The sequence below is a fragment of the Paenirhodobacter ferrireducens genome (genome assembly GCF_004022265.1).
Taxonomy (GTDB): domain Bacteria; phylum Pseudomonadota; class Alphaproteobacteria; order Rhodobacterales; family Rhodobacteraceae; genus Rhodobacter; species Rhodobacter ferrireducens.
This window is the reverse complement of sequence record NZ_SAVB01000003.1, coordinates 110184-166082: the sequence shown is the minus strand read 5'-3', so window position 1 is coordinate 166082 and position 55899 is coordinate 110184. Positions and strand designations below refer to the sequence as shown.

The following is a 55899-nucleotide window of genomic DNA, read 5'->3' as shown; positions in this document are numbered from 1 at the left end:
TCACTTCGATGTCGTCGGCGGCTGTCAGTTGCGGTGCGTGGGCTGCCCCAATTCAGGCCTTGCCCCCCGGCCCGAGTTCATGTCGCCGGATCTGTTCCGCCGCTGCCTTGCACATATCGACGTGCCGAAGATCACCCTGCTGCGCCTCTTCAATTATGGGGAGCCGCTGCTGCACCCCCATCTTGAAGAGATTGGACGGAGTGTGCTCGACTGCCCCATCAACATTCACTGGGTTGAAATTTCCACCAACGCCCAGTGCGATGCCAGGGATCGGCTTGAGGCGCTGGTGGCGATGGGGCTGGTCAATCTTCTGACGATCAGCTGCGACGGAGATGGCACTGCGGCCCGGTATGAGGCCCTGCGGCCGCCCGCCAGGTGGTCGAAGCTCATGTCCTTCCTGGCTTTCGCCCGGGATCTGGCAGCCCGGCATCCAGGCCTTCATTTGCAGGCGCGCTGCGTCATCGAGGCTCCCGAGGACAGGCTGCGGTGGCGAGAGGTGCTGAAACCCTTCGGTGTCCACCCAGAATTCCGCAGTTGGATTCAGCTGCCCGACAGCCTCCGCGACCGGGCCCGGGACAGGGTCCCCATGGGTCAGGGCGGCTGTGCAATTGCGGCCGCCCCGGGCAATCTTTACATCGACCATCGCGGGAATATCGTTCCGTGCTGCTTTCATCCGGGCGCCGCATTCTTGGGGAACCTCGGTGAAAGCCGTTACAGCGTCCTGTTTGCCGGTGCCAAGCGGGCCGCCTTTCTTGAAGCCCTGGCCTCGCGCCGTGCCGAGATGCCGGTCTGCAACCGGTGCGAGGTGGGAGCGGATCTGAAGCACAGCCCTTCAACCGAAGCCGTCACCAGGTTTCAGCAAAGAGGACAGTAGAGGTGGACACAGGCCTGCCGGAGATCCGCGCGGACGAGACGCGCCCGAAAAGGAAGACCAGTCTGGTTCAAGTTCTGCGCCACCACGCGCAGACCGTTCCCGACAAGATCGCCCTGCGCTTCCTGGACCGGGGCGAAGGCGATGGACGCTGTCTGACCTATGGAGAACTGGACCGGCAGGCCCGAGCCTGGGCCGCGCGGCTGGTCCGAGAGGGCGCCCGAGGGCAGACCGTGCTGCTGGTCTATCCGGCGGGTCTTCCGTTCGTCATCGGCTTTTGCGCCTGCCTTTACGCCGGGGCCATCGCCGTTCCGCCCCCCTTCATCACCCCGTCGCGCTCGGCTTCGCGGATCGCGGCCATTGCTGCCGATGCCCGCCCCCGTCTGGTTCTGACAAGCGCCACACTGGCAGCCGACGCGACGATTCGCGGCACCTTTCCGGCGCAGATGTCAGACATTCCCTGGGTGGTGACCGACGGGACGGATGCCGGGGAGGAGACAGGCACCTGGATGCCATCGGCCCTGAAGCCCGAGGATCCGGCATTCCTGCAATACACCTCCGGCTCGACCGCCGATCCCCGTGGCGTGATTGTGACCCATAGCAATCTGATGGCCAATATGGAGATGATCCGCATCGCCTTTGGTCACGACGCGGATACGCGGATGATAAGTTGGCTGCCGCTGTTCCATGACATGGGCCTGGTAGGCGGGTTGCTGCAACCTCTCTACCTCGGGGGCCTCGCGGTGCTGATGTCGCCGATGGATTTCATCCAGCGACCGTTGCGCTGGCTGCAGGCCATCGAGCGCTATCGCGGGACCAGCAGCGGCGGCCCCAATTTCGCCTATGCGCTGTGTGCGGATCGCATCCGGCCCGAGCAGCTGAACGGGCTGGATTTGAGTTCCTGGCGCGTCGCCTTTTGTGGCGCCGAACCCGTGCGGTCAGATGATCTGCGCCGCTTTGCCGAGCTTCTGGCCCCCGCCGGCTTTGACCCGAATGCATTGTTCCCCTGCTACGGAATGGCCGAGGCAACGCTGTTCATCTCCGGCGGGCCGGCCGGACGTGGTCTTGCCTGCGCCAAGACCCCCGCCGCCCCCGGGCGATCCGAAGAGATCGACCGGGTGATTTGCGGCAAAGCCGCCTTCGGGCAGGTCCTGGCCATTGTCGATCCCGAGAGTCGCCGGCGCATGGCCGAAGGCCAGGTGGGCGAGGTCTGGGTGGCGGGCCCCAATGTGGGGGCGGGATACTGGCGGCAGGAGCCCCAATCCCGTGCGACATTCCAGGCCCGGCTTGCCGATGATCTTGACGGCGCCGCATTCCTGCGCACCGGTGATCTGGGGCTGATGCGGGGTGACGACCTCGTCATCGTCGGCCGCCTGAAGGAGGTGGTCATCGTCAGGGGGGCCAAGCATCATCCGGAGGACATCGAGGCCACCGCCTCGCGCGCTCACCCTGCTCTCGCCGGGACCGCCGCCGCCTTTGCCATCGATCACGACGGGACTGACGCGCTGATCGTCCTTCAGGAAGTTAAACGAGGTCATCTGACCGACCCGGCCCTCAGTCTTGCCGCCCAGGCGGTGTCGGCCGCAATTTGCGAGAGCTTCGGCGTGCGGGCATCGGATGTCGTGCTGGTGCGCCCCGGAGCCCTGCCGCGCACCACCAGCAACAAGATCCGCCGCAGCGCCTGCCGCGAGGCCTATCTCGCCGAGGCGTTGGTGCCCGTCCGCCTGGACACGGCTGAGACCGCCGGCTCAGGCCACATTTCGGCCTCCTCCACAGCTCTGGACCAGCCCGATGATTGATCTTGCGTCGTTCAACAGCCTGGCGCCCGGCCTGCGGGACAACCCGCATCCGGTCTATTCCGCCTTGCGCGAACAGGCGCCGATTTTCTGGACCGACACGGAACAGGCGTGGGTTCTTCTGCGTCACCGGGAGGTGAGCGAAGCTTTCACCAATTCCAGCCTGCTGACCCTCGATCTCGGGCAGTTCGTTGGCGATGTGTCCCGCGCCCTCGGGGACAATCCGGTTGAGCTGCTCCGCCTGCTGAAGATGGCGCTGTTTTTCCGCAACCCGCCATCGCACGGGCCGCTGCGTTCGCTTGTTGCGCGGCTTTTGGCATTGCGCTCGCAAGCCAGCTGCGCCGCGGCGGTGCAGCGCATTGCCCACCGCCTCATCGCCCCGCTGGCCCGGGATGGCGGGATCGACCTGATGCGCGATTACGCCGACCCGTTGCCGCCGCTTTTCATGGGGTGGCTCTATGGTCTTTCCGACGATGAGGCGCTCTGGCTTGCCGCCACGCTGGCCGGGGTGCCAGTGATCCTCAACCGGGGATGTTCGATTCGCGACTACCGCTCGGCAAATCTGCGCCTGGAGGAAGCCCATGTCTTCTTGCGCGACCGGCTCGCCGAGCGCCGCCGCACGCCGGCAGATGACGGGCTTTCACTTTTACTCAGCCGAAATGATGAAGCGGACCAGCCCATGGACGAGTACCATCTGGCCGCCCTTGCCAGCTTTGTGTTCATGGCCGGCTTCGAGACCACCGCAGCGTTGATCGGCAATGGCCTATGGTTGCTTCTGCGCCACCCCGAACACTGTGACAGCATGGCCGCCGATCCCGCCCTCATCTCCGGCGCGGTGAACGAGGCACTGCGTCTGGAAGCCCCCATCCAACAGGTTCGGCGCCGGGCGATGACGGATCAGACCATCGCAGATTGCCAGGTCAAAGCGGGTCAGCACCTGATTCTGATGATCGCCGCCGCCAATCGGGACCCGCGTGCCTATCCGGATCCCGACCGCTATCTCCCGGGGCGCACCGGCCCGTCGGTGCAATCCTTCGGCGGTGGGCTGCATCACTGTCTGGGCGGATGGATCGCCCGCATGGAGGCGGAAATGGCCACGCGCGAGGTGCTCGAAGGGCCACGCCCCCACGTCGTCCTGGAGAAGCCGCCGTGGCGGCCTCTTCACAATCAAAGGCGCATGAACAGCCTTCCCGTGCAGATCTAATCATCATGGGCGTCAGAAATCGCCCGACAGCGAGGTACTTATGTTGAAGGCAGATGTGGTCAGAGCGTGGATCACCGATTTTCTCGCGTCGCTGCTGCATGTCGACCCGGCCGACATCAAAGGCGATTCCCGGTTTAACAATATCGGGCTCGATTCAGTCGACGCGGTCGTGATGGCGGGCGCGATGGAAGAACATTTCAACACCGAAATCGATGCCACGCTGTTCCTGCGCAACTCGACAGTCGATGAACTCCTTGCCGACCTGCAGGCCAACGGCATCATCGGATGAGCGACAAGACGCCCGAACTCAGCCTGATCGTCATCAGCTATGAGATGGCACGAGAGCTGCCGCGGACACTTTACAGCCTGTCGCCGCAGTACCAGCAGGGCATTGCGGCGACGGATTACGAAGTGATCGTCATCGACAACGGATCACGCCATCCGCCCAAAGCCGAGGATTTCGCGGATCTGGGCCTGAACCTGCAGATCCATTCCTTCCCCGATCCCGCCCCGTCACCGGTGCGGGCCATCAATCACGGCCTGAGCCTCGCGGCAGCCCCCCTGGTGGGGGTCAATATCGACGGCGCCCGAATGGCGAGTCCGGGTTTGCTGGACGCCTGCCGCCGCGCGGCGCGCACCGATCCTGCCGCGGTTGTCACCACCCTGTCGTTCCAGATCGGGCCTGGCCCGCAATGGATCACCATGCAGCAGGGCTATGATGCGGCGTGGGAGGACCGGCTGCTGGCCGGGATCGACTGGCAGAACAACGGCTATCGCCTGTTCGACATCAGCCCCTTCGCCGAGAATGTCGTCCGGGGCTGGTTCGGGCCTTTGAGCGAAAGCAATCTCCTGTTCCTGCCTCGGGGTCTTTGGCAAGATCTCGGCGGCTACGATCCGGCCTTCGAGAGCCCGGGCGGCGGCGCTGCCAATGCGGATCTCCTGTGGCGGGCCCTGGAGCGCCCGGGAACACGGCAGGTGACGGTCCTCGGAGAGGGCGTGTTCCACCAAATTCACGGCGGGACCCATACCAATGCCGGAAGCGACTCACTGGAGGTCAACAAGAGAGCGGCCAAGGAATATTACCGCCTTCGGGGGCGGATTCGCGTGGTGGACGCGGAACGCAGCTATTTCGGGCCGGTGTCGCGCGCGGCGAGCGAAACCTATCACCGCCAGCTTGCCGCGGGCCATGCGGCCGCGCGCGAAGACGCGACCGTCGTCCGGATGGGCCCTGATGCGACGGGCCGGTATCTGGATCTCCTGAAAGCGGTCTTGCTCAATGAGACGGGGCTTGAAACCGAGGTCGCGCTCGACTCGCTGCGCGGCGCGAAGGAGGTTCCCCCCGCGTTCTGGACGGAAACACTCTATGATGTGCCCGGCAAGCTGGCGCTGGCTCTGGACGAAAAACGCCGCATCCGCGCGCGCGGTATCGACACCCTAACCGCGAATGCCGGCCCGCCCCTTGGCTACACGATGATCGGGCGCCAGCGTCTGGAACATCTGCAGTGGTGCGTGACCACCGCCTTGGCCGAAGGTGTGGCTGGAGACGTCATGGAATGCGGCGTCTGGCGTGGCGGAGCCAGCCTGTTCATGAAGGCCGTTCTGGACCTGAGCGGGGACCGGGAGCGGACCGTGTGGCTTGCAGATTCCTTCGCCGGCCTGCCCCCGCCGTCGTACCCGGAAGATCAGGGCATGGATCTTTCGCGAGAGCATTTTCCCTCGCTGGCAGTATCCCAGCAGCGGGTGGAGCGGGCCTTCGCCGATTTCGGTCTGCTCGACGCGCGGGTGCGGTTCCTGCCCGGCTTCTTTGCCGATACCCTAGCTGACTGCGAGGTCGGACAGTTGGCGGTGCTGCGGCTGGATGGCGACCTTTACAGTTCCACCATGCAGGCGCTGGAAGCGCTTTATGATCGCGTTTCTCCGGGCGGGTTCATCGTCATCGACGACTACGGCGGCCTGGGACAATGCGCCCAGGCGGTGGACCGGTTCAGGTCCGCGCGCGGCATTACGCCCCCCATCACCATGATCGATTGGACTGGCGCCTATTGGCGCAAGTCCTGAACATTCATCGGAGACAGCATCCGTGTTCCAGTTCTGGCCAAGTGTCGTCAAACCCATCCTCGAAGCCGCAAAGGCCCGGCGGGTGATCGAAATCGGAGTGGACAGGGGGCGCACCTCCCGCCTTCTGGCCTCCTGGGCGCAGACGGCCGGGGCGCGGGTGGAGCTCGTCGATCCCGAGCCAAGCCTCGATATGGAGGGGCTTCAGGACCGCTTTGCCGGTGCCGTTTTCGTCCACCGCCGCCCCAGCCTGGAAGTATTGGGCGACTTGCTCCCGGCCGACGTCGTTCTGATCGACGGCGATCACAACTGGTACACCGTCTACCATGAGCTAGAGATGATCTATGGGACGCAAGGACCGGTGGACGCACACGCGCCGATCACGATCTGCCACGACGTGGAATGGCCCTATGGCCGGCGCGATCTCTATTACTGCCCGGACCGCATTCCCGAAAAAGACCGGCAAGAATTCCGCATCGGCGGCGTTCTGCCCCGGGAGCGGGGCCTGTCGCCGGGGGGATATAATGCCGGCTCATTCCATGCGATACATGAGGGCGGCCCGCGCAATGGCGTCCGGACGGCGATCGAGGACTTCCTGCTCCCGCGGAGCGAAGAATTCAGAGTCGTCTGGTTGCCCCTGCTCTTCGGTCTGGCGGTGATCGTCCCGCGGGCGCGGCTTGAGACCACCGCTGCGCTTGCCGCTGTCCTCGAATCCCTGGACCTTAGCCGCCCGCTGCGCAACCTGTGCAAAATCGCGGAACTGGAACGGCTCGACGGCAATCGCCCGAAACTGCTGCCTGCCGGTTCGGGACCGAGACCGGGAACCGGGGCCAGAAACTTCTCCAGCGCCTTGCCCGATGACGTGCTGACCGCATTGCTGAAAGGCAGCCTCGGGTATCGTTACAAGGATCGGGCGATGCTGCTCAATCCGCTCGACATGGCCAATTATCTGGCGTTGCTCGGGCAGCTGAAGCCGGCGGCGGTGATCGAGATCGGCAGCCTGGAAGGCGGGCGGACCGAGTGGCTGGCCGATACCATGGCAGCCCTGGGCCTTGAGGTTCGGGTCATAAGCGTTGATCTCATGCCGCGTGTGCCCAGCTCCCACCCGGGGATCGATGCGCGCGTGGGCGATGCCCGAAATCTGGCGCAGGTGCTGTCGCCGGATGATGTGCGAAGCCTGGGGCACCCGCTTCTCGTCATCGAGGACTCCGCCCATGACGAAGAAACCTGCACCGCCGTGCTCGACTATTTCGATCCGCTTTTGACGGCGGGGGACTATATGGTCATCGAGGACGGTGCGTTCCGCAGCGACAGCGACACGCCGTCCGGCTCGTCCGTGCTCTCTCCGCCGTCCCGGGCGATCGATGCCTTTCTGGCGCGGCGGTCGCAGGACTACGAGATTGACGCGCGGTTTTGTGACCGCTTCGGCTACAATGCCACCTTCAATTTCAATGGCTGGCTGAGGCGGCGATGACCCGGCCGCGCGATTTTCCAGACGCTGCGCCTGCGCGACAGGGGTTGATCGATCCGGCCTTGCTTGACCGGCTCCGCCAGACCGTTGGGGCCGTCACCCGGCCGTGGTGGCAGGGCGAGGTGGTCAGCGAGAACGGGCTGATCTACGGCGTCAATATTGGCGGTTCCCGCCCCCCTCTGGTCTGGTGCTTCCAGGGGTATGTAGAATTTGCCGCTTTCGCCGACGCCCTGGGGCCGGATCAGCCCGTTTACGGCATGCGATCGGGGCATCTGGTCGTCGAGACCAGCGCCGAGAACCACCTGCATATGGCGCTCATGTGCGCGGCGGAACTCCATTCTCTGGCGCTGGCAGGCCCCCTGTTCATCGGCGGCAATTGCCAAGGGGCCCTGCTGGCGCAAAAGATCGCGCAGCTGCTGATGACCTCCGGGCGCGCAGTCACCTTGCTGATCGGCCTGAACCCGTTTCTTTTCGAGCCATATCCCGGGCGCGCCGCCTTCATCTTTGGCCGATATGACCTGACCAATCCGCTCCATCGGTTTCACGATGCCGAAGCCGTGCTGCGCGCCAACCTCCCGCATTGCACGATCGATACCCTCCCGTCCGAACATGGCAAATTATTCAGCGGCAAAATCCTCAGCCTGCTGAGTGATCTCGTGCGCCGACGCATGGATCAGGCGTCGGGAACCTGTCCCGGTTCTTTTCCGATCTGGTCACTGCGCGCCGACCTCGCGGTGCCCTCCCGGATGGCGATGACCGCTGGCAGCCTGTGCACTGTCCCCGTCACCTTGCGCAACACCTCGGACGTCATCTGGGCCCCGACCGGCGAAAGCGGACTTTCGGTGGGAAACCACTGGCGCCACCCCGACGGCGGCATGGTTCAATGGCTGGACGACCAACAGCCTTTGAACCATCCGCTGCCGCCGGGCGGCTCGGTGGATATGGACCTTCTGGTTCGCGCCCCCGGCACGGAGGGTGAATACCTGCTGGAGGTTGATGTCGAACATGCGGGGGTCATGTGGCTGAGTGAGCTCGGCGGCGAACGCGCCACCTGCCGGGTCAGCATTTCCCGTCCGGGCGAGAGCGCACCGTCCCTGGGGTGACCCCGGCTCGGGCCGTCCGCGGAAACGGTCCGCACGGTCTCAGCGCCGCGCGAACATCACCACATTGCCGATCAGCGTCAGGGCCAGGCCGGCGAACGCCCCGGGCGTCCAGTGGAAGCCCTCGTAAAGGGTCGAGAGCAGCAGCGCCACCACCGGGAAGACCACCGTCGCATAGCCCGCCCGCGCCGAGCCGATCCGCGCCACCAGAAGCAGATAGGTGGTGAAGCCGACGACCGAGCCGATCAGCGCCAGATAGGCCAGCGCCGCCCAATAGCGCGCCCCCGTGGGCCAGACCACGCCCTGCCCGCCCGCCAGCATCAGCACGACGAGCACCAGGGCCCCGATCCCCATCCCCCAGGCATTCGCCGTCACCGGCGTCACGCCAAGCTGGCCGTTCTTGCGCGAGGCCATGTTACCGAAGGAAAACATCAGCGTGCCGAAACAGGCCCAGCCGATGCCGCGCAGGGTGTCGCCCATGGCCGCGCCGCCAAGGTCGTCGCGAAACAGCAGCCCCAGCCCCGCCGCCCCGATCGCCCCGGCCAGCAGCGTGCGACCGGTGATCCGCTCGCCGAAGAAGATCCGCGCGTTCACCGCGTTGAAGATCGAGGCAAGCGAGAACACCACCGACACCAGCCCCGAGGGGATCAGCGCCGCGGCATTGTAGAGCCCGATGAAGTTGAAGCAGAACAGGCACAGCGCCTGCACGACGACAAAGCGCCACTGCGCCGGCCGCCGCAGCCGGCCAAGTGCGGCAAGCCCGGCAAGCATGACCAGCCCGGCAAGCGCAAAGCGCAGGAAGATCGACTCGATCAGCGGCACCGGCCCGACCTGCGCGGCGATGGCGATCCATGTGGTGCCCCAGATCAGGACGGTGGCGGCGAAGAGGAAAAGCGTGTTCATGCCCTGCCTCTAGCGCATCTGCGCCCGCGGTGTTTTGCACGTTCTTGCGGTGAAATCGCGCGCGGGGCTTTCGCGGCGCGGGGCGCGGCGCTACCGATGTCTCATGCGCCCCACGGTCCATGACTTCCTCGGCCGCTCCGCCGTTGCGCAGAGCACCGCGCGCCTCGATCTCGGGGCGGGCTGCGCGGTGGCGATCTGGCACAACCACGACGACCGGATCCGCTACGAGACGCCGCAGAACCACACCTTCAGCCTCTATCTCGAGGGCGGCACCGGCACCCGGCGGCTCGATGCCGGGGGCATTGCCGGGCATCCGGGCGCGATCTGCGTGATGCCCGAGGGCTGCGGCTCGGAATGGGAGATCACCGCCCCCTTCCGCTTCGTGCATCTTTATCTGTCAGACGCGCGGCTTCGGACGGCGTTCTCGGCGATCCACGACTGTGACGCGCGGCTGCTGGATCTGCGCGAGAGCACCTTTGCCGAGGATGCCCGGCTGGCCGCAGGGCTGCGCACGCTTGCCGCGGCGGCGACGGCGGGCGATGTGCTGCGGGCCGAGGCGGCGGTCGCGGGGCTGATCGGCGGGCTTGCGCACCAGCGCCCGCAGCTGCGCGGCGGGCTGACGGCGGCGCAGCTGCGCCGGATCGACGACTGGATCGAGGCGCATCTCGAAGAGGCGATCCACCTCGACGATCTGGCGGCGCTCGCCGGTCTTTCGGGCTATCACTTCCACCGCATGTTCCAGCTGTCGCGTGGGACGGCGCCCCATGCCTGGGTCACCGCGCGCCGCATCGCCCGGGCGCAGGCGCTGCTTGGCGGGCCGATGCCGATCGCCACGGTGGCGGCGGCCTGCGGCTTTTCCAGCCAGAGCCACCTGACCCGCACCTTCCGCACCCGGACCGGCCGCACGCCCGCCGAGTATCGCGCGCTCGTCCGCGCCGCCCGGAGCGGCGCCTAGGCGCCCTCGGCGAAGCGGTCGGTCGCGCGGATCAGCCGGTCGCGGATGCCGGGCTCGGTCGCGGCATGGCCCGCCCCCTCGACGATGTGCAGCCGGGATTCCGGCCAGCGCCGGTGCAGCTCCCACGCCGTGCGCAAGGGACAGGGCATGTCATAGCGGCCATGGACGATCTCGCCCGGGATGCCGGCCAGCTTCGGCGCGTCGTCCAGCAACTGCCCCGGCCGCAGCCAGCAATCATGCAGGAAATAGTGGTTTTCCAGACGCGCGAAGGCCAGCGCGAACTGCGCGTCGCCATAGTCTGCCTCGACCTCGCCCTGCGGCAGCAAGGTGATCGTCGTGCCCTCCCAGATCGCCCAGGCCCGCGCCGCTGCAAGCCGTTCCGCCTCGTCCTCCGAGGTCAGCCGCTTGCGGAAGGCCGCGATCAGGTCGCTGCGCTCGGCCTCGGGGATCGGCGCGACGAATTTCTCCCAGGCGTCGGGGAACATCTCGGAGACGCCGAAACGGTAATACCAGTCGATCTCGGCCCGGCTGACGGTATAGACGCCGCGCAGGATCAGCGCGCTGACCCGCCCGGGATGGGTCTGCGCATAGGCAAGCGCCAGCGTCGAGCCCCAGGAGCCCCCGAAGACCAGCCAGCTGTCGCAACCGACCAACGCCCGCAACCGCTCGATGTCGGCGACCAGATGCCAGGTGGTGTTCGCCTCGAGCGAAGCATGCGGCGTCGAGCGGCCGCAGCCGCGCTGATCGAAAAGCAGCACGTCATAGCGCGCGGGGTCGAAAAAGCGCCGGTGATCGGGATGGATCCCGCCGCCCGGTCCGCCATGCAGGAACACCGCCGGCTTTGCCCCGGGCGTGCCGACCCGCTCGTAATAGACCCGGGGCCCGTCGCCGGTGTCGAGAAAGCCGGTCTCGTAGGGCTCGATCTCGGGGTAGAAGTCGCGCAGCCTGTCCATGATGTCCTTCCGTCGATGCCGGGCCATCATCGCGCCTCGCGCCGGCGGGGGCAATGACCGGCGCCCCAGGCCGCCCCCGGGCATTTTCGCCCACCCCCCGGCGATTTTCTGCGACTGCCCGCGCGCCGCCACGCGCCGTATCTGAGCCCCACCGCAACAACGGAGGCGCAAGATGAAAGCAATCGGCATCTGGAAGGCCCTGCCCGCCGACGACCCCGAGGCGCTCGTCGAGCGCGAGATCCCGGTGCCGGTGCCCGGCCCCGATGACCTTCTGGTGCGGGTCGCGGCGATCTCGGTCAACCCGGCCGACATCCGCACCCGGCTGCGCAAGACCGACGACGGCCATTTTACGGTGCTGGGCTGGGACGTGGCGGGCGAGGTGGTGGCAACCGGCGCGGCGGTGCGCGATTTCGCCCCGGGAGACCCCGTGCTCTATGCGGGCGACCTGTCCCGCCCCGGCGCGAACAGCGAATACCACCTGGTCGAACGCGCGATCGTTGGCCACCGCCCCGCGGCACTTGCCCCCGCCGCGGCGGCAGCCCTGCCGCTCACCGCGCTCACCGCCTGGGAGGCGCTCTTCGACCGGCTCGGCCTGACACCCGGCGCGGCGCCCGAGCCGCGCAGCCTGCTGATCGTCGGCGGTGCGGGCGGCGTCGGGTCGATGGCGATCCAGCTCGCGCGGCTGGTCCCCGGCCTCACCGTGATCGCCACCGCCTCGCGGCCGCAGTCGCGCGCCTGGTGCCTGTCGCTTGGCGCCGATGCGGTGATCGACCATTTCGCCGACCTCGAGGCGCAGATCACCGACCTCGGCCTGGCGCCGCCCGCTCTCGTCTTGCTGGCGAACGACCCCGACCGGCATTTTCCCGCCCTCGCCCGGCTGATCGCGCCCGGCGGCCGGATCTGCTGCATCGTGCCCTTCGCGAGCCCCCCCGACATCGGCGCGCTAATGCACAAAAGCGCGGGGCTGGTGTGGGAATTCATGTTCACCCGGCCGATGTTCGCCACCCCGGACCGCGCCCGGCAGGGCGAGACCCTGACCCGTGTCGCGCAGATGGCGGCTGAGGGGCGGCTGCGCCCGACCGGCACCGAGACGCTGTCGCCGATCTCGGCCGATACCCTGCGCGAGGCCCACCGCCGGATCGAGAGCGGCCGCGCGATCGGCAAGATCGTCCTTTCCGGCTTCTGAAATTCCCGACAAGACAAGGAGATACAAATGTCTGCTGTCGACCTGACCCAATCCTTCCTCGGCGCGGTGTTTTCCGGCCAACTCGAGGAGGCCCTCGCCCTGACCGCGCCCGAGGCGCGCTTCATCTCGGTCAGCCCGCGCGACAGCGCGGCGAACCCGCTGCACGGCACCTTCGTCGGCCCTGAGGGCGCGAAGGCCTTCTTCGGCGGGTTCGGCGCGCTGCTGGAGCCCGGCGATTTCACCGTCGAGGCGGCCTTCGGCGATGACCACCATGCCGCCCTTTACGGCCAGTTCCGCCACACCGTGCGCGCGACTGGCAAGCCCTTCGTGAGTGACTGGGCGCTCATCACCCGGGTCGCGGGCGGCAAGCTGACGCTCTACCACTTCTACGAGGACAGCGACGCGCTGACCCGTGCCCGCGCCTGACCGGGCCGGCAGGGGTTGGCCTTGCGGCCGATCCCTGCTTTCTGTCATCCGCGACACCGACGCCGACCGAGGACCGCATGGACGCGCTTTCCGCACTGCAATGGGACGACATCCGCTTCTTCCTGGCGCTCGCCCGCGCGGGCAGCCTGTCGCGGGCGGCGCGCGCGCTACGGGTCGAGCATTCGACCGTCGCGCGCCGCGTCACCAGCCTTGAAACCGCCCTGGCGCTGCGCCTGTTCGACCGGCTCGCGAGCGGCTGGAGCCTGACCGCCGAGGGCGAGGAGCTGCTGGCGCAGGCCGGCGCGGTCGAGGCACAGATCCTCGGCCTTGCCCGCATCGCGCGCGAACAGGACCCGATGGCGGGGCGGGTGCGGATCTCGGCGCCGCCAGTGCTGCTTGCCGAGCTGCTGATGCCCACCGTCGCGGCGCTGAGCGCGGCGCATCCGAGGTTGACGATCGACCTCGAGGGCAGCCGGCGCGAGGCCGACATGATGCGCGCCGAGGCCGATATCGCGCTGCGCATCGGCCTGCCGGAAACCGGCGACCTGATCGCGCGGCGCATCGCCGAGATCGGATACGGGCTTTACGGCGCGCCCGGCCTGCCCGAGGGGCCGGCACCGCGACGCTGGATCGGTTTTGACGACAGCCTGCCGGGGCTTGCGCAGAAGCGCTGGCTCGAGGCCGAGATGGAGGGCGCCGAGCCCGCGATCTGCAGCAACGACATGGCGACGATGGCGCAGGCGGCACGCGCCGGGCTGGGGCTGGCGCTGCTGCCGCATTTCCTGGGCGCGAGGGACGCGGCGCTCTGCGCCTATCCAGCCCGCCAGCCCGCCTTCAGCCGCCCGCTCTATCTGATCCTGCACGCCGACATGCGCCGCGCGCCGCGGGTGCGGGCGGTGGCCGATGCGCTGGTTGCCGACCTGAAGGCCCGGCTCGATCCGCGCTGAGCGGCCGCGGGCCCGGCGGGCAGGTGGCAAAGATCGACGACGGCGCGGTCAGCAACAAGGCGGTCTTCGTCGCTCCGGCCATTCTGCCGGACGACACGCGGGACGTTCTCGGCTTGTGGCTCCAGACCAGCGAGGGCGCGAAGTTCTGGCGACGGTCCTCGACGACCTGCGCACGCCGGGCGCAGGGCATCCGGATCGCGGTGGCGGACGGCTTGAAGGGGGGAGGCGGCTTTTCCCCGCCCCCACGCCCCCAAGATCCAGACCTGTATCGCCCGCCTTCTGCGCCCCCCATGAGCTTCGCGAGCGACAAGGACCGCACGGGGCCCTGAAGGCGCTCCGATGGTGATCGCACCGCGGATATCAGGCTTGCGAAAAGGACTCCGCCGCTTCGCCATGCAGGCGCAGGATGCGGCAGGCATAAGCCTCAAGGCGTTCGCCCTCGCACGTCAGGACAATGTTTCGGGTGTCGCGCAGGAACAGCACCACGTCGGTTTCAGCCTCGAGCCGTGCAATATGGGACGAGATCGTCGCCGCAGAACGATGCAGCCTTTGTGCGGCCCGGCCGAAGCCCTTCGCGTCGATGCAGCTGCGAAACAGCACATGATCGAACTGAGTCATTCTTCGGAAACCCCTGACAATACCTTCAGATCATATTGATTGTCTGTTGAAAGGCCATGGCGGCTTTGACCTCGGGGCAGGCATGGGAGCGCATGGATGACGCCACAGAGACAGGGAATCGGGGGGTGTTGTGGCGCAGACCACGCTCGGCACCCTGGGGCTTTGCGTGATTGAGGCCGGGACCGATCCGCTGTCGCCCGCCTCCTATCGCTGCGCCATTGCGGCCCTGGTCCTTGCGGCCTCTGTCGCCCTGCGCAGCGAGCTGCGCGCGCTGTTCCGCCTGCCGGTTCGGGTGTTGTTGCTCGCGCTTTTGAGCGGCGTGCTGATGGTCGGGAACTGGCTGTTGTTCTTCGAGGCAATCCGCCGCTCGGGGATCGCAGTCGCGACGATCGTCTTCCATGTTCAGCCCTTCGTCATGGTGCTGATCGGGGTACGGGGGTGAATCGGGTTGTGATCTGAACGGTGGTTGAGGGGGCGCGCACTGGCTCGCGGGATGTGCCGCGAGGGGGCGGTCTCGATCCGGAAAGCCCGTGGGGCCATCGGAGTCGACCGCTCGACGTTCCACGACAAGTCCCGCCGCGCCGATCAGGCTGCCGTCGCCAAGCGGATGCGGGAGATCTGTGAAACGCATGTGCGGTATGGCTACCGGCGCGTTCACGTCCTGCTCGACCGTGAGGGCTGGAACATCAACATCAAGAAAGTCTATCGAATTTACAAGGAGTTGGGATTGCAACTCAGGAACAAGACGCCGAAGCGCCGTGTGAATGCCAAGCTGCGTGACGACCGTGCTGAGGCTGTCAGTCCGAACGAGGTCTGGGCTATGGGCTTCGTTCACGACCAGGTGGCGACGGGCAAGAAGCTGAGAATATTGACGGTCGTCGACACCTTCTCGCGCTACGCCCCCGTCCCCGACGCACACTACAGATACCGCGGCGAGGACATGGCCGCGACGTTGGACCGGGTTTGCGGACAGACCGGCTATCCGAAGACTATCCGGGGCGACCGGGGCAACACGTTCGTGTCGCACGACATGGACCTGTGGGCCTGTCAGCGTGGTGTGACCCTTGACCTCTCGCGACCGGGAAAACCGACCGACAACGCGTTCATCAAAGCGTTCAATGGCCGGTTCCGGGCTGAGTGCCTGAACCAGCACTGGTTCCTGACCCTTGAAGATGCCGGCGAAAAGTTGGAGGCTTGGCGCAGACATTAATGAGGAACGGCCGCACGGCGCGATCGGCAAAAAGGCCCCGATTACGCTGACGAGATGTGGGGGCGTTACCAGCCCCTCCCCCTGAACAATGCCGGAAAACTCTGCCCAAGGGCGATTCAAGGTTGGGGCGCAGATCAGGCGGATCCTTCTGTTGGGGCGGCCTCTAGCATCAACTGGAGGCACTATCGGGGGTCACAGCACTGATCCAACGTGCCGCCTTCTCGGCGATCATCAGCGTGGGGGCGTTGGTATTGCCGCTGGTGATGTCGGGCATGATGCTGGCGTCGACGACGCGCAGCCCCTTGATGCCGCGCACGCGCAGATGACTGTCCACGACGGCCTGCGGATCGTCCTGCCGCCCCATCTTCGCCGTGCCGACCGGATGGAAGATCGTCGTGGCGATGTCGCCCGCCAGCTTGGTCAGCTCCGCGTCGCTTTCGAACTGCGCGCCGGGCTTCCATTCCTCGGGCCGGTATTTCGCCAGCGCCGGCTGGGCGAGGATCGCGCGCACCTGCCGCAGGCTTTGCGCCGCAATCATCCGGTCCTCATCGGTGGACAGGTAGTTCGGCGCAATGACCGGCGCCTCGTCGAAACGGCCGGAGCGGATCAGCACGCTGCCGCGACTGGTCGGGTTCAGGTTGCACACGCTGGCCGTGACCGCGGGGAACGGGTGCAACCCCTCGCCGAAGGCCTCGAGGCTCAGGGGCTGAACGTGATATTCCAGATTGGCGTGCGCCCGGTCCGGCGAGGATCGGGTGAAGGCGCCAAGCTGGCTCGGCGCCATGCTCATCGGCCCGCGGCGCGTCAGCGCGTATTGCAGACCGATCCGCGCCTTGCCGAACAGGCTGCCCGCCAGCGTGTTCAGGGTCTGGGCCCCCTGCACCTTGTAGATCGCGCGGATCTGCAGGTGATCTTGCAGATTGCCGCCGACACCGGGGGCATCCAGACGCACCTCGATGCCCAGCGATTTCAGGTGCTCCGCCGGGCCGATCCCCGACAGTTGCAGGATCTGCGGCGATCCGATGGCACCCGCGGACAGGATCACCTCGCCCGTCGCGCGCACGCTGACCGCGGCACCACCGCGGCGCACGATCGCGCCGGCGCAGCGTTGCGCCCCGTCCGGTGCGGTCTCGATCAGCAGACGCTCGACCTGCGACCGGGTCCAGACCGTCAGGTTGGCGCGCCCCTTCACCGGGCGGAGGAACGCCTTCGCGGTGTTCCAGCGCCAGCCGGATTTCTGGTTCACCTCGAAATATCCGACCCCGGTATTGTCGCCCGAGTTGAAGTCATCGGTCGGCTCGAAGCCCGCCTCGGTCATCGCCCGCGCGACATCGTCCAGAATGTCCCAGCGGAGCCGCTGCTTTTCGACGCGCCACTCACCGCCATGGCCATGCAGTTCGGAAAAGCGGCGCCGGTTCCCGGCGACGGGATCGGCGCCATCATCGAGCCGGTAGTGATCTTCATGCGCCATGAAGTCCGGCAGCGAATTCTGCCACGTCCAGGCATCGTCGCCCACGGCCTGCGCCCAGCCGTCATAGTCGCGCGCCTGACCGCGCATGTAGATCATGCCGTTGATCGAGGAACAGCCGCCCAGGGTCTTGCCGCGCGGATAGCGCAGCGAGCGGCCGTTCAGCCCCGCATCCGGCGCCGTCTGATAGAGCCAATCGGTGCGCGGATTGCCGATGCAATAGAGATAGCCGACGGGAATATGGATCCACGGGTAGGCGTCGGATTTTCCGGCTTCGAGCAGCAAGACCCGTTTCGACGGGTCCTTGCTGAGACGATTGGCGAGGAGGCAACCGGCTGAACCGGCACCGATGATGATATAATCAAACACGTCGTGCGACATCTTGGCGGCTCCTGTCAGGCGGCGAAGCGGCAAAGACCCGCAGCCGGGCAGCGAGGGGGCATCCGGGGCTCGTCGGCGGCATCGCGCTCGGCGACGGACCAAGGATTTTCATCGGATCTGACGCCTGAAAGCCGCGTATTCCTGATGAAACGCCAGATGTCGGCAACGGTCATGTCACTCCTCCCTGTCTCTCCCAGGACATGGGATAGCGGCAGGCGAGGCGAGATTTCCAATGACTAATAAAACAACACATTATAAGATAAATTTATATGAAAAACCTCGCAGACCTCCGCAGCTTGCAGTCCTTCGTCACCGTCGCGCGCGAAAGCAATGTCTCTCGTGCGGCGGAACGGCTGCATCTGACGCAGCCCGCGATCAGCCTGCAGCTGAAGCGTCTCGCGGCCGAGACCGGGCTCAAGCTGTTCACCCGCACCTCGAGGGGGGTCGAGCTGACGCGCGACGGCGCGGCCCTTCTGGTCAAGGCCGAGCAGGTCCTGGCGGCGCTCGAGGATTTCCGGCAAACCGCCAGCCGGATGACCGGCACCGTGCGCGGCACCTTGCATGTCGGCACCGTCATCGACCCGGATTTCATTCGGCTGGGGCAATTCCTGCGGGCGGTGGCACAGACCGCGCCGGATCTGCAGACACAGCTGGCGCATGGGATGAGCGGCGATGTGCCGGTGCGCCTGTTGCGCGGCGAGATCGACGTCGGGTATTTTCTGGGCGATCCGGAAGACGGCCCCCCTGCCCCCGGGCCCGAGACCGCACGCAGCGAAAGCCCCTTTCATTATCGGGCGCTGACCCGGTTCAAATACCGGGTTGTCGCCCCGGCGGGCTGGGAACAGCGCACCGCGGGCCGGGACTGGAAGGCGCTCGCGGAACTGCCCTGGATCGGGACGCCGCCGGCCTCGGTGCACAACCGCGTGCTCAGCCGGTTGTTTTCCGATCTGGGCGTGACACAGAACCGGGTCGCCGTCGTCGATCAGGAACCCTCGATGCTGGCGATGGTGCGCTCGGGAGGCGGGCTGAGCCTGTGTCGCGAGTCGATCGCGCTGAACGAGAAGCAAGTCCACGGGCTGGTCGTGGTGGATCATGCCGAGATTGACGTGAAACTTGGCTTTCTGACCCTCGCGAACCGCAAGGGAGAGCCCGCCATCGACCTTGCCTTCGATCTCATCATGAAGATCTGGAACCTGAGCGACTGAGCGAGGGCTCCCCTCCCGGACGGTCCACGAGTGGAAGACGATGGGACCGGAGGGACGCGGATACGGCCCCCGCGCCCGCGCCTTTCCGGTTCCCCGGTCTCAGCGCCCCTGCCAGACCGGCGCGCGGCGCTCGAGGAAGGCCCGCGCCCCCTCCTGCGCATCCTCGCTGTCCATGATCGCGCGCAAGGTGCGGGCATTCTCGGGCCACAGGGCGGCCAGCTGCGCGGCTTCGGCAGCGCGGCTCAGCCGCAGGGTCTCGGCCACCGCGAGCGGCGCATTCGCGGCGATCTCGCGCGCAAGTTCCAGCGCGACGGCCAGCCCCGCGCCCGGCGCGGCCCGGCGCGCGATCAGCCCCAGATCCCAGGCCTCGGCCGTGTCGACCATCCGCCCGGTCAAGAGGATCTCGCGCGCCCGTGCAGGCGGGATCACCGAGGCCAGCCGCAGCGCGCCCCCCGCCCCCGCGACCAGGCCGCGGATCACCTCGGGCAGGCCGAAGCGGCTGCCCTCCTCGGCGACGATCATGTCGCAGGCGAGCGCCAGTTCACAGCCGCCCGCAAGCGCCGCCCCATGCACCGCCGCGATCAGCGGCTTGGTCCGTCGCGCCTCGGTCAGCCCGGCAAAGCCGCCCGGGCCGAACAGCACCGCCTCGACCTGCCCCGCGCCGAAGGCCGCCAGATCCATGCCCGCGCAGAACACCGGCCCGGCGCCGCACAGCACCGCCACCCGCAAGGCGGGGTCCGCCTCGAACCGGGCCAGCGCCTCGGCCAGCCCCGCCGCGGCCGCACCGTCAATTGCATTGCGCCGCGCCGGCCGGTTGAGCGTGATCCGCGCCACCGGCCCCTCGGCCTCGAACAGGACACTGGCTTCGGTCATTGGAGAGCCTCCGCGATCAGACGTTTGCGCAGCTCGCCGCGGATGATCTTGCCGGTGGTGGTCACCGGCAGCTCCTCGACGACATAGAGCGCGCGGGGGTATTCATAGGCCGCCAGACGGGTGCGGACATGGGATGCGATCTCGTCGCGCAGGCTGGCGCAATCGTCATGCCCGGCGCGCAGCTTGACGAAGGCCGCCACGATCTCGCCGCGCAGCGGATCGGGCTGCCCCACGACCCCCGCCATCGCCACGGCGGGATGCGAGATCAGGCAATCCTCGATCTCGGCGGGCCCGACCCGGTAGCCCCCGGTCGAGATGATGTCGTCGTTGCGCCCCTTGAACACCAGCCGCCCGTCGGGCCGGCGCAACCCGCGATCGCCCGTCACCAGCCAGCGCCCCTCGGGCCCCGTCACGAATTTCTCGGCCGTCGCCACCGGCTGCTGCCAATAGCCGAGGAACATCACCGGATCGGGCGACAGGATCGCGATCGCGCCCTCCGCCCCGTCGGGGAGCCGTTCGGCGGTGATCTCGTCGATCACGTCGACACGGTGGCCCGGCACCGGCCAGCCCATCACCCCGGTTTCCGGCGCCTCCAGCACGCCGCAGCTCGACACCACCATGTTGCATTCGGTCTGGCCGTAGAATTCGTTGATCGTCACGCCAAGCGCCTGACGCCCCCATTCCAGCAGCTGCGCCCCGAGCGGCTCGCCGCCCGAGGCGACCGAGCGCATGTTCAGCGCCCAGTCGACACTGTCGGGGTCGGCCTTCATCATCTTCAGCGCGGTCGGCGGCAGGAAGGCGTTGCGCACGGCAAAGCGGCGGATCAGATCGGCCGCCGCCCGGGCAGAGAACTTGCGGAAGCGACAGGCCACAACCGGCACCCCGTGATGCAGCGCCGGCAGCAGCACATCGAGCAGACCGCCGATCCAGGCCCAGTCGGCCGGCGTCCAGATGCAGTCGCCGGGCTGCGGCAGGAAATCATGGCTCATCTCGACGCCGGGCAGATGGCCCAGCAGCACCCGCTGCGCATGCAGCGCGCCCTTCGGATTGCCGGTGGTGCCCGAGGTATAGATCAGCAGCGCCGGCGCGCTCGAGCGGCTGTCGACCGGGGTGAACGCGTCCGGGGCCGCGGCCAGCGCCGCATCGAAATCCTGCGCACCCGCGGCCGGCCCGTCGACGGTGAAGATCACCTCGAGGTCGGGCAGTTCGTCGCGAATGCCCGCGATTGTCGGCAGGCTGGCGTGATCGGTCACGAGCACCCGCGCCCCGCTGTCGCGCAGTCGGTGCAACAGCGCCTCGGGGCCGAAGAGCGTGAACAGCGGCAGCGAGACACAGCCCGCCTTGAACGCCGCGATATGGGCGATCACCGTCTCCCGGCGCTGCGGCAGCAAGATCGCCACGCGGTCGCCCGCAGTCACCCCATCGCCGCCCAACCCGAGCCCGGCCAGCACATTGGCAAACCGATTCGAGGCCGCACGCAACTCGGCAAAGCTGGTCTCGCGGGCCGGGCCATAGCCGTCCTCCCCAACCTCGATCAGGGCGATCCGCTCGGGATCGGTCGCGGCCCAGCGGTCGCAGACATCGGTGCCGATGTTGTAATAATCGGGAATATCCCACTGAAATGCCGCCATGGTCGCGGCATAGCTCTCCTTGCGAGACAGCACGCTCTCTTCTCCCCTCCTGACGCCCCGCACCGGGGCGCCCTCCTCCGCGGCAAGCTGAGCGCATTCGCGCCGGGGTTGTCTATCGCCGCAAAAGTTGACGCTAGGGAAGGCAAATTGCGATCGAGGCGCCTAGGGAATCAAAAAGCGGTGGCGTTCCTTGCGGGCGACCTGCTGCAGATAGTCCGACACGGCGCGCACCCGCGCGAGGTCTTCGGTGCTCTGGTGGCTGAGCAGCCAGACGGTGCGGGTCAGCACGTAATCCTCCACCAGAACCGGTTCCAGATCGGGGTCGTCGAGAGCCATGAAGCGCGGCAAGATCGCCAGCCCCGCCCCCTCGCGCACGGCCTCGCGCTGCGCGATCATCGAGGTCGAGGCGAAGCCCACCGGCGCGGTGATCCCCAGATCCTCGAGGTAGCGCAATTCGTCGGAAAACAGCATCTCGGGGATGTAGCCGACAAGCCGGTGATGGCGCAGATCGCGCAGCCGTTCGGGGCGGCCGTAACGGCGCAGATAATCGGGCGCGGCAAAGAAGTGCAGGTGGTAATCGGTCATCCGCCGCGCCAGCAGCCGACCGCTTGTGGGCAAGGTCAGATCCAGCGACAGATGCACTTCCTGATGCGACATCTGGAACTGCCGCGAGCGCACCACCAGCGCCACATCGACATCGGGATTGTCGCGCTGGAACCGCGCCAGCAGAGGGGTCACGACATAGGTACCCAGACCGTCGGGCGCCCCGATCCGCACCGTGCCCGCCAGCCGCCCGGCCTCCCCCACGATCTGCTCGTGCACGCGGGTGCTGGACCGCTCGACCTCCATCGCGATCGGCAGCAGCCGCTCGCCCGCCGGGGTCAGCGCGTATCCCGCCTCGTCGCGGATGAACAATTGCGCGCTGACTGATTTCTCCAGCGCCCGGATCCGGCGTGCCACCGTGGTCTGGTCGATCCCCAGCGCACGGCCCGCCGCCGTCATCCGTTTGAGGCGCGACAGCGCCAGGAAAAACTTCAGATCGTTCCAGTCAAAAACCGTCTGCATTTTTGCAAAATACCTCTGCACATTTGCCCATGTCAAACGGCTCCCGACCGCCCTTTAATTGCGGCGAGGGGAGGTGACTGGTGCGGATCGCGCCGGTCGTCTGAGTTTTGGGAGGAAATCTAATGGTGCTGATCCGTCTGCTCGACGGGTTGAACGAGATCGTGGGCCGCGTCGTGGCCTTCGTTGCAGTCATCTTCGCGCTGATGATCATCTACGATGTGATCATGCGCTATGGCTTCAACGCGCCGACGCTCTGGGCGTTCGATCTGACGAAACAACTCTACGGTTTTTACTTCATCCTGCTCGGGGGCTATGCGCTGCGCCATCAGGCCCATGTGCGCGTCGATCTGGTGACCGAGACGCTGCGGCCGGGGCCGCGCCGGGTGGTCGAGATTCTCGGCTACCTGATCTTCTTCTTCCCGTTTGCCTGGGTGTTCGCCACCCGCAGCTGGGATTTCGCCATGCGCTCGCTGGCCCAGAATGAAACCACCTATGGCGCGATCCAGCTGCCGGTCTATCCGGTCAAGATCGCGATGGCGGTCGCGGCCGGGCTGCTGCTGCTGCAGGGCGTCTCCGAGGTGCTCAAGCTGGTGCTGAACAAGCAGGAGCCGTCTCATGTCGGGTGAACTCATTGGCCTGATCATGGCCGGGCTGTTGCTGCTCGGGCTGTTCATGGGCCATCCGCTGGCCTTCGTTCTGGGCGGCACCGCGGTGCTGGGCGCGCTGATCGCGGGCAAGCCGATGGTGCTGGGCATCGTCATCAACCGGATCTTCGGTGAGGTTCTGGACAACTACATCCTGATCGCGATTCCGCTGTTCGTGCTGATGGCGCGATTCCTGTCCGACAGCGGCGTGACCGACCGGATGTTCGAGACGCTGCGCCTGCTGATGGGGCGCGTGACCGGCGGGCTCGGGCTTGCGGTCGTGTTCATCTCGATCCTGCTGGCGGCCACCACCGGCATCATCGGCGCCTCGATCACGGTGATGGGGGTGATGGCGCTGAAGCCGATGCTGCAATACGGCTATTCGAAACGGCTGACGACCGGGCTGATCGCGGCCTCGGGGTGCCTGGGCATCCTGATCCCGCCCTCGATCATGCTGATCCTGATGTCGTCGAACTCCTCGCTCTCGGTGGGCGAGCTGTTCGCGGGCGCCATGGTGCCCGGCGTGGTGCTCGGGCTGCTCTATGCGGGCTATGTCGCGCTGGTCGCGCTGTTCCGCCCCGACCTGGCGCCGCCGGTGTCGCAGGAGGAACGCGTGCCGGTCTCGCAGCTGCTGCCGATGCTGCTGCTCGAGGCGCTGCCGCCGCTGGTGCTGATCTTCGGGATTCTGGGCACCATGCTGGCGGGCATCGCCACCGCCACCGAAGCCTCGGCGATCGGCGCCTTCCTGGCCCTGCTGATCGTGATTTTCCGCGGCAAGTTCGAGTGGGCGACCTTCGCCTCGGCGCTGTGGGAAACCGGGCGGACCTCGGCGATGATCCTGTTCATCGTGGTCGGCGCAACCGCCTTCACCGGCGTGTTCAACATCACCGGCGGTCTGCATGCGGCGCAGAACATGATGCGCGGGCTGGACATGGAGCCCTGGATGCTGATCACGATGATGATGTTCGTGATCTTCGTGATGGGGATGTTCCTCGACTGGACCGGGATCGTGCTGCTGTCCTTCCCGATCTTCCTGCCGGTGGTGCGCGAGATGGGCGTGAGCGAGCTGTGGTTCGTGGTGCTGACCGCGGTCGTGCTGCAGACCTCGTTCCTGACGCCGCCCTTCGGCTATGCGCTGTTCTACATGCGGGCGCTCGCGCCGCGCAGCATCAAGACATCGGACATCATCCTGGGCGTGGTGCCCTTCATCGCCCTGATCGTGGCGATGGCGCTCGCGCTGGCGATGTTCCCGCAGCTGATCACCTGGCTGCCCGACACGCTCTACAACAGCAAATGACCCAATCTGCACTGACTGAGGAGGAGAAGTCGATGCGAACCAAGTCCCTGAAAACCAGTGTGTTCACCCTGGCGCTGATCGGCGCGGGCGTTGCGGCACAGGCCGAAACCAGCTGGCAGATGACCACCACCTGGCCGAACTCTCTCGAACTGATCGAGATGGACAAGCACTTCGTCGAGCTGGCGAACAAGCTGACCACGGGCGATCTGAAGATCGAGTTCTTCGAGGGCGGCAGCCTGGTCCCGTCGGGCGAGGTGTTCGGCGCGGTCGAGAGCGGCACGATCCAGGCGGGCGGCGACTGGCCGGGCTATTGGGCGGGGCGCGATGCGGCCTTCTCGCCGCTCGCCACCACCGCCAGCCTGTTCAACGCGGTCGACTATGTGAACTGGATCCAGCAATGGGGCGGCAAGGAGCTCTATAACGAAGTCTATGGCAAGTTCGGCATGGTCTATCTGCCCTATGCCGTGACCAACAACGAGTCGGGTTTCCACACCAAGGAACCGATCCGCTCGATCGCCGATCTGCAGGGCAAGCGCCTGCGTCTGTCGGGGCTCGAGCAGGGCCGTCTGCTCAACCAGCTGGGCGGCTCGCAGGTGTCGATGGCCGGCGGCGAGATCTATCAGTCGCTGGAACGCGGCGTGATCGACGGGGCCGAATTCTCGACCCCGAACGTCGACTGGTCGGGTGGCTTCCAGCAGGTCACGAAATACTGGGCCACGCCGGGCTGGCACCAGTCGGCCTCGGTCTTCGGCGTGATGATCAACAAGCAGGCCTGGGACGCGCTCAGCCCCGAGACCCGCGAGAAGCTGGAAATCGCGGCGGAAGCCAACCTGATGTGGTCGCTCTCCTTCACCGAACGGCGCGCCAATGACGCCTACAAGCAGTTCAAGGAAGTGAATGAGATCACCCGCATGGACGACGAGGCGCTGGCCCAGATCCAGACCATGGCCAACTCGGTGATCGAACAGGTTGCCTGCGAAAACCCCAGCTCGGCCAAGGTCTACCTGAGCCAGCTGGAATACCTGCAGGACTACTCGAACTGGCGCAAGGCCTCGGCGCCGTTCAACCTCGGCCGCGACCCGAACGGCCCGGACATCGAGAAGATCCGCGCCTGCGCCAGCAAGTAAGCGCAGCCGAAACGACCGGAACGGGGCCCGCGTGGCCCCGTTTCCTTTGCCCGGGCCCAAGTGACGGCGATGCTGTGCGTTTCAGTGCCAGGACTGAATCGCCCCGTCCCATGGCCTCAGGCGACGACCTCGATCTCGGCTGCTGTGCGTGCTGAAAACTGGCCCCTTTGAAGCTGGAGTTTTCGACTACCCTTTGCCGGCGGGGAGAGGAGCGGCGGCCCCGCGAAAAGGTGTGGCTGGAGCGATGATGGAAGAACCGCCGTGCCCGGCGGCATGGAAAGGCGGCGAGACAGCCCCCACCGCCCCGGCGCAGCGCCCCGTGCAGCCGCGAACCGGGAGCTCATAGGGGGGCGGCAGTATCCACACCGCAAGCGCTGCGCCAGCTGCGCCGTGCCGCAGGGGCGGCCGCTGGGACACCGGCGTCGATGAACCTCAGCCGTGGGCATGGGATGGCGGCGCGGCGGGAGGCGGTGCGGGACACCGACCACATGCCGCCACACATCGTCCGTCGCGTGGGGTGGAGGTTTCGTATGAAGTGCGGCGCACCAAGCTGGTCGGACGATGTGGTCAAGATCAGGATATGGAGCGACGGCAAAGCTCCACCTGCGGGGCTGAGGCGAACACCCTAGCTGTAGCGCCAAGGACTGGCAGAGCGACAGCACGCGGCCTTGCCAGCCGTGCGAGCTACAGGAAACCGACGCTCGTGAAACCATCGGCCCCGGCCGTCAGCGGTCGTCCTTTGCCGCTCGCAACGGTAAGCGCCTCGGGACATGGGTTCCGGGGCGCTTTCGTGAGCGTCCTACAAAGCTGCTACAAGTTGCGCGCTATAACCGAATCGCGCCCCCCCAACCCGCCAGCTTGCAGCGCACTTGCAGCAGGGTTTTCCGGGAGGAACTGAACGAATATAACATGTTGAAACTATTGGCGGAAGGGGTGGGATTCGAACCCACGGATGCTTGCACATCGGCGGTTTTCAAGACCGCTGCAATCGACCACTCTGCCACCCTTCCGTCATCAGCTTTCCAAGACCAGAGCCGTAAACCATTCGGCCACACTTCCGGCCTGACCCGGCCTAGCGGGCTTCACGCGATTCTGAAAGCCACCCGCAGCCGATTTCCGCCTCGCAGGCGCCCGGATGCTTTCCTTGCAACGCCCGAAACGCTACAGTCGGCGCGACTGCGCGGGGGGCCGCGCCGATGGGACAAGGGCCGAAGGGCCCGCAACCGACGCGGGGACAGCCCGCGCGAAGAGGGGCGAGATGGGCGACAGGATGCAGGGCAAACACCCCGGCACGCGATTTGGTCTGATGCTGGGGGCAGCGCTGGCACTGGCCGGCTGCCAGGAGGGCACCCAGCCCTTCGGCTTCCTGAAATCCGCCCCGAAGGCCGCCGCAGACGGCGCCGCTGCCGACGTGGCCCCCGCCACCTCCGCCCGGCTGGTCGAGCGCGACGTCGAGGCGCCGCAGGCCTTCGCGGTCGAGGAGGAAGGCCTGTGGGACGGCCGGCCCTCGCTTGGCGGCGTCTGGGTCGCCCATCCTACGGTGAAGGACCCCGAGCGGGTGATCATCCGCAACACCGCGAACGGCAAATTCGTGATCGGTGCACTGTTCCGGCGCGAACGCGACAACCCCGGCCCGAAGCTGCAGGTCTCCTCGGACGCGGCCGCCGCGCTTGGCATGCTGGCGGGCGCGCCCGCCAAACTCTCGGTCGTGGCGCTGCGCCGCGAGGAAGCCCCGGCCGAGGGCGCCGCCGCGCCCATCGTCACCGACCCGGTGATCGCCGCCCCCGAACCGATCGCGGCACAGTCTCTGGACGACAAGGGGGCCAAGCCCCCGAAGCCGGGCGCCAAACCCGTCCCGGCCCCGGCGAAACCGGCCGCGGGCGCAGCTGCCGCCGCTCCGGCGACCCCCACCGCCCCGGCCGCCAAGGCGCCGGCCGGCAAGATCTATGTGCAGATCGGCATCTTCTCGGTCGAGGCGAACGCCAAGCGCGCCGCCGCCCAGATCGAGAAGGCGGGCGCGCCCGCCGCCGTGCGCACCGAACAGAGCCAGGGCAAGACCTTCTGGCGCGTCGTCGCCGGCCCCGCCTCGGGGGCGAGCGAGCGCGATGCGCTGCTGAAGAAGATCCAGGGCCTCGGCTACCCCGACGCCTACGCCGTCACGAAATAAGGAAGTCCCGTCCCGATGCCGTTTCTCCGCCTCGTTGCCGTCCTGAGTCTCGCGCTGCTTGCAGCGCTTCCCGCGCGTGCCTTCGAGACCCGGGCCAATTCCGCCTGGGTCTACGACATGACAACCCGCACGGTGCTGCTCGAGAAGAACGCCGACGTGCCGCTTCCGCCGGCCTCGATGTCGAAGCTGATGACGCTCGAGCTGCTGTTCGACGCGCTGCGCGACGGCCGGGTGACGCCGGACACCACCTTCGCCGTCTCGACCCGGGCGAAGCAGATGGGCGGCTCGACGATGTTCCTCAACGAGCTCGACCGCCCCTCGGTGCGCGAGCTGATGCAGGGCATCGCGATCAACTCGGGCAACGACGCCTGCGTCGTGGTCGCCGAAGGGCTGGCCGGTTCGGAAGAGGCCTTTGCCCGGCTGATGACCGAACGCGCCCGCGCCCTCGGCATGACGCAATCGACCTTCGCCAATGCCTCGGGCTGGCCGGACCCGGGCCAGCGCATGTCGATGCACGACCTCGGCGTGCTGGCCGCCCATCTCATCACCACTTTCCCGGAATATTATCCGCTGTTCTCGGAAACGACCTACAATTACAAGGACCGCGCCCCGGCGAATGCGCATAACCGCAACCCGCTGCTGAAGATTGCCGCGGCCGACTGGCACGCCGACGGGCTGAAGACCGGCCACACCGAAGAGGCGGGCTTCGGCCTTGTCGGCTCGGCGGTGATGGGCGAGCGGCGCATCGTCTTCGTGCTCTCCGGCATGGCGTCGGAGACCGAGCGTGCGCAGGAAGCCGAGGCGGTGGCGAACTGGGCCTTCCGGCAGTTCGTGCTGAACACCATGGCGACGAAGGGCACGCAACTTGCCGAAGCGCCGGTCTGGCTCGGCGCCGCGCCGAAGGTGGGCCTGGCGCCCGCCGAGGACGTGACGCTGCTGCTGCCCGCGGGCGCCAAGGAAGGCGTGAAGGCCGAGGCGGTGTTCAACGGTCCGGTGCAGGCGCCGGTGAAGGCGGGCGACGCGCTCGGCCAGCTGGTGATCCACATCCCGGGCCTCGACGAGCCGACGACGGTGCCGCTTGTCGCCACCGCCGATGTCGCCGAGGGCGGCTTCCTCGTGCGGATGAAGACGGCGATCGGCCGGCTTTCGGCCCGCGCCTTCCAGGCCGCCTCCGGCGCGAACAGCTGAGGCCGGATGTTCATCACCTTCGAAGGCATCGACGGATCGGGGAAATCCACGCAGGCGCGGCTTCTGGCCGAGGCGCTGACGGCCGAGGGCCATGACGTCGTGCTGACGCGCGAGCCCGGCGGCTCGCCCGGCGCCGAGGAGATCCGCCGCCTTGTCCTCGAGGGCGACCCCGACCGCTGGTCGGCCGAGACCGAGATCCTGCTCTTCACCGCCGCCCGCCGCGACCATCTCGAACGCACCATCGCGCCCGCCCTCGCCGCGGGCAAGATCGTGATCTGCGACCGCTTCGCCGATTCCACGCGGATGTATCAGGGCCTCAGCCGCGGCGACCTGCGCGGCCTTGTCGATCAGCTGCACGGCCTGATGATCGGGCGCGAACCGGACCTGACCTTCCTCATCGACCTGCCCCCCGAAGTCGGGCTTGCCCGCGCCAAGGGCCGGCAGGGCAAGGAGGAGCGCTTTGAGGATTTCGGCCTCGATCTGCAGGTGCGGATGCGCGCGGGCTTCTTGGCGCTTGCCCGCGAATTCGCACCGCGCTTCCGCATCTTCGACGGCGCCGCGCCGAAGGAAGAGGTCTCGGCCGCGATCCTTGCGACCGCGCGCACGGCGCTCGGGGCGCGGGCATGAGCGCCGAGGACCTGCCCGACCCGACACAGGTCGAAGGCGCCCCCCACCCGCGCGACACCCTGGCCCTGTTCGGGCAGGAGCGCGCCGAGGCCGATTTCCTGACCGCCTTCACCACCGGCCGGCTGCACCATGCCTGGATGCTGACCGGCCCGCGCGGCACCGGCAAGGCAACGCTTGCCTGGCGCATCACCCGCTTCCTGCTGACCCGCGGCGCGGCCGAGCCTGCGGGCCTCTTCGGCGCGCCCGAGCCGCCCACCAGCCTCGACACCGACCCCGATGATCCGGTGTGTCGGCGCATCCATGCGGGCTCCGAGGCCGGGGTCTTCGTGCTGAAACGCGGCCCGAATGCCACCGAAAGCGCGCTGTCCCTCGACATCCGCGTCGACGAGGTGCGCAAGCTGAAGAACTTCCTGCAGCTCTCGGCGGCCGAGGGCGGGCGGCGCGTGGTGATCGTCGATGCCGCCGACGAGATGAACACCCAGGCCGCGAACGCGCTGCTGAAGCTCTTGGAGGAACCGCCCGAGCGGGTGACCTTCCTCCTCGTCACGCATCAGCCGGCGCGGCTGCTGCCGACGATCCGTTCGCGCTGCCGCGAGCTGCGGCTGGCCACCCTCGCCCCCGCCGAGATGGCGCGCGCGCTGGCCGCCGCCGGCGCCGAGACCGAGGGCGAGGAAGAGGCGCTCGCGGCGCTGGCCTCGGGCTCGGTCGGCGAGGCGATCCGGCTTCTGAACCTTGGCGGGCTCGAGACCTATGCGGCGCTCGTCGCGCTTTTCGCCACCCTGCCCCGGCTCGACCGGCAAAAGGCGATTGCGCTGGCCGACAGCATCACCGGCAAGGCGAACGAGCCGCGCTATGACCTGCTTCTGGGGCTGATCGAGCTGTTCCTTGCCCGCCTTGCCCGCGCCGGGCTGGTCGGCCCGCCCATGCCCGAGGGCGCGCCGGGCGAGGCCGAGCTGATGGCGCGGCTTGCCCCCGACGGGGCGGCGGCGATGAAATGGGCGTCACTTCACCAAAGCCTCGGCGCCCGCGCCCGTCACGGCAAGGGGGTCAACCTTGACCCTGCCGCCCTCGTGATGGATATGGTTCTGGAGATGACCGCGGCTGCCGCCTGACGGCGCCGCGCCGAAAGGACAAGGCCCGTGGCTGACAACACTCCCATTTCCGAAATCACCCCCATTTCCGAAATCGTCGACAGCCACTGCCACCTCGATTTCCCCGATTTCGCCGAGGAACTGCCCGAGGTGATCGCGCGGGCGCGCGCCGCGGGTGTCACCCGGATGGTGACGATCTGCACCCGGTTGCGCGCGGAACCCGCGGTGCGGGCGATCGCCGAGGCCTATGACGGCGTCTTCTACGCCGCCGGCACCCATCCGATGAGCGCGGCCGAGGAGCCGATGGCGACGGTGGACGAGCTGATCGCCCTCGCCCGCCACCCGAAATTCGTGGGCCTTGGCGAAACCGGGCTCGATTATCACTACACCCCGGACAGCGCCGAGGTGCAGAAGGTCTCGCTGCGCGTCCACATCACCGCGGCGCAGGAAACCGGCTTGCCGCTCATCATCCACACCCGCGACGCCGACGCGGACACCGCCGCGATCCTGACCGAGGGCATGAAGGAGAAACCCTTCGGCTGCGTCATGCATTGCTTCTCGTCCGGCCCGGCCCTTGCCCGCACCGCGATCGACCTCGGCTTCTACCTGTCGATGTCGGGCATCGCGACCTTCCCGAAATCGCAGGAGGTGCGCGACATCTTCGCCGCCGCGCCGCTCGACCGGATCCTGGTCGAGACCGACAGCCCCTATCTTGCGCCCAAGCCCAAGCGCGGCAAGCGCAACGAGCCCGCCTATACCGCGATGACCGCGGCCGTCGGCGCCGAGGTCTTCGGCCTCGACTATGCCGCCTTCGCCGCCGCCACCTCCGCCAATTTCGACCGTCTCTTCACGAAAGCCGCCCGATGACCCGCATGCGTTTCACCATCCTCGGCTGCGGCTCCTCCGGCGGCGTGCCGCGCCTCGGGGGCATCTGGGGCGAGTGCAACCCCGACAACCCGAAGAACCGCCGCACCCGCTGCTCGATGCTGGTCGAGCGGGTGGCGCCCGCGGGCATCACCCGGGTGCTGATCGACACCTCGCCCGACATGCGCGCGCAACTGCTGCGCGCCGAGGTCGGCGAACTCGATGCGGTGGTCTATACCCACAGTCACGCCGATCACGTGCACGGCCTTGATGACCTGCGCCAGATCACCTTCAACATGCGCCGCCGCCTGCCGGTCTGGGCCGACAGCGATACGCAGGAAGCGCTGATCAACCGCTTCGGCTATGCCTTCGTGCAGCCGCCCGACAGCAACTATCACCCGATCTGCGAGCTGCGCGCGATCCACGGCCCGTTCGAGATCACGGGCGCCGGCGGGCCGATCCGCTTCATCCCGTTCCGGGTCGAACACGGCAATATCGACGCGCTCGGCTTCCGTATCGGCGGGCTCGCCTATCTGCCCGACGTCAGCGACATTCCCGAAGAGGCCTGGCGCCATCTCGGCGGGCTCGATTGCTGGGTGCTCGACGCGCTGCGCCGCACGCCGCACCCGACCCATGCCCACCTTGCCCTCGCGCTCGAATGGATCGAACGCTCGGGCGCGGCCTCGGGGGTGCTGACCAACATGCACATCGACCTCGATCACGACGCGGTCGAGGCCGAGACGCCCGAGAACATCCGCGCCGCCTATGACGGCATGGTGCTGGAGTTCGCCGCCGAATGAGCGGCCTCGTCAACGTCGTCCTGCCCGTCTTCCTGGTCCTAGGCTTCGGCTATCTCGCCGCCTGGCGCCGGCTGATCTCGGAGGCGGCGATCGACGGGGTGATGCGCTTTGCGCAGACCTTCGCGATCCCGGTGCTTCTGGCCCGCTCGATCGCCAAGCTCGACCTTGGCGCCAGCTATGACGCGGGGCTGATGGTCTCGTTCTATGTCGGCGCCTTCGTGGCCTTCGGCCTCGGCATCGCGCTGTCGCGGCTCTGGCTCGACCGCACCCCCGTCGACGCGGCGGCGATCGGCTTTTGCTGCCTCTTTTCGAACGCGCTCCTGCTCGGCATCCCGATCACCGAGCGCGCCTATGGCCACGACGCGCTCGACGGCAATTTCGCCATCATCTCGATCCACTCGCCGCTGCTGTTCACCGCCGGCATCCTGACGATGGAAGCCACGCGCTCGCGGGGTGCGGGGCTGGGCACGGTGGCGGTGAACGCGATCCGCGGTGTGCTGACCACGCCGATGGTGATCGGCATCCTGTGCGGTTTCGCGATCCGCGGCTTCACCGCGCTGACCGGGCAGGACCTGCCCGAGCCCGGCTGGGCGGCGATCGACATGGTGGCCCGCGCGGCGCTGCCGGCGGCGCTCTTCGCGCTTGGCGGCGTGCTGATGCGCTACAAGCCCGCGGGCGACGGCCGGGCGATTGCCATGGTCACCACGCTGTCGCTCATCGTGCATCCGGCGGTGGCCTATGTGCTGGCGCACTGGGTGTTCCACCTGCCGACGGCCGGCCTGCGCTCGGTGGTGATGAGCGCGGCGATGGCGCCCGGTGTCAACACCTACATCTTTGCCAACATGTATGGCGCGGCAAAACGCGTCGCCGCCTCCTCGGTGCTGGTCGCAACCGCCCTGTCGGTGCTGACGATCTGGGCCTGGCTCGCGATCCTGCCCTGAGGCTCGGGCGGCACGGCCGTACCGAAAAGGCGCAACGCCAGCGCCGCAGCGAGCGTCGTCAGGGTTTTCGCCGGCTCGAGCCGCAGCGGCTGACACGAGAGGCGCAGGCTCGCGAGGGCGAGGCACAGCGCCGCGCGCCCGTCCCCGGCCAGGACCGCGCCCCGCGCAAGGGTGCGCAGCTGATAGGCCCGCGCGGCAGGGGTGTGGCGGGCGAAGAACTCGGGGGCAAGCGGCGTGAGCTTTGCCACCACCCGTTCCCAGGCGGCAAGCTGCCGCCCGGAGGCCGCCGGGGGCCCCGCCGGGGGCAGCCGATGCGCGGTCAGCGCGCCCGGCACCCCTTCGATCTGCCAGTCGGTGGTCAGTGCAAGGCGCAGCCAGCATTCGAGGTCCTCGAACTGGCGAAAGCTCTCGTCAAACCAGCAGTCGCAGAGCCTCTCTCCGGCCGGGCGCCAGGCGATCGCGTCAAGCGCCGCGCGTCGCAGCACCGCGGCCGAGCCGTTGCCCACCGGGTTGCTCAGGAAAACATGCTCGGGCCGGATGCCCGCCAGCCGCGGCCGCTGCGCCAGGCCAGGCGCGTACCCGGCACCGCCGATCCGCGCCGAGCCGGAGAAGCTGAGCCCCACCGCCGGCGCCGCGGCGAGATGGCGGACATGGGCGGCAAGCTTGTGCGGACGCCACAGATCGCCCGCGTCGCAAAAGCCGACGATCGCGCCGCGCGCCACCCGGATACCACTGTTGCGCGCCGCGGCCGGGCCGCGGTTCGCCTGCACCACCAGCTGCACGCGGCGATCCTCGCCGGCGTGATCGGCGCCGATCCGTACCGTGCGGTCGGTCGAGCCGTCATCGACCACGATGATCTCGAGATCGGCGAAGCTCTGCGCGCGCAGGCTGCGCAGCGTCGCATCGAGTGTCGCTTCCGCGTTGTGGGCGGGCACGATGATCGAGGCATGGGGCATGATGGGCACCTTCGGGCGGCGGGGGACAGGTCAGGCAAAGAGGATGCGGCGCAGCGCGCCGGGCAGCAGCGGGGCGAAGAGTGCGCCCCCCGCCGTCAGTGCGCCGCGGCGCGGGTTCGCGAAGAAGCCGCCGGGGCTTGCCGCGATCCCCGCCAGCGCGAGCCGCAATGCCACGCCGCCGCGCGGGTCAAGCCGCAGTGCGCGGCGCGAGAGATAGCGCAAGAACACCGCCGCATGGCGCGGATCGGGCGTCCCGCCACAACGCGCGGCGCTTTCGAGCGCGGCCGCGCGCCCGGCCTTCGGCGCCGTCAGACCGGCCGAAAGCCCGCCGGGGCTGGTGCGGTAGAAGGTCAGCACCGCGTCGATGCCGATCACCAGTGCACCGCCCCCCACAAGGCGCACCAGCCATTCGAGGTCTTCGTTGCGCGCGAGGTCCTCGTCGAAGCCGCGGGTGGCCTTGAAGGCGGTCCGGCGGATCGCCAGGTTCGACATCGTGCAGACCGGGTTCTCGCCCAGCAGGTCGAGGATCGTCAGCGGCACCTCGGCCACCGCCGAGATGGTGCTCGGCCGGTCCGGATCGGAGTGGAAGAAGGCGACACGGGCATAGACCGCGCTCACCGCCGGATCGGCGAAGGCCACATCGAAGCGGGCGAGTTTTTCCGGCGCCCAGAGGTCATCGGCATCGCAAAAGGCGAGGATCTCGCCCCGCGCCTCGGCAAGCGCAGCATGGTTGTAGGCGGCCGGCAGGCCCGGGCGCGGCGCGCTCACGGCGCGCAGGCGCGGATCGGCGGCGGCGGCTTCGGCAATCAGCGCCGCGGTCGCATCGGTCGAGGCGTCGTCGACGAGCAGCGCCTCCCAGTCGGTCAGGCTCTGCGCGGCAAGGCTTGCAAGCGTCGCGGGCAGCGTGGCGGCGGCGTTGTGGCAGGGGATGATGATCGAGAAGCGGGGCATGGCGGAGCCTTTCTGTTGGTCAGGCGGTGGCAAGGCACAACGCCGGGCGGCGCGGCCGAAGGGGGGCGGCAACGGCGGGCAGCGCCACGCCGGACAGTCCCTGTGCCCTCATCTGCGAAGCGAGGCGACCGGCGATGGGAAGGCGGAACATGGTCATCGGAAGGCTCCGGGAGAGGGGCAAAGTGCCGTTGCGTCATGCCTTCTGTTTTACCCCGCCCGCTGCCGCCCCGTCGCGGGAGCCCCCGGAGAGCGGACCGGCGCCGACGGAGCCCCATCCTGTCCGAACGGAGAGGGTCCCTCTCCCGCCGCACAGGCGAATACCCGCCCGGCCCTGCGACAGTTCGGCCGCAGTCCCTGTCTGTCGTTTCAAAAGCCGAGTGGGCGCCCTGCGGGCCGCGGCCGCCCTCGCCTGATGGCCGGTCCCGGCACGGACCGACCGGCGGCTGACCCGGGCCGGGCTCAGCCCGCCGACGGCCCCGGGCGTTGCGCAGCCAGCCAGTCGGTGATGGCGGCGCGCGTTTCCGTCCAGACCGGCGTGACCGCTGCGGCTGCCGCCGCAAGCGACGCCGCCCCGTCCCGCTTCGCCGCGGTCTCGAGCGCCTGCAACCGCATCTGCAGCCGCAGCGCGCCGAGTGCGCCCGCCGAGCCCGCACAGCGATGGACCGCAGCAAGCACCTCCTCGCGCCCCGCCGCCCCCGCCGCGAGCTCTGCCGCCAGCGCATCGCCCTGCGCGACGAAGCGCTCAAACAGGCCGCGCAGTGTCACCGCCGACAGCAGGCCGGCACCGCACCGCTCCGGGTCGAAGACCGGCGCCGGAGCCGGCGCACCGCCCGCCTGCACCGTGCCGGCAAGCAGCCGCACCAGCTCGGGCCGGTCGATCGGCTTTTTCAGGATCTCGGTCATGCCGACCTCGCGGAAGGCCGCCAGCTCCTCGGGCAGGGCATGGGCGGTGACGCCGATGATCGGCACATCGCGCGAGGCCCCTGCCCCCGCACGGATCTCGCGCGTTGCGTCGCGCCCGTCGAGCACCGGCATCGAAACATCCATCAAGATCAGGTCGAAGCGGGTCGAAGCGGCGCGCTCGACGCCCTCGCGACCGTTCACCGCCTCGGTCACGGCATGGCCTTCGGCCTCGATCATCTCGCGCAGGAGGGTACGGTTGATCTCGTTGTCCTCGACCACCAGCACTGAAAGCGGGTGCACCGGCGCGCGGCGCCGGCGTGGACGGCTGCGCAGCGCCCGCGCCTCGGGCGGCGCCGTCTCGGCCCGTTCGAGCGGCAGGCGCAGCCAGAACAGGCTGCCCTCGCCCGGCGTGCTCTCGACCCCGATCTCGCCGCCCATCAGCTCGACCAGGCGCCGCGCGATGCCAAGGCCAAGCCCGGTGCCGCCCTGCCGGCCATAGGAGCTGTCGAGCATCTCGAAATCGCGGAAGATCCGCTCCTGATCCGCCTCGCCGATGCCGGTGCCGGTGTCGATCACCCGGAACTCGACCTCCCACAGCGCCGCGGTGCCCGGGCTGGCCTCCACCTCGATCCGGATCTCGCCGTCGGTGGTGAACTTGGTGGCGTTGTTCACCAGGTTCAGCAGCACCTGGCGCAGCTTGGCCGCATCGCCGATGCAGGGCTCAAAGGCCGGACCGCACCAGCTCCAGTCAAGCCGGTTGCCATGTGCCCGCGCCAGCTCGCGCTGGTTCGCCACCACGTCCTCGAGCACCCGCGACAGCAGGAACGGCGCGCGCGAGAGGGTCATCATCCCGGCCTCGAACTTCGACAGATCGAGCACGTCGTTGACGAGCCCGCTCAGCAGCCGCCCCGACAGCTCGACCGTGTCGACATAGCGGCGCTGACGCGCATCGAGCCCGGTGTCGCGCAAAAGCGAGATCGAGCCAAGCAGCCCGTTCAGCGGGGTGCGCATCTCGTGCGACATCACCGCGACGAAATCGGCTTTCGCCTTCTCGCCGGCGACGGCGCGGTCGCGGGCCTCGGTCAGCGCCGCCTCGGCCTCTTTCAGCGCCGAGATGTCGCGGATGAACAGAACGAAGATCCGGCCGCCGCCGGCGTCGGCCGGACGCAGAGAGGCCTCGGCCGGGAAGGTGCTGCCGTCGCGCCGCCGGCCGTCGAGATAGATGCGGTCATGCGCCCCGGGCAGCGGGTTGCGCAATTCGGCGGCCAGGGCCAGGCTGCCCGGCGCCATCCCGGCCTCGGGCGGCAGGATCAGCCCGAGCATGTCGCGCCCCTTCGCCTCGGCCGCAGTCTGGCCGAAGATCGTCTCGGCCGCCGGGCTGAACTCGATGATCCGGCCGGAGCGGTCGCAGACGATGATCCCGTCGAGCGAGGTCTCGATCACCGTGCGCATCCGGGTGGCGGTTGCGGCGCGTTCGGCCGCGCGGGTCTCGCTCAGCCGGTAGAGGCGCAGGAGCGACACCGCGAGCAGGGAAATCGCGACGAAGAGCACCGAGGCGACACCGCCGAGCCGCATCAGCATGGTGGTGATGGCGACCCGGCCAGCGTCGGACTGGCGGGCGAATTCCGCCAGCCCGATGAGCGACAGCGAGCGCACCGTCTGCGCCACCGCCTCGGCTTCGGTGTCGAGCGCGACCAGGCCGGCGGCAAGCTGATCGTCCGGCGCGTCGATCAGCGGCATCATCTGCGCGAGCGCGGCGCCGGTGTCGGCGAAGGCCCGCGAGAACTCCGGATCGTCGCGCAGCTTGGCATAGGTGCCGGTGGCGCGGAAGGTGTCGATGCGGCTGTAAAAGATGTCGAAGCGGGTGCGCAGCTCGGCCAGGTCGGCGGCGGTCAGCGCGCCCAGCATGCTGTTCACCCGAGCCTCCTCGATCGCGTGGTGATAACGCAGGAACTCGGTGTCAACCTGGGCGAGGGTCCATTGCAGGTTGTCCGACGCGGCGGTGCGCAACGCGCGCATCTGCCCCATCACCCCGACGCTCATGCCCGCGATCACCGCCAGCGCAAGGCCCAGGGCAAGCACGACGAGCCCCGGCCGCAGCAACCGCAGCAGCCGCGGCCGGCCGCGCCGGGCCTCGTCACGCCGTTTCGTCGCGATCTCGATGTCCCACACGGCCCGTCTCCCGGCCCGTCAGGGCTTCAGCTCCAGCCGGTCGAGCTGCCAGATGCTGCGCGAATAGATCACCTCGCTGCGATAGTCGGAGCGCGCGTCATAGGGATAGACGATCCACAGCGGCCCCTTCTCGCGCACCGACATCGGCTTGCCATTGCGCAGATAGGCGACGATCGGGCCCTCGGCCGGCCAAGGCTCGACCGGGATCTCGACCGAATAGTCGTTGATCGCACGCGCGAGGATTGCCCGGCCGGTCATCCCGGTCGCGGCCAGCAGTGCCGAGAGCGGCACGCCGGTGAAGGTCTGCGGCCCCTCGGTCCAGATCGTGGTGGTGGTGAAGCTCGCCTGCGGCAGCGCTGCCAGCATCGCCTGATCGAGGTGCAGCGTCACCGGCACCGCCTGTCCGGCAACCGGCCCGGTGATGGTGAGCAGCACCGCGCCGGTGGGCTTTTGCGCCAGCACCTCCGCCCCCGGACCGAGGGTCTGCGACAGAATGGCGGGGGCCGGCACAAGCAGCAGCCCACCGGCAAGAGCGAGCGACAGGAGCGGATGAAAACGTCTGGTCATGGGGCACCGGAGATGGGAGGGGCGGGACATGCATATACGGAGAATCTCCCGCAGCGGTTGAAATCAGGCTAACACGATCCGGCGCCGGCCGGCGGGGACTTCGGCACAGCCGACCTATCCGATGGGATAGGTCGCGGAGGCCACGCCGGCCCCGGCCCCGGTGCTCCCGGCCGCCCGGATCGCCCCCGGTTTGACGGCCCTTCCCCAAAATCGCCACGATCCGGTGCAATGAATGCGACGGGAGGACCACAGCATGCAACCATGTCCGCAAGGCGAATCGACCGGGAGGAAAGCAGTCGTGACCAGCAGACCGGCCGATGCCATGGCTCCCCCGCTGCGCATCCTGATCGCCGACGATCACGACCTGCTGCGCGACACGCTCGTGCTGTTCCTCGAGAGCGAGGGCGGCATGGCGGCCGAGACCGCGGCCGATCTGCCCGCGGCGATCGCCGCGATCGAACGCGGGCCGGCCTATGATCTTGTGCTGCTGGACCTGACGATGCCGGGGATGAACGGGCTCGAGGGGCTCGAGCGGATCATGGCGCTTGGCGACGGCCAGCGGGTGGCGCTGATCTCGGGCACCGGCACGCCGGAGCTTGCCGAACGCGCGCTGGCGCTTGGCGCGGCAGGCTATGTGCCGAAGACGCTCGCCGCGAAATCTCTGGTCAATGCCGTGCGCTTCATGGCCATGGGCGAGCAATTTGCCCCGTTCGACTTCCTGCGCACCGCCCCCGAGGAGGCGGCCAACCCGCTGCGCGAACGCCTGACCCGGCGCGAGGCCGAGGTGCTCGAGGGGCTCGTCGAGGGCAAATCGAACAAGGAGATCGCCCGCGACCTCGAGGTGACCGAACCCACGGTGAAGCTGCATGTGAAAACGCTCTATCGCAAGATCGGCGCACATAACCGCACCCAGGCGGCGATGATCGCGCGCGACGCGGGGCTGTTCTGACCTATCCGAACGGATAGGTTCCCCCTCTCCCATCGCCCCCTGCCCCGATCCCTCCTCGCGGCGGCATCCGCCAGCACGCCGCGCTAGAAGGAACCGGAGGAGGCGCCGCCATGATGTTGCGTCACCCGCCGCTTGCAGGCGCCGAAGCCACCACTCTCAGCACGGCAAGCGGTTGCGGCAGGCGCCTCCTCCCTTACTGCCGGGCAGGAAACACATTTTCGCTGCTGCGGCTTATCGGCGGCGGCCGGCGCGACGATGCCGGCCGCCTGCCGCGCAGCGGGCGGTTGGCCCGGCCGCCCCCCCTTCAGCTCCAGCAGGCTCTGGCCCGGGCAGGTGCAGCCTGCGCAAACAGCACCGCCGCTGCGCGCGGCCCCCGAAACGCGACAGGGGGGCCGAAGCCCCCCTGCCCGTGTCGTCCGGTTCCGAGGGCCCGCTCAGCGCGGGCTGAGGCCGCGCAGCCGTTCCGAGCGGCGGCGCAGCAGCTCGACCGTGGCCAGAAGCGCGATCGAGATCACCACGAGGATCGTCGCCACCGCGAGGATCGCCGGCGAGATCTGTTCGCGGATGCCATTCCACATCTGCCGCGGGATCGTCTGCTGGTCGTGGTTGGCGATGAAGAGCACCGCCACCACCTCGTCGAACGAGGTCACGAAGGCGAAGAGGCCGCCCGAGACCACGCCCGGCAGGATGAGCGGCATCACCACCCGGAAGAAGGCCGTGCGCGGGTTCGCCCCGAGCGAGGCCGCCGCCCGCACCAGCGACTGGTCGAAGCCCGACAGCGTCGCCGTCACGGTGATGATGACGAAGGGAATGCCAAGCGCCGCATGGGCGAGGATGATGCCCGCATAGGTGCCCGCGAGCCGGCCCCATTCCATGTGTACCCCGCCCGAAAGGCTGATGATCGGCAGCCACTGGCCGGAGTAGAAGAAGAACATGCCCGTGGCCGAGATGATGATCGGCACGATCATCGGCGAGATCAGCACCGCGGTGATCTGCTTGCGGAAGGGCATCTCGGGCCGGGTCAGGCCGAGCGCCGCAACGGTGCCAAGCCCGGCCGACAGCAGCGTCGCACAGACGCCGATGATGATCGAGTTCTTCGTCACCTGCATCCAGGTGGCATTGTGCCAGAAGTCCCACCAGAAGGCGGCGCCGCGCTCGGCCTCGGGGTTCTGCATGCCGAAGGTGACGAGCTTGTCATACCAGCGCATCGAATACCCGGACGGGTCGAAATGCAGCATCTTCTCGGTGAAGGTGAAATAGGGCTCGGCGTTGAAGCTGAGCGGGATCACGATGATGATCGGCGCGATCAGGAACAGCAGGATCAGCGCGCAGATCACCAGGTAGGTATAGTGCCACAGCCTTTCGAGCGGGCTTGCGTAGACGGGAAGCGCCATGGGTCCTCTCTCCTCAGCCGAGCTTCATTTTGTCGATGCCGACGAGCTTGTCGTAGATCCAGAAGAAGATCAGCACGATCGCCAGCAGCTCTGCGGCCAGTGCCGCAGCCAGCGACCAGTTCAGCGTCTTTTGCATGTGCATCGCGATCATGTTGGAAATCATCTGGCCATCGGCGCCGCCGACGAGGGCCGGGGTGATGTAATAGCCCATCGCCAGGATGAAGACCAAAAGCCCCCCTGCCCCGATGCCGGGCAGCGTCTGCGGCAGATAGACCCGGCGGAAGGCGGTCCAGGAGGTGGCGCCCAGAGAGCGCGCCGCGCGCACATAGCTGGGCGGAATCGTCTTCATCACCGAATAGAGCGGCAGGATGGTGAAGGGCAGCAGGATATGGGTCATCGCCACGATCGTGCCGGTCTCGTTGTACATCATCTGGATGCGGTGATCGTCGCGCACGAGGCCGAGCCAGACCAGCAGGTCGTTCACCACGCCCTGGCTTTGCAGCAGCACCATCCAGGCGGTGGTGCGCACCAGGAGCGAGGTCCAGAACGGCAGCAGCACCAGGATCATCAGCAGCATCGCCTTGCGCATCGGCAGCGAGGACAGCAGGAAGGCAATCGGGAAACCCAGCAGCAGACACAGCGCGGTGATCTCGAGCGACAGCATCAGCGTGCGGCCCATCAGCTTCTTGTAGATCGCCTGGCCCTCGGCCACCGGCACGATCTTGCCGCTCTCGTCGCGGGTCAGGTCGTTCGCGGCGAGGTAGAAGTCGAGGGTGAAGGGGCTCGAGGCCGAGCGCATCGCGCGCCAGACGTTCGGGTTGTCCCATTTCTTCTCGACCTGCAGGATCGCCTCCTTGAACGGCGGCTTGAACTTGTCGGCGCCGCGGGCGGTCGAGGTGAAGAGCGAGCGGGTGCCCGAGACGTCATAGTTGATCCGCGTGCCCGCCTCGCCGGCGGTGCGGTCCTTCTTCATCTGCGCGAGGTCGGCGGCAAGCGCGGCATAGGCGCTCTCGTCGATCTCCGATCCCTCGGGATGGGTCGAGAACCACTCGACCAGCGCCGGGGCGTTCTTGCTGAAGGTGTCGTTGTAGAACGACTGGAACAGCATCTGCCCGATCGGCACGATGAACGAGATCAGGATGAACAGAAAGAGCGGCGCGACAAGCAGGAAAGCGCGGCGGCGGCGCACGGCAAGCGAGGCGGCAAGCGCGGCCTTGAGTGGCTTGCCGTCGGCGGTGGTGATCATTTGGGAGGTCGCGTCGGTCATTCGGTTCCCCTTCGGAAGGCGCGTCGGGGCCACCGCGGCGAAGGCGGCGGCACGGGGAGAGAGGGAGGACGGGGCAGCCCCGTCCTCCGCAGTCAGACGATCAGACGATCAACTGGAAGACGATCAGCTGGCGAGCCAGGCGTTGAACTTCTCGGCCAGTTCCGCATCGTGGTCCGCCCAGAAGGTCGGGTCGGTCCAGATCGGGTTCTTCATGTTCTCCGGGTTCGTCGGCATGTAGGGAGCCATCTCGGTCTTGCCGTCCTTGTAAAGACCGATGAGCGCGTTCGACGATTTCCGGGCCGGGCCGTAGGCGATGTATTTCGCCTGATCGGCCAGACGCTGGGTATCGGTCGAGAAGGCCAGGAACTTCTTCGCGTCCTCGAGATGCGGCGCGCCCTTCGGGATCGCCCAGAGGTCATAGTCCATGTACTCGCCGTCCCAGATCGTGCCGAAGGGCTTGCCCTCGCCCACTTCGGCGGCGAAGAAGCGGCCGTTGTAGCCGGTGGTCATCACCACTTCGCCGTCGGCCAGCAGCTGCGGCGGCTGCGCGCCGGCTTCCCACCACACGATGTCCTTCTTGATGCTGTCGAGCTTCTTGAAGGCGCGCGCCACGCCCTCATCGGTGCCAAGCACCTCATAGACCTGGTCGGGAGCGACGCCATCGGCGACGAGCGCCATTTCCATCGTGCGCTTGGCGGTCTTCAGCAGGCCGCGCTTGCCCGGGTATTTCGTGGTGTCGAAGAAATCGGCCAGCGTCGAGGGCTCGTTGCCCGGGAACTTCGTCTTGTCATAGGCAACGACCGTGCCCCAGACGATGTTCGCGACGGCGCAGTCCTGGATCGCACCCGGCACGAAGTCCTCGGTCGCCGGGGTGCCATCGGGCGCGGGCGGCAGGATCGCCGGGTCGATCGGCTCGAGCAGGCCCTCGTCGCACAGCCGGATCGCATCCGACAGCTCGATGTCTGCAAGGTCGATCGAGACGTTGCCGGCCTCGACCTGTGCTTTCAGCGGCGTCGCCGGGTTGTCGGCGTCGATCGAGTTGATCTTGACCCCGGTCATCTCGGTGAAGGGCTTGTGATAGGCCTCGACCTGCGAAACGGTGTAGGACCCGCCCCAGGAGACGATGTTGAGCTCCTGCGCCGAGGCGGCATAGCCTGTCGCCACCAGCGCGGTGGTGAGGATCAAAAGTTTCTTCATGGTTTACTCCCCTGTTGGTCTTGTCTGACTTCTGTTGGTCTTGTCTGACTTGTCGTCATTTCTGTCGGGGCGACGGTTCCGCCGCCCGCGTTTTTGAGCTGCGCCCGGATCACATCGGGTCGAGGGCGCGCGCGTCCTGCGGATGCCAGCCGATCTTCAGTTTCTCGCCCGGGTGCAGGCGGGTCTGGCCGAGCGTGTTGCGCGACTTCATCACAAAGTCATCGATCCCGGCAACCCGCATCCGGGTGCGGAAGATGTCGCCCATGTAGATCACCTCGAGCACCTCGGCGTCGATCATGTGCGCGCCCGGCGGCATCATCTCGGGCTTGAACTCGATGCGCTCGGGGCGGATCGACACCAGCGTGTCCTGGCCGACGTGGCGGATGTTGACCGGCGTCGCGCTGATCAGCTCGCCGGTCTGCAGCCGCACCGTGCAGGTCTCGTCCTCGAGGCTCTCCACCGTGCCCGGCAGCTTGTTGTTCTCGCCGATGAACTGCGCCACGAAGCTGTTCTTCGGCCGCTCGTAAAGCTCGTCCGGCGGCGCGAGCTGCTGGATCCGGCCGTCGTTGAACACCGCCACGCGGTCCGACATCGTCAGCGCCTCGCCCTGGTCGTGGGTGACATAGACCACGGTGATGCCAAGCCGCTCGTGCAACGCCTTGATCTCGAACTGCATGTGCTCGCGCAGCTGCTTGTCGAGGGCGCCGAGCGGCTCGTCCATCAGCACCAGTTCCGGATCGAAGACCAGCGCGCGGGCCAGCGCAATCCGCTGCTGCTGACCACCCGACATCTGCGCCGGACGGCGGTTCGCGAACTTGCCCATCTGCACCATGTCGAGAGCGCGTGTCACTTTCGCCTCGCGCTCAGACTTGGCCATGCCCCGCACTTCGAGCGGAAAGGACAGGTTCTCGGCCACCGTCATATGCGGGAAAAGCGCGTAGTTCTGGAACACCATGCCGATCCCGCGCTTGTGCGGCGGAAGGTGGTTGATGTTCGTCCCGCCAAGGCGTATCTCGCCGTGCGTGGCGGTTTCAAATCCCGCCAGCATCATCAGGCAGGTCGTCTTGCCCGAGCCGGACGGGCCAAGCATGGTCAGGAATTCACCTTTGCCGATCGAGAGGTTGAGGTCCTTCACCACCAGAGTTTCGCCGTCATAGCTCTTCTGGACGTGATCGAATACGACGAAACCTTCGTCGGTCGTTGCGGTCGTCAAATTCGGGCTCCCCTGTCGTTTTTTGTGGTTCGTTTGCTCCCGTGGGGGAAACTTAAGCAAGCGGGCAATCGGATTTCAACCCGGAAAACCCGTCGCGACAAAATGGGACCGAAACGGACCGACCTCGCGTCACCGAACCGTCAGAAAGCGGCGCACTAGCCTCAAAGCGCGACCTGCCTCCCACGTCAGACTGTCCATTTTCGAGGCATCGCGACAACGGTCCCCGCCGCGCCGGCAGACGTGGCGTCAACCGCGCGAGGCCGGCGGAGGTCGAATCGTCGCGCCAAACGCCGCCGCCGCGCCGCTTTCAAGGGCGCGGACGAATCGCGGCCGGGGCCGCACGCGTCACCACTGTCGGGAAAGATGCGGGCCGCCCCGCGCCGCCCGCACGGGCGCGCAGGGCAGCGCTCCGCAGGCTCAGCCGAGCCGGGTCTTCACCATCGGGCCGACGGCACCAAAGTCCATCTGCCCGGTGTATTTCGTCTTCAGCTCGGCCATCACGCGGCCCATGTCGCGGATCGAGCTGGCGCCGACCTTAGCGATCGCCGCGTCGATCGCCGCCGTCGTTTCGTCGGCAGTCAGCTGCCGCGGCAGGAACTCCTCGATCACCTTGACTTCGGCGAGTTCCTTCTCGGCCAGCTCGAGCCGGCCGCCCTCTTCATAGGCGCGCGCCGATTCCTGGCGCTGCTTCACCATCTTGCCAAGGATGCCCAGCACCTCGGCATCGCCGATCGACACTGTCTCGCCCTCGGTCCGCATCGCGATCTCGCGATCCTTGATCGCGGCATTGATCAGCCGCAGCGTCGAGAGACGGGCAGCGTCCTTCGCCTTCATCGCCTCTTTCAAAGCCGCGGAAAGCCGCTCGCGCATCTGCATCACGTTATCCCCATCTGGATCAAGAGGCTCAGGATACCCCCGCAGGCGCCCCGGCGCAAGCGGCGCAAGTTATTGATTTTAAATGAAAACATCTTTTACCCCAAGGGCCTTGACCCGGCTGTTCTCCCCCCGTAGGTTCCAGCAGATTTTGCCCCGGGGAGTCGCACCATGCCTGCCAATCACCAGTCATCGGAAAAGCCCACCGCGCTGATCGCGCTGGCAGACGGCCAGCTGTTCTACGGCAAGGGCTTCGGCGCCACCGGCGTCACCGTCGCTGAGCTGGTGTTCAACACCGCGATGACCGGCTATCAGGAAATCATGACCGACCCGAGCTATGCAGGCCAGGTCGTCACCTTCACCTTCCCCCATATCGGCAACGTCGGCGTCAACGCCGAGGATGACGAGACCGCCGAGCCGGTCGCCGCCGGCCTCGTGGTGAAATGGGACCCGACCGATCCCTCGAACTGGCGCGCCACTGACGACCTCGTCGACTGGCTGGAGAAGACCGGCCGGATCGGCGTCGGCGGCGTCGACACCCGCCGGCTGACCCGCGCGATCCGCCAGCAGGGCGCCCCACATGTCGCCATCGCCCACGACCCGGAGGGCAACTTCGACATCGAGGCGCTGGTGAAGAAGGCGCGCGAGTGGAAGGGCCTCGTCGGTCTCGACCTCGCCAAGGACGTGACCTGCGCGCAAAGCTACAGCTGGAACGAGAAACGCTGGGCCTGGCCCGAGGGCTATAGCCGCCGCGAGGGCCCGGGCCTGAAGGTCGTCGCGATCGACTATGGCGCGAAGCGCAACATCCTGCGCTGCCTCGCCTCGGCCGGCTGCGACGTCACCGTGCTGCCGGCCAGCGCCACGGCCGAGGATGTGCTCGCGCTGAACCCCGAGGGCGTGTTCCTGTCGAACGGCCCCGGCGACCCGGCCGCCACCGGCGAATATGCCGTGCCGATGATCAAGGGCATTCTGGACACCGAACTGCCGCTCTTCGGCATCTGCCTCGGCCACCAGATGCTCGCCCTCGCGCTTGGCGCGAAGACGATCAAGATGAACCACGGCCACCACGGCGCCAACCACCCGGTCAAGGACCTGACCACCGGCAAGGTCGAGATCACCTCGATGAACCACGGCTTCACCGTCGATGCGCAGACCCTGCCGAAGGGCGTGCAGGAGACCCATGTCTCGCTCTTCGACGGTTCGAACTGCGGCATCGCGATGGAGGGGCGGCCGGTGTTCTCGGTGCAGTATCACCCCGAGGCGAGCCCCGGCCCGCAGGACAGCTATTACCTCTTCGAGCGCTTCGCCGAGGCGATGCGCGCCCGCCGCGCCGGCTGAGCGCGCCACAGACAGGATCTTCGGGGGGCGGCTTCGGGACACCGGGCCGCCCCTTTTCCGTCTCCCCCTCCCCGCCGGCACACCGGGCGGCAGGACAAGATTAACGCTACGTTAATCCGACTCGGGAATGCTGTTCCGCGCAACACCAGCGCAGCGAGGGCGGCATGGTCTCGGACAGGAGGGACCGGATCAACGGACCGGCGGCAGAGGACTCGCCGGGCCTGACCGGCCTGACCGCCGGGGGGCGCGTCGCCATCCACGTGCCGCCGGCCCGCATCCCGCGTCCGGTCGCCGGGCGCCGTCCGCTCGGGCGCATCCTGCTCGACCGTGGCGCCGTCGCGCCAGGCGATCTGACCACGGCCCTCGCGCTGCGCGAGCGCGAGGATGTGCGGCTTGGCGACATCCTGCTGACCCATGGCTGGGTGAGCGAGGCGGCGCTGATGGCGGCGCTGGCCGAACAGTGGCAGGCGGCCCTCGTCGATCTTGCCGCCGAGCCCCCCGATCCGCGCCTGATCGACGCGCTCGGACCGGAGCTGTGCCTTGCCGAGGCGATGGTGCCCTGGCGGCGGATCGGCGCGACCACGGTGATCGCCACCGCGCGGCCCGAGGAGTTCACCCGCCTGCGCGGCGCGTTGCCGGCGAAATTCGCCCCCTACCGGATGGTGCTCGCGCCCGAATGGGCCGTGCATGACGCGCTGCTCGCGCGCCGGCAGACCGCCCTGATCCGCCGCGCCGAATGCCGCGTCGCCGCGGCGGAGAGCTGCCGCACCCACGACGGCGAGCGCGCCGCACGCCGCGCGCTCGGGGTGCTCCTCGGGCTGGTCTGCGGGCTGTTTCTGGCACCGCTCGCGGTCTTCGCGCTGCTCTTCGCCTGGACGATCATCACGCTGGTCCTGACCATGACACTCAAGTTGGCCGCCTGGCTCACCGAGCTGCATCACCTCGCCACCCCCCTGCCACCGCCGCAGGTCACCGCACCGATCCGGCTGCCGGTGATCTCGGTGCTGGTGCCGCTTTTGCACGAAAAAGACATCGCCAAGCGGCTGGTCGCCCGGCTCGGCCGGCTGACCTACCCGCGCGAGCTGCTCGACGTGCTCCTGGTGGTCGAGGAGGCGGACACGCCCACCCGCGACGCGCTGGCCAAGGCCACTTTGCCGCGCTGGATCCGGGTCGTCACCGTGCCGGACGGGCCGATCCGGACGAAGCCGCGCGCGCTGAACTACGCGTTGAACTTCTGCCGCGGCTCGGTCGTCGGGGTCTGGGACGCCGAGGACCTGCCCGATCCCGACCAACTCCACGCCGTCGCCCGCCGCTTCGCCGAGGCGCCGCCCGAGGTCGCCTGCCTGCAGGGCGTGCTCGATTACTACAGCCCGCGCACAAACTGGCTCTCGCGCTGCTTCACCGTGGAATATGCGGTGTGGTTCCGCGCCATCCTGCCCGGCGTCGCGCGGCTTGGCCTGGCCGTGCCGCTGGGCGGCACCACGCTGTTCTTCCGCCGCGACCAGCTCGAGGCACTTGGCGGCTGGGATGCCTTCAACGTCACCGAGGATGCCGATCTCGGCATCCGCCTTGCCCGGCGGGGCCTGCGCACCGAGCTGATCGCCACCGTCACCCAGGAGGAGCCCAACTGCCGCCCCCTGCCCTGGGTGAAGCAGCGCTCGCGCTGGCTGAAGGGCTATGCGATGACTTGGGGAGTGCATATGCGCGCGCCGCGGCAGCTGTGGCGCGAACTCGGCGCGTGGCGCTTCCTCGGCCTGCAGGTGATGTTCCTCGGCACGCTGTCGCAATACCTGCTCGCGCCCCTTTCATGGAGCTGCTGGCTCATCCTGTTCGGGCTGTGGCATCCGGTGCGGGCGCTGCTGTCGCCCGGCAGCGAGACCGCCCTGCTTATCGCCTTCGGACTGACCGAGTTCGTCAATCTGGCGGTCGGCTTCTGGGCGGTGCGTGGCGCCGGGCATCGCCACCTGCTGCCCTGGGTGCCGACGCTGCACCTCTATTTCCCGCTCGGCACGCTGGCCGGCTGGAAGGCGATCTACGAGGTGATCGCAAAACCCTTCTACTGGGACAAGACGGCCCACGGCCTGTTCGATGCGCTGCACGAGATCGCCGCCCCCGCAACGCCCGCCCCGGGCCGCGCCCGGCTCCAGCCCGATCTGGCGCGGCCGCAGTGCGCGCCGCTGATCGACTAGCGCGCCTCGCCCGCGCCCAGGTGCCCGCCCTGGGCATCGAGCTTCAGCCGGGTCTCGAACGCCTTCGAGATATGGGCCCGCAAGGCCGCCGCGGCCCCCGCCTCGTCGCCCTCACGGATCGCATCGACGATCGCCTGGTGTTCGGCCAGCGCCGTCTCGCCCCGCCCCTCGGCGGCAAGCGAGGTGGTGGCCAGAAGCGCCATCGAGCGGTGCACGAGGTCGAGCTGCTGCACCAGATAGCGGTTGTGCGAGGCGAGATGGATCTGCCGGTGGAAGCGTTTGTTCGCCTGCGACAGCGCGATCGGGTCGCGGGTGCGCCCCCGGTCCTCGTCAACCATCTCCTGCAGAACCCGCACCTCTTCCGGCGCGGCATGCTTGGCGGCCAGCGCCGCGGCGAGCGCCTCGAGCTCCGAGCGCACGACATAAAGCTCGGCGAGCTGGTTGTGATCGAGCGAGGCAACGATCAGCGAGCGGCCGTCGCGCGCCAGCATGGATTGCGTCTCGAGCCGTTGCAACGCCTCGCGCACCGGGGTGCGCGACACGCCGAAGCGCTCGGCGAGTTCCGATTCCACCAGCCGGTCCCCTGGCCGGTAGACCCCGGCGTCAATCGCCTCGAGGATCAGCGTGTAGGCGTCTTTCTGCATCGTTCCTCTCTCGCCCTTGCGGGGCGCAACCTTAGGAGCGGCGCCGCCCCCTGACAAGCCGGCAATAGAAGAGCCCCCCTTCCCCCCATCCGACGGCCGGGATAGGGTCCGCGCCATGTCAGCCGCAGATTTCGCACATGTCACCGACTGGGTGTTCGACCTCGACAACACCCTGTACCCGCCCGAGGCCCGTCTCTTCGCCCAGATCGAGGTGAAGATGACCGAATATGTCATGCGCGCGCTCGGCGTCGACCGCGGCGAGGCGAACCGGCTGCGCGACCATTACTGGCGCCTTTACGGCACCACGCTCGCCGGGCTGATGCACGAGCACGGGCTCGACCCGATGCCCTACCTCGCCGAGGTGCACGACATCTCCTTCGACTCGCTCAGCCCCGATCCGGCGCTGCGCGGCGCCATCGGCGATCTGCCCGGGCGCAAGATCGTCTTCACCAACGGCTCGGCTCCCTATGCCCATCGGGTGCTCTCGGCGCGCGGGCTGAGCGGGCTTTTCGACGGCGTCTTCGGCGTCGAGGATGCCGAGTTCCACCCCAAGCCCGAGCCGCAGGCCTTCGAGACCGTCTTCGCCAAGGCCGGTATCCGCGCGCCGCAGGCGGCGATGTTCGAGGACGATCCGCGCAACCTGGCCGCGCCGCATGCGATGGGGATGCAGACCGTGCATGTGGCCGCCGACCCCGCCCCCGCGGCGTATATCCAGCACCATACAAACGACCTGACGGGCTTCCTCGCCGCGCTGCGGCATCCGCGACACAGCTGAGCCATTTTGCCCCTGCGACATTGTGGCGCGGTTCCCATGCGCGCGACCAGCCGCTATTGAGGCCGGACTGTCAGGGAGACAGCCAAGGGAGATTCTGCCATGACCGCCGAGCACGCGGACACCAAAGACAATTCCGCCCAGATGTACCTTCTGGCGCTCGTGATCATCGGCATCGCCGTTGGCCTCGTCGCCTTCATGGGCCTTGGCGGGCTGATCCTCTGGGCCGTTGTGGCCACTTGGATCATGCTGGCCTTTCTCGTGGTGATGACCGCGGGCGGCTGAGCCGGCCCGGCACGGCATGACCGACACGGCCCGAGCCCCCGGCTCCGGGCCGTTTCTGCTTGTGTGCAAGACCGATCACTTTCGGGGCGCGGACCGATCGCCGCACCCGATTGCAACGCGCCGCCCGTCGGGGCATCTTGGGCGCGCTGTAACGGAGGCCCGAGATGGAGCAACAGACCCTGCGCACGACCGACATCCTGATCTCGGGAGGCGGTGTCGCCGGCCTGACCGCCGCGGCGGCCTTCGGGGCGGCCGGCTTCACCACGATCTGCGTCGACCCGCAGCCGCCGGTCACCGCCGAGGGCGAGGCCGGGGCCGACATGCGCACCACGGCCTTCCTGCACCCCTCGCGGGCCGTGCTGGAACGCGCCGGGCTCTGGGCGCGGCTCGCCCCCTATGCAGCCCCCCTGCAGATCATGCGCATCATCGACGCGGGCGGGGCCGCGCCCGTCGCCCGGCTCACCCGCGATTTCGACGCGGCCGACCTCTCGGACGAGCCCTTCGGCTGGAACTTCCCGAACTGGCTCCTGCGGCGCGAGATGGTGGCGCGGCTCGCCGAACTGCCGCTCGTCGATTTCCGCCCGGGCGTCGCCACGACCGGCCTCGTCAGCCGCGAAAGCGGGGCCGAGGTGACGCTCTCGGACGGCAGCCGGGTGCGCGCGAAGCTGGTGGTGGCCGCCGATGGCCGCAACTCCTTCATCCGCGAGGCCGCGGGCATCCCGGTGAGGACCACGCGCTATGGCCAGAAGGCGCTCGCCTTCGCCGTCACCCACCCGCTGCCGCACAATGACGTCTCGACCGAGATCCACCGCTCGGGCGGCCCCTTCACCCTGATCCCGCTGCCGGACCGCGACGGGCTGCACAGCTCGGCCGTCGTCTGGATGGAGCGCGGCGCCGAGGCCGAACGTCTCGCCGCCCTGCCGGTGCCCGAATTCGAGGCGGCGATGAATGCGCGCTCGACCGGGCTTCTCGGCCCGCTCACCCTCGTCACCCGCCGCTCGGTCTGGCCGATGATGACGCAGATCGCCGCGCGCTTCAGTTCCGAACGCGTCGCGCTCATTGCCGAGGCCGCGCATGTGATCCCGCCGATCGGGGCGCAGGGGCTGAACATGTCGCTCGCCGATCTGACCTGCCTGCTGGGCCTTGCCGAGAAGGACCCGGCGCATCTGGGCGAGGCCGCGATGCTCGCGGCCTACACCCGCCGGCGCTGGCCCGAGGTGAAGGCGCGCGAGATCGGCATCGACTTCCTCAACCGGGCCTCGATGGTCGCACCGCAACCGCTGCGCGACCTGCGTGCGGGGGTGCTCGGCGCGCTCTACTCGCTGAAACCGGTGCGAAAAACCTTGATGCGCGCCGGGCTTGGGGTGCGCTGAGCGGGGCTCTGCCCCGCACCCCGAGGTATTTCGGGCAAGATGAAGGAGATCGTTTTTCATCTTGCCAAAAATACCTCGGGGTGAGCCCCGCAGGGGCGAGGGGCAGCGCCCCTCAGACTCAGACGCTCACCACCTCGCGCAGCGCCTCGCGGGTCAGAGACACCTTCGTCCCCTCCATCGCCACCGCGCCGCGCTTGAGCACATAGAAGCGGTCGCCGAGATCATGGGCGAAGTCGAAATACTGTTCGACGAGGATGATCGCGATATCGCCGCGGGCGCGCAGATAGGCGATGACGCGGCCGATCTGCTGGATGATGTTGGGCTGGATCCCTTCGGTCGGCTCGTCGAGCAGCAGGATCTTCGGCTTCATCAGCATCGCCCGCGCAATCGCCAGCTGCTGCTGCTGCCCGCCGGACAGATCGCCGCCGCGGCGATGCAGGAATTCCTTCAGGATCGGAAACAGATCGTAGATCTCGTCGGGGATGAAACGCTCGGATTTCGGCAGAACGGCGAAGGCGGTTTCCATGTTCTCGCGCACGGTGAGCAGCGGGAAGATCATCCGCCCCTGCGGCACATAGCCAAGACCGCGCCGCGCCATCCCTTGCGGCGGCACCCGCGGCACCTCCTCACCATCGAGGACAAGCGTGCCGCCCGAGCGCGGATGGGTGCCCGAGATCGCCTTCAGAAGCGAGGTCTTGCCCACGCCATTGGTGCCCATGATGCAGGTCACCTCGCCCGCCTTCGCCACCATGTCGATGCCGTAAAGGATCTGAGATCCGCCGTAATGCAGTGTAAGCCCCTTGGTTTCCAGCATCTTCAGCGCCCCAGATAGACTTCGATGACCTGCCGGTCGGCGGTGACGTGATCGAGCGAGCCCTCGGCCAGCACCGATCCCTCGTGCAGCACGGTGACGCGGCAGTTCAGCCGGCGCACGAAGTCCATGTCATGCTCGACCACCACCACGGCGCGGGTCTTCGCCAGATCGACCAGCAGCGCGGTGGTCTGCTCGCGCTCGGCCAAGGTCATGCCGGCGGCGGGTTCGTCGACCAGAAGCAACCGCGGCTCCTGCGCCAGCAGCATGCCGATCTCGAGCCATTGTTTCTGACCGTGAGACAATTCTCCGGATTTCCGCGTCAGGCTGTCGGCAAGCCCGACCTGCGCCGCCAATGCCGCAACCCGGGCATGATCGGCCGGGCACGGGCGCCAGACCAGCACCTTCCAGGGCGCGCGCGCCGCCTTCAGCGCCATCATCAGGTTCTCGGTCACCGACTGATCCTCGAACACCGTCGGGCGCTGGAACTTGCGGCCGATGCCGGCGCGGGCGATCTGGGCCTCGTTCATCCGCAGCAGGTTGACCGATTTCTCGCCCCAGAGCACGCGGCCCTCGTCGGGGCGGGTCTTGCCGGTGACGATGTCCATGAAGGTGGTCTTGCCCGCCCCGTTCGGGCCGATCACCGCGCGCAGCTCGGCCGGGCCGATCGAGAAGGAGAGATTGTTGATCGCGCGGAAGCCGTCGAAGGAGACGGAGATGCCGGAGACCTCGAGCAGCGCCTTCATTCCACCGCCTCCTCTTCGCGCAGCGAGCCGTCATCGGGGCCGAGCGGGGTGCCGCCACGCCAGGGCGTCCGCAGCCCGGCAAGCAGGTCGACAAGCCCCGAGAGCCCCTTCGGCGCGAAGAGCGTGACAAGGACGAAGCTGAGGCCCAAGAGCACCTGCCACCAGTCGACCCATTTCACCGTGTAGATCCCGAGGGTCAGATCGGGCGCCCGCCCGCCGGTGAACCAGGTCGAGACGAGCGAGACGAAGGCCGCGCCCATCACCGCGCCGTAAAGCCGGCCCCTGCCCCCGATCGCCACCCAGACGGCGAGGTAGATCGAGGCGATCGGCGCCATCTCGGCCGGGTTGATGATGCCCGCCTGCGGGTAATAAAGCGCGCCGGCAATCGCGGCGATCACCGCGGTCAGGGTGAAGACGAAGAGCTTGTAGCTCTCGACCGAATAGCCGAGGAACCGCACCCGCGCCTCGTCGTCGCGGATGCCGCGCATCACCGAGCCGAACTTGCCCGAGGTGACGAAGCTGGCAAGCAGATAGCCGAGCCCGAGCGCCACGGCCGAGGCCCAGAGGAACCACACCGACAGGTGGTCCTGATCGGCGGCAAGGCCCGGAATGTTCTGCAGCCCGGAAAGCCCGTTGTTGCCGCGCAGGCCGGAGTCGTTCTGGAAGAGGTAGAGCGACAGCGCGAGCGTCATCGCCTGGGTCAGGATCGAGAGATAGACGCCGGTGACGCGCGAACGGAAGGCGAGCCAGCCGAAGAGGAAGGCGAGGAGCCCCGGCACCAGCACGACGAAGATCAGCTGCATCGGCAGCGATCCGGCGAAGTGCCAGATTGCCGGAAGCTCGGACGAGCCCACGACGCCGAAGATCTGCGTGGCGATCGCGTCACTCAGCTCCTGCAGCGTCATCGGCAGCACGCCCGCGGCCGAGGCCAGCACGATCTCGCGGGTGCGGGCAACCATCAGCCACATGCCGATCATGTAGCCGCCAAGCCCGAAGAAGGCGAAATGGCCGAGGCTGAGAATGCCGGTATAGCCCCAGACCAGATCCATCGCGATCGCGATCAGGCACAGGCACAGCGTCTTGCCCAGCGTCTTGACCATCGAGGTCGAGACGATCTCGGCCCCGTAGGCGGTCGAGAGCAGCGTCACCGCGAGGGTGAAGAGCGCAAGCAGCGCAAGGAAGGCGAGAACCGAGGGGTTCTTTGCGAGAAAGCCGGGTTTCATCTCTGGGCCTCCGGGATTGCGGCGGCGTGCCGGGTCATGCTCAATCCCCCGCCGCGCGGCCCTTGAGGGCGATGATGCCCCGCGGCCGGAACTGGATGAAGATGATGATGAAGAGGATCATGTAGGTCTGCGCGGCCAGCGTGTTCGAGGGGTTCAGCGCCTCGATCCCCTTTTGCAGGAAGCCGACCAGCGTCGCCCCCGCGAGCGTGCCCCAGATATTGCCGACGCCGCCGACGACCACGGTCATGAAGCTTTGCACGATGTAATCGGAGCCGAGTTCCGAGGTGACCTTGGCAAAGAGGCCGATGGCCACCCCCGCGATCCCCGCGATGCCCGAGCCAAGCCCGAAGGCCAGCATGTTGATGCGGTCGGGGTTTATCCCCATCGAGGCCGCCATCGAGGGGTTCTGCGTCACCGCGCGGACCTCGAGGCCGAGCCGGGTGCGCTTCATCACGAAGAGGTAGAGGCCGAGGAAGATGAGCGCGAGCACGAAGATCGCGATGCGGATATAGGAGATGCCGACGATGTCGTTCAGCACCCAGGCACCGTCGAGCCAGTCGGGCGCGGTGAGCGGCCGGGCCTGGGTGCCGAAGATGTTCTTGAAGAGCTGCTGCAGCGCGATCGAGATGCCGAAGGTGGCCAGAAGCGTTTCCAGCGGGCGCTTGTAGAGGTGGCGGATCACCAGCCGCTCCATCGCCACACCCGCGGTGAAGGTGACAGCAAAGGCCAGGGGAAGGGCCACGAGGATCGAGGCGGTATAGTCGTGGATCCAGAGCTGCACGACATAGCCCGTGTAGGCGCCCATGGTGATGAACTCGCCATGCGCCATGTTGATCACCCCCATCACGCCGAAGGTGATGGCCAGCCCGATCGCCGCGAGGAAGTAGATCGAGGCGAGCGAGAGGGCATCGAGGCCGAGGTCGATCCCCTGCATCGCATCGACTTTGAGCGACACGGATTGCAGCGCCGCGGCGGCGGCCGTGGTGACGGCGGCGTCGGGTTCGGCGTAGAT

The 55899-nt window shown here is 67.8% G+C and carries 52 protein-coding genes, 1 tRNA gene and 2 pseudogenes (2 of these 55 running past the window's edge); 31 read left to right on the top strand and 24 right to left on the bottom strand.

Annotated features, from left to right (window positions below):
- The 7 genes in view from EOW65_RS03495 to EOW65_RS03465 are tightly spaced (at most 40 nt apart) and all read left to right on the top strand, a layout consistent with a single transcriptional unit that may run on beyond the window.
- Window positions 1-874, top strand: the 3' portion of a protein-coding gene (locus EOW65_RS03495; protein ID WP_128147614.1) for a radical SAM/SPASM domain-containing protein. The gene continues 62 nt to the left of window position 1, outside the view; the window shows 874 of its 936 coding nt (coding positions 63-936); its start codon lies off the left edge, out of view; its stop codon occupies window positions 872-874.
- Window positions 875-876: 2 nt separating this feature from the next.
- Window positions 877-2670 carry a fatty acyl-AMP ligase gene (locus EOW65_RS03490; protein WP_164879975.1) on the top strand — a complete coding sequence of 598 codons (1794 nt, stop codon included), beginning with the start codon at window positions 877-879 and terminating at the stop codon, window positions 2668-2670.
- A complete protein-coding gene (locus EOW65_RS03485; protein WP_164879974.1) occupies window positions 2663-3871 on the top strand; it encodes a cytochrome P450 in 1209 nt (402 codons plus the stop codon). Before EOW65_RS03490 ends, EOW65_RS03485 begins: the two co-directional genes overlap by 8 nt.
- 40 nt (window positions 3872-3911) lie before the next feature.
- The gene (locus EOW65_RS03480; protein WP_128147611.1) at window positions 3912-4160 is read left to right on the top strand and encodes an acyl carrier protein; all 249 of its coding nucleotides are present in this window, start codon (window positions 3912-3914) and stop codon (window positions 4158-4160) included.
- Window positions 4157-5929 carry a TylF/MycF/NovP-related O-methyltransferase gene (locus EOW65_RS03475; RefSeq protein WP_128147610.1) on the top strand — a complete coding sequence of 591 codons (1773 nt, stop codon included), beginning with the start codon at window positions 4157-4159 and terminating at the stop codon, window positions 5927-5929. The genes EOW65_RS03480 and EOW65_RS03475 overlap by 4 nt, the downstream gene beginning before the upstream one ends.
- A gap of 22 nt (window positions 5930-5951) precedes the next feature.
- A complete protein-coding gene (locus EOW65_RS03470) occupies window positions 5952-7400 on the top strand; it encodes a class I SAM-dependent methyltransferase (RefSeq protein WP_128147609.1) in 1449 nt (482 codons plus the stop codon).
- Window positions 7397-8500: a COG1470 family protein gene (locus EOW65_RS03465; RefSeq protein WP_128147608.1), complete on the top strand. Its 1104-nt coding sequence runs from the start codon at window positions 7397-7399 to the stop codon at window positions 8498-8500. The genes EOW65_RS03470 and EOW65_RS03465 overlap by 4 nt, the downstream gene beginning before the upstream one ends.
- A 39-nt stretch (window positions 8501-8539) precedes the next feature.
- Here EOW65_RS03465 and EOW65_RS03460 read toward each other — a convergent pair whose 3' ends face one another.
- Window positions 8540-9400, bottom strand: a complete 861-nt coding sequence (locus EOW65_RS03460; RefSeq protein ID WP_128147607.1) for a DMT family transporter — start codon at window positions 9398-9400, stop codon at window positions 8540-8542.
- 103 nt (window positions 9401-9503) lie between these two features.
- Here EOW65_RS03460 and EOW65_RS03455 point away from each other — a divergent pair, with 103 nt between their 5' ends.
- On the top strand, window positions 9504-10355 hold the full coding sequence (locus tag EOW65_RS03455) for a helix-turn-helix domain-containing protein (RefSeq protein ID WP_128147606.1): 852 nt from the start codon (window positions 9504-9506) through the stop codon (window positions 10353-10355).
- Here EOW65_RS03455 and pip read toward each other — a convergent pair.
- Entirely contained in the window at window positions 10352-11308 is a 957-nt protein-coding gene (gene pip / locus EOW65_RS03450; RefSeq protein ID WP_128147605.1) for a prolyl aminopeptidase, read from the bottom strand. The two genes, EOW65_RS03455 and pip, sit on opposite strands and share 4 nt — an antisense overlap.
- 172 nt (window positions 11309-11480) lie before the next feature.
- Between pip and EOW65_RS03445 the strand changes: the two genes are divergently transcribed.
- The 4 genes from EOW65_RS03445 (at window position 11481) to EOW65_RS19890 (ending at window position 14196) form a co-directional block, all read left to right on the top strand.
- A complete protein-coding gene (locus tag EOW65_RS03445) occupies window positions 11481-12494 on the top strand; it encodes a zinc-binding alcohol dehydrogenase family protein (protein ID WP_128147604.1) in 1014 nt (337 codons plus the stop codon).
- Window positions 12495-12521: 27 nt separating this feature from the next.
- On the top strand, window positions 12522-12920 hold the full coding sequence (locus EOW65_RS03440) for a nuclear transport factor 2 family protein (protein ID WP_128147603.1): 399 nt from the start codon (window positions 12522-12524) through the stop codon (window positions 12918-12920).
- Between the two features lie 77 nt (window positions 12921-12997).
- The gene (locus tag EOW65_RS03435) at window positions 12998-13867 is read left to right on the top strand and encodes a LysR family transcriptional regulator (protein ID WP_128147602.1); all 870 of its coding nucleotides are present in this window, start codon (window positions 12998-13000) and stop codon (window positions 13865-13867) included.
- Between the two features lie 23 nt (window positions 13868-13890).
- Window positions 13891-14196: a transposase gene (locus EOW65_RS19890; protein ID WP_164879973.1), complete on the top strand. Its 306-nt coding sequence runs from the start codon at window positions 13891-13893 to the stop codon at window positions 14194-14196.
- A gap of 31 nt (window positions 14197-14227) precedes the next feature.
- Here EOW65_RS19890 and EOW65_RS03425 read toward each other — a convergent pair whose 3' ends face one another.
- Window positions 14228-14485, bottom strand: coding sequence for a LysR family transcriptional regulator (locus EOW65_RS03425; RefSeq protein ID WP_128147600.1), 258 nt, complete (start codon window positions 14483-14485; stop codon window positions 14228-14230).
- A gap of 130 nt (window positions 14486-14615) precedes the next feature.
- On the opposite strand from EOW65_RS03425, the gene EOW65_RS03420 reads away from it, so the two are divergent.
- Window positions 14616-14927, top strand: coding sequence for an EamA family transporter (locus EOW65_RS03420; protein WP_206364008.1), 312 nt, complete (start codon window positions 14616-14618; stop codon window positions 14925-14927).
- A 42-nt stretch (window positions 14928-14969) separates the two neighbouring features.
- Window positions 14970-15780: pseudogene (locus EOW65_RS03415) on the top strand (IS3 family transposase); the annotation flags it as partial.
- Between the two features lie 84 nt (window positions 15781-15864).
- Here EOW65_RS03415 and EOW65_RS03410 read toward each other — a convergent pair.
- Together EOW65_RS03410 and EOW65_RS19885 are read right to left on the bottom strand one after the other, a co-directional pair.
- Entirely contained in the window at window positions 15865-17544 is a 1680-nt protein-coding gene (locus EOW65_RS03410) for a GMC family oxidoreductase (RefSeq protein ID WP_128147599.1), read from the bottom strand.
- Between the two features lie 14 nt (window positions 17545-17558).
- Entirely contained in the window at window positions 17559-17717 is a 159-nt protein-coding gene (locus tag EOW65_RS19885; protein WP_164879972.1) for a hypothetical protein, read from the bottom strand.
- Window positions 17718-17813: 96 nt separating this feature from the next.
- On the opposite strand from EOW65_RS19885, the gene EOW65_RS03405 reads away from it, so the two are divergent.
- Window positions 17814-18749, top strand: coding sequence for a LysR family transcriptional regulator (locus EOW65_RS03405; RefSeq protein ID WP_128147598.1), 936 nt, complete (start codon window positions 17814-17816; stop codon window positions 18747-18749).
- 99 nt (window positions 18750-18848) lie between these two features.
- Here the strand turns inward: EOW65_RS03405 and EOW65_RS03400 are convergent, their stop codons facing one another.
- The 3 genes from EOW65_RS03400 to EOW65_RS03390 all read right to left on the bottom strand — a co-directional run bounded on the left by EOW65_RS03400 (window position 18849) and on the right by EOW65_RS03390 (window position 22318).
- Window positions 18849-19622 (bottom strand): enoyl-CoA hydratase-related protein, encoded by a 774-nt coding sequence (locus tag EOW65_RS03400; protein WP_128147597.1) that lies wholly within the window; start codon window positions 19620-19622, stop codon window positions 18849-18851.
- Window positions 19619-21286 carry an AMP-binding protein gene (locus EOW65_RS03395; RefSeq protein WP_394342730.1) on the bottom strand — a complete coding sequence of 556 codons (1668 nt, stop codon included), beginning with the start codon at window positions 21284-21286 and terminating at the stop codon, window positions 19619-19621. The genes EOW65_RS03400 and EOW65_RS03395 overlap by 4 nt, the downstream gene beginning before the upstream one ends.
- Before the next feature lie 129 nt (window positions 21287-21415).
- Window positions 21416-22318 (bottom strand): LysR family transcriptional regulator, encoded by a 903-nt coding sequence (locus EOW65_RS03390; protein ID WP_240664478.1) that lies wholly within the window; start codon window positions 22316-22318, stop codon window positions 21416-21418.
- A gap of 122 nt (window positions 22319-22440) precedes the next feature.
- Here EOW65_RS03390 and EOW65_RS03385 point away from each other — a divergent pair, with 122 nt between their 5' ends.
- The 3 genes from EOW65_RS03385 to dctP are packed head-to-tail and all read left to right on the top strand — an operon-like array spanning window position 22441 to window position 25386.
- Complete coding sequence (locus EOW65_RS03385; RefSeq protein WP_128147595.1) at window positions 22441-22944, top strand: TRAP transporter small permease subunit; 504 nt, start codon at window positions 22441-22443, stop codon at window positions 22942-22944.
- Window positions 22934-24259, top strand: a complete 1326-nt coding sequence (locus EOW65_RS03380; RefSeq protein WP_128147594.1) for a TRAP transporter large permease — start codon at window positions 22934-22936, stop codon at window positions 24257-24259. The genes EOW65_RS03385 and EOW65_RS03380 overlap by 11 nt, the downstream gene beginning before the upstream one ends.
- A 32-nt stretch (window positions 24260-24291) precedes the next feature.
- Complete coding sequence (dctP, locus tag EOW65_RS03375; protein ID WP_128147593.1) at window positions 24292-25386, top strand: TRAP transporter substrate-binding protein DctP; 1095 nt, start codon at window positions 24292-24294, stop codon at window positions 25384-25386.
- Between the two features lie 922 nt (window positions 25387-26308).
- Here the strand turns inward: dctP and EOW65_RS03370 are convergent.
- A tRNA-Ser gene (locus tag EOW65_RS03370) sits at window positions 26309-26396 on the bottom strand.
- Between the two features lie 248 nt (window positions 26397-26644).
- Between EOW65_RS03370 and EOW65_RS03365 the strand changes: the two genes are divergently transcribed.
- From EOW65_RS03365 to EOW65_RS03335, 7 genes are read left to right on the top strand one after another with little or no spacing between them, the layout of a single operon-like run.
- Window positions 26645-27553 (top strand): SPOR domain-containing protein, encoded by a 909-nt coding sequence (locus tag EOW65_RS03365; protein ID WP_240664476.1) that lies wholly within the window; start codon window positions 26645-26647, stop codon window positions 27551-27553.
- 15 nt (window positions 27554-27568) lie between these two features.
- Entirely contained in the window at window positions 27569-28741 is a 1173-nt protein-coding gene (locus EOW65_RS03360; protein ID WP_128147592.1) for a D-alanyl-D-alanine carboxypeptidase family protein, read from the top strand.
- 6 nt (window positions 28742-28747) lie between these two features.
- Window positions 28748-29368 carry a dTMP kinase gene (tmk, locus tag EOW65_RS03355; protein ID WP_128147591.1) on the top strand — a complete coding sequence of 207 codons (621 nt, stop codon included), beginning with the start codon at window positions 28748-28750 and terminating at the stop codon, window positions 29366-29368.
- Window positions 29365-30480, top strand: a complete 1116-nt coding sequence (locus EOW65_RS03350; RefSeq protein ID WP_128147590.1) for a DNA polymerase III subunit delta' — start codon at window positions 29365-29367, stop codon at window positions 30478-30480. The genes tmk and EOW65_RS03350 overlap by 4 nt, the downstream gene beginning before the upstream one ends.
- Window positions 30481-30534: 54 nt before the next feature.
- Complete coding sequence (locus EOW65_RS03345) at window positions 30535-31326, top strand: TatD family hydrolase (protein WP_206364012.1); 792 nt, start codon at window positions 30535-30537, stop codon at window positions 31324-31326.
- Window positions 31323-32123 (top strand): MBL fold metallo-hydrolase, encoded by an 801-nt coding sequence (locus EOW65_RS03340; RefSeq protein WP_128147589.1) that lies wholly within the window; start codon window positions 31323-31325, stop codon window positions 32121-32123. The genes EOW65_RS03345 and EOW65_RS03340 overlap by 4 nt, the downstream gene beginning before the upstream one ends.
- Window positions 32120-33064 carry an AEC family transporter gene (locus EOW65_RS03335; RefSeq protein ID WP_128147588.1) on the top strand — a complete coding sequence of 315 codons (945 nt, stop codon included), beginning with the start codon at window positions 32120-32122 and terminating at the stop codon, window positions 33062-33064. Before EOW65_RS03340 ends, EOW65_RS03335 begins: the two co-directional genes overlap by 4 nt.
- On the opposite strand, the gene EOW65_RS03330 is transcribed toward EOW65_RS03335, so the two are convergent.
- The 5 genes from EOW65_RS03330 to EOW65_RS03315 all read right to left on the bottom strand — a co-directional run bounded on the left by EOW65_RS03330 (window position 32950) and on the right by EOW65_RS03315 (window position 38613).
- Window positions 32950-34020, bottom strand: coding sequence for a glycosyltransferase family 2 protein (locus tag EOW65_RS03330; RefSeq protein WP_128147587.1), 1071 nt, complete (start codon window positions 34018-34020; stop codon window positions 32950-32952). The two genes, EOW65_RS03335 and EOW65_RS03330, sit on opposite strands and share 115 nt — an antisense overlap.
- 30 nt (window positions 34021-34050) lie before the next feature.
- Window positions 34051-34971: a glycosyltransferase family 2 protein gene (locus EOW65_RS03325; protein ID WP_128147586.1), complete on the bottom strand. Its 921-nt coding sequence runs from the start codon at window positions 34969-34971 to the stop codon at window positions 34051-34053.
- A gap of 19 nt (window positions 34972-34990) precedes the next feature.
- Window positions 34991-35122 carry a hypothetical protein gene (locus EOW65_RS20350; RefSeq protein WP_276319589.1) on the bottom strand — a complete coding sequence of 44 codons (132 nt, stop codon included), beginning with the start codon at window positions 35120-35122 and terminating at the stop codon, window positions 34991-34993.
- Window positions 35123-35430: 308 nt separating this feature from the next.
- Window positions 35431-38046: a PAS domain-containing hybrid sensor histidine kinase/response regulator gene (locus tag EOW65_RS03320; protein WP_128147585.1), complete on the bottom strand. Its 2616-nt coding sequence runs from the start codon at window positions 38044-38046 to the stop codon at window positions 35431-35433.
- An 18-nt stretch (window positions 38047-38064) separates the two neighbouring features.
- On the bottom strand, window positions 38065-38613 hold the full coding sequence (locus tag EOW65_RS03315; protein WP_128147584.1) for an oxidoreductase: 549 nt from the start codon (window positions 38611-38613) through the stop codon (window positions 38065-38067).
- Window positions 38614-38947: 334 nt separating this feature from the next.
- Between EOW65_RS03315 and EOW65_RS03310 the strand changes: the two genes are divergently transcribed.
- Window positions 38948-39562 carry a response regulator gene (locus EOW65_RS03310; RefSeq protein ID WP_128147664.1) on the top strand — a complete coding sequence of 205 codons (615 nt, stop codon included), beginning with the start codon at window positions 38948-38950 and terminating at the stop codon, window positions 39560-39562.
- Window positions 39563-39996: 434 nt separating this feature from the next.
- Here the strand turns inward: EOW65_RS03310 and EOW65_RS03305 are convergent, their stop codons facing one another.
- From EOW65_RS03305 to EOW65_RS03285, 5 genes are all read right to left on the bottom strand, one after another.
- Entirely contained in the window at window positions 39997-40956 is a 960-nt protein-coding gene (locus EOW65_RS03305) for an ABC transporter permease (RefSeq protein ID WP_128147583.1), read from the bottom strand.
- A 13-nt stretch (window positions 40957-40969) separates the two neighbouring features.
- Complete coding sequence (locus EOW65_RS03300; protein WP_128147582.1) at window positions 40970-42223, bottom strand: ABC transporter permease; 1254 nt, start codon at window positions 42221-42223, stop codon at window positions 40970-40972.
- Between the two features lie 123 nt (window positions 42224-42346).
- On the bottom strand, window positions 42347-43420 hold the full coding sequence (locus EOW65_RS03295; RefSeq protein WP_128147581.1) for an ABC transporter substrate-binding protein: 1074 nt from the start codon (window positions 43418-43420) through the stop codon (window positions 42347-42349).
- A 109-nt stretch (window positions 43421-43529) separates the two neighbouring features.
- Window positions 43530-44633 (bottom strand): ABC transporter ATP-binding protein, encoded by a 1104-nt coding sequence (locus tag EOW65_RS03290; protein ID WP_128147580.1) that lies wholly within the window; start codon window positions 44631-44633, stop codon window positions 43530-43532.
- A 417-nt stretch (window positions 44634-45050) separates the two neighbouring features.
- On the bottom strand, window positions 45051-45509 hold the full coding sequence (locus tag EOW65_RS03285) for a GatB/YqeY domain-containing protein (RefSeq protein ID WP_128147579.1): 459 nt from the start codon (window positions 45507-45509) through the stop codon (window positions 45051-45053).
- Window positions 45510-45677: 168 nt separating this feature from the next.
- Here EOW65_RS03285 and carA point away from each other — a divergent pair, with 168 nt between their 5' ends.
- Both carA and EOW65_RS03275 read left to right on the top strand, forming a co-directional pair.
- On the top strand, window positions 45678-46844 hold the full coding sequence (carA, locus tag EOW65_RS03280) for a glutamine-hydrolyzing carbamoyl-phosphate synthase small subunit (protein WP_128147578.1): 1167 nt from the start codon (window positions 45678-45680) through the stop codon (window positions 46842-46844).
- A 164-nt stretch (window positions 46845-47008) separates the two neighbouring features.
- On the top strand, window positions 47009-49033 hold the full coding sequence (locus EOW65_RS03275; RefSeq protein WP_128147577.1) for a glycosyltransferase family 2 protein: 2025 nt from the start codon (window positions 47009-47011) through the stop codon (window positions 49031-49033).
- Here the strand turns inward: EOW65_RS03275 and EOW65_RS03270 are convergent.
- The gene (locus tag EOW65_RS03270; RefSeq protein ID WP_128147576.1) at window positions 49030-49677 is read right to left on the bottom strand and encodes a GntR family transcriptional regulator; all 648 of its coding nucleotides are present in this window, start codon (window positions 49675-49677) and stop codon (window positions 49030-49032) included. The genes EOW65_RS03275 and EOW65_RS03270 overlap by 4 nt on opposite strands.
- Window positions 49678-49792: 115 nt before the next feature.
- On the opposite strand from EOW65_RS03270, the gene EOW65_RS03265 reads away from it, so the two are divergent.
- The 3 genes from EOW65_RS03265 (at window position 49793) to EOW65_RS03255 (ending at window position 52107) form a co-directional block, all read left to right on the top strand.
- Window positions 49793-50452, top strand: coding sequence for a pyrimidine 5'-nucleotidase (locus tag EOW65_RS03265; protein WP_128147575.1), 660 nt, complete (start codon window positions 49793-49795; stop codon window positions 50450-50452).
- Window positions 50453-50551: 99 nt separating this feature from the next.
- Window positions 50552-50734, top strand: coding sequence for a hypothetical protein (locus tag EOW65_RS03260; protein ID WP_128147574.1), 183 nt, complete (start codon window positions 50552-50554; stop codon window positions 50732-50734).
- A 164-nt stretch (window positions 50735-50898) separates the two neighbouring features.
- Window positions 50899-52107: a UbiH/UbiF family hydroxylase gene (locus EOW65_RS03255; RefSeq protein WP_128147573.1), complete on the top strand. Its 1209-nt coding sequence runs from the start codon at window positions 50899-50901 to the stop codon at window positions 52105-52107.
- A gap of 118 nt (window positions 52108-52225) precedes the next feature.
- On the opposite strand, the gene urtE is transcribed toward EOW65_RS03255, so the two are convergent.
- From urtE to urtB, 4 genes and pseudogenes are all read right to left on the bottom strand, one after another.
- Window positions 52226-52921 (bottom strand): urea ABC transporter ATP-binding subunit UrtE, encoded by a 696-nt coding sequence (gene urtE, locus EOW65_RS03250; protein WP_128147572.1) that lies wholly within the window; start codon window positions 52919-52921, stop codon window positions 52226-52228.
- Window positions 52922-52923: 2 nt separating this feature from the next.
- Entirely contained in the window at window positions 52924-53664 is a 741-nt protein-coding gene (gene urtD / locus EOW65_RS03245; RefSeq protein WP_128147571.1) for an urea ABC transporter ATP-binding protein UrtD, read from the bottom strand.
- Window positions 53661-54887: an urea ABC transporter permease subunit UrtC gene (gene urtC, locus EOW65_RS03240; RefSeq protein ID WP_128147570.1), complete on the bottom strand. Its 1227-nt coding sequence runs from the start codon at window positions 54885-54887 to the stop codon at window positions 53661-53663. Before urtC ends, urtD begins: the two co-directional genes overlap by 4 nt.
- Before the next feature lie 40 nt (window positions 54888-54927).
- Window positions 54928-55899 (bottom strand): annotated as a pseudogene (gene urtB / locus EOW65_RS03235) (urea ABC transporter permease subunit UrtB); it runs 1019 nt beyond the window's last position.

Excerpts from the sequence above, each read along its gene's own strand:
- EOW65_RS19885 (WP_164879972.1), bottom strand. The coding sequence starts at position 17,717 with ATGACCGTTGCCGACATCTGGCGTTTCATCAGGAATACGCGGCTTTCA.
- EOW65_RS03330 (WP_128147587.1), bottom strand. The coding sequence starts at position 34,020 with ATGCCCCATGCCTCGATCATCGTGCCCGCCCACAACGCGGAAGCGACA.
- EOW65_RS03275 (WP_128147577.1), top strand. The coding sequence starts at position 47,009 with ATGGTCTCGGACAGGAGGGACCGGATCAACGGACCGGCGGCAGAGGAC.
- EOW65_RS03455 (WP_128147606.1), top strand. The coding sequence starts at position 9,504 with ATGCGCCCCACGGTCCATGACTTCCTCGGCCGCTCCGCCGTTGCGCAG.
- EOW65_RS03260 (WP_128147574.1), top strand. The coding sequence starts at position 50,552 with ATGACCGCCGAGCACGCGGACACCAAAGACAATTCCGCCCAGATGTAC.
- EOW65_RS03365 (WP_240664476.1), top strand. The coding sequence starts at position 26,645 with ATGGGCGACAGGATGCAGGGCAAACACCCCGGCACGCGATTTGGTCTG.
- EOW65_RS03445 (WP_128147604.1), top strand. The coding sequence starts at position 11,481 with ATGAAAGCAATCGGCATCTGGAAGGCCCTGCCCGCCGACGACCCCGAG.
- EOW65_RS03285 (WP_128147579.1), bottom strand. The coding sequence starts at position 45,509 with ATGCAGATGCGCGAGCGGCTTTCCGCGGCTTTGAAAGAGGCGATGAAG.
- EOW65_RS03270 (WP_128147576.1), bottom strand. The coding sequence starts at position 49,677 with ATGCAGAAAGACGCCTACACGCTGATCCTCGAGGCGATTGACGCCGGG.
- EOW65_RS03380 (WP_128147594.1), top strand. The coding sequence starts at position 22,934 with ATGTCGGGTGAACTCATTGGCCTGATCATGGCCGGGCTGTTGCTGCTC.
- EOW65_RS03435 (WP_128147602.1), top strand. The coding sequence starts at position 12,998 with ATGGACGCGCTTTCCGCACTGCAATGGGACGACATCCGCTTCTTCCTG.
- EOW65_RS03390 (WP_240664478.1), bottom strand. The coding sequence starts at position 22,318 with ATGCAGACGGTTTTTGACTGGAACGATCTGAAGTTTTTCCTGGCGCTG.
- urtE (WP_128147572.1), bottom strand. The coding sequence starts at position 52,921 with ATGCTGGAAACCAAGGGGCTTACACTGCATTACGGCGGATCTCAGATC.
- EOW65_RS03405 (WP_128147598.1), top strand. The coding sequence starts at position 17,814 with ATGAAAAACCTCGCAGACCTCCGCAGCTTGCAGTCCTTCGTCACCGTC.
- EOW65_RS03465 (WP_128147608.1), top strand. The coding sequence starts at position 7,397 with ATGACCCGGCCGCGCGATTTTCCAGACGCTGCGCCTGCGCGACAGGGG.
- EOW65_RS03425 (WP_128147600.1), bottom strand. The coding sequence starts at position 14,485 with ATGACTCAGTTCGATCATGTGCTGTTTCGCAGCTGCATCGACGCGAAG.
- pip (WP_128147605.1), bottom strand. The coding sequence starts at position 11,308 with ATGGACAGGCTGCGCGACTTCTACCCCGAGATCGAGCCCTACGAGACC.
- EOW65_RS03475 (WP_128147610.1), top strand. The coding sequence starts at position 4,157 with ATGAGCGACAAGACGCCCGAACTCAGCCTGATCGTCATCAGCTATGAG.
- EOW65_RS03485 (WP_164879974.1), top strand. The coding sequence starts at position 2,663 with ATGATTGATCTTGCGTCGTTCAACAGCCTGGCGCCCGGCCTGCGGGAC.
- EOW65_RS03480 (WP_128147611.1), top strand. The coding sequence starts at position 3,912 with ATGTTGAAGGCAGATGTGGTCAGAGCGTGGATCACCGATTTTCTCGCG.
- EOW65_RS03335 (WP_128147588.1), top strand. The coding sequence starts at position 32,120 with ATGAGCGGCCTCGTCAACGTCGTCCTGCCCGTCTTCCTGGTCCTAGGC.
- EOW65_RS03300 (WP_128147582.1), bottom strand. The coding sequence starts at position 42,223 with ATGACCGACGCGACCTCCCAAATGATCACCACCGCCGACGGCAAGCCA.
- EOW65_RS03360 (WP_128147592.1), top strand. The coding sequence starts at position 27,569 with ATGCCGTTTCTCCGCCTCGTTGCCGTCCTGAGTCTCGCGCTGCTTGCA.
- EOW65_RS03400 (WP_128147597.1), bottom strand. The coding sequence starts at position 19,622 with ATGACCGAAGCCAGTGTCCTGTTCGAGGCCGAGGGGCCGGTGGCGCGG.
- EOW65_RS03350 (WP_128147590.1), top strand. The coding sequence starts at position 29,365 with ATGAGCGCCGAGGACCTGCCCGACCCGACACAGGTCGAAGGCGCCCCC.
- EOW65_RS03305 (WP_128147583.1), bottom strand. The coding sequence starts at position 40,956 with ATGGCGCTTCCCGTCTACGCAAGCCCGCTCGAAAGGCTGTGGCACTAT.
- EOW65_RS03440 (WP_128147603.1), top strand. The coding sequence starts at position 12,522 with ATGTCTGCTGTCGACCTGACCCAATCCTTCCTCGGCGCGGTGTTTTCC.
- EOW65_RS03255 (WP_128147573.1), top strand. The coding sequence starts at position 50,899 with ATGGAGCAACAGACCCTGCGCACGACCGACATCCTGATCTCGGGAGGC.
- EOW65_RS03410 (WP_128147599.1), bottom strand. The coding sequence starts at position 17,544 with ATGTCGCACGACGTGTTTGATTATATCATCATCGGTGCCGGTTCAGCC.
- urtD (WP_128147571.1), bottom strand. The coding sequence starts at position 53,664 with ATGAAGGCGCTGCTCGAGGTCTCCGGCATCTCCGTCTCCTTCGACGGC.
- carA (WP_128147578.1), top strand. The coding sequence starts at position 45,678 with ATGCCTGCCAATCACCAGTCATCGGAAAAGCCCACCGCGCTGATCGCG.
- tmk (WP_128147591.1), top strand. The coding sequence starts at position 28,748 with ATGTTCATCACCTTCGAAGGCATCGACGGATCGGGGAAATCCACGCAG.
- EOW65_RS03315 (WP_128147584.1), bottom strand. The coding sequence starts at position 38,613 with ATGACCAGACGTTTTCATCCGCTCCTGTCGCTCGCTCTTGCCGGTGGG.
- dctP (WP_128147593.1), top strand. The coding sequence starts at position 24,292 with ATGCGAACCAAGTCCCTGAAAACCAGTGTGTTCACCCTGGCGCTGATC.
- EOW65_RS03460 (WP_128147607.1), bottom strand. The coding sequence starts at position 9,400 with ATGAACACGCTTTTCCTCTTCGCCGCCACCGTCCTGATCTGGGGCACC.
- EOW65_RS03340 (WP_128147589.1), top strand. The coding sequence starts at position 31,323 with ATGACCCGCATGCGTTTCACCATCCTCGGCTGCGGCTCCTCCGGCGGC.
- EOW65_RS03385 (WP_128147595.1), top strand. The coding sequence starts at position 22,441 with ATGGTGCTGATCCGTCTGCTCGACGGGTTGAACGAGATCGTGGGCCGC.
- urtC (WP_128147570.1), bottom strand. The coding sequence starts at position 54,887 with ATGAAACCCGGCTTTCTCGCAAAGAACCCCTCGGTTCTCGCCTTCCTT.
- EOW65_RS03265 (WP_128147575.1), top strand. The coding sequence starts at position 49,793 with ATGTCAGCCGCAGATTTCGCACATGTCACCGACTGGGTGTTCGACCTC.
- EOW65_RS03325 (WP_128147586.1), bottom strand. The coding sequence starts at position 34,971 with ATGCCCCGCTTCTCGATCATCATCCCCTGCCACAACGCCGCCGCCACG.
- EOW65_RS03295 (WP_128147581.1), bottom strand. The coding sequence starts at position 43,420 with ATGAAGAAACTTTTGATCCTCACCACCGCGCTGGTGGCGACAGGCTAT.
- EOW65_RS20350 (WP_276319589.1), bottom strand. The coding sequence starts at position 35,122 with ATGTTCCGCCTTCCCATCGCCGGTCGCCTCGCTTCGCAGATGAGGGCA.